Origin of the sequence: Aquibacillus koreensis, assembly GCF_025154055.1 — a bacterium.
Classification (GTDB): Bacteria; Bacillota; Bacilli; order Bacillales; family Amphibacillaceae; genus Aquibacillus_C; species Aquibacillus_C koreensis.
In genome coordinates this window covers 288,357-335,661 of the sequence record NZ_JAOALK010000056.1, presented here as the reverse complement: position 1 = coordinate 335,661, position 47,305 = coordinate 288,357, and the positions used below count along the sequence as shown (strand labels likewise).

Annotated in this window: 48 protein-coding genes, 1 other RNA gene and 2 other annotated features (1 of these 51 running past the window's edge); of the genes, 40 read left to right on the top strand and 9 right to left on the bottom strand. The window is 36.4% G+C overall.

Features of this window, described 5'->3' with window-relative positions; genetic code table 11:
- Positions 1 to 214: 214 nt before the first annotated feature.
- A complete protein-coding gene (locus NYQ66_RS18165; RefSeq protein ID WP_259871513.1) occupies positions 215 to 1,288 on the bottom strand; it encodes an N-acetylmuramoyl-L-alanine amidase in 1,074 nt (357 codons plus the stop codon).
- A gap of 119 nt (positions 1,289 to 1,407) precedes the next feature.
- Here NYQ66_RS18165 and NYQ66_RS18160 point away from each other — a divergent pair, with 119 nt between their 5' ends.
- The 4 genes from NYQ66_RS18160 to ssrS all read left to right on the top strand — a co-directional run bounded on the left by NYQ66_RS18160 (position 1,408) and on the right by ssrS (position 5,309).
- Positions 1,408 to 1,581: a hypothetical protein gene (locus NYQ66_RS18160; RefSeq protein WP_259871512.1), complete on the top strand. Its 174-nt coding sequence runs from the start codon at positions 1,408 to 1,410 to the stop codon at positions 1,579 to 1,581.
- 73 nt (positions 1,582 to 1,654) lie between these two features.
- Positions 1,655 to 1,879: a binding site (T-box leader), on the top strand.
- Positions 1,880 to 1,946: 67 nt separating this feature from the next.
- Entirely contained in the window at positions 1,947 to 3,227 is a 1,281-nt protein-coding gene (gene hisS / locus NYQ66_RS18155; protein WP_259871510.1) for a histidine--tRNA ligase, read from the top strand.
- A gap of 2 nt (positions 3,228 to 3,229) precedes the next feature.
- Complete coding sequence (aspS, locus tag NYQ66_RS18150) at positions 3,230 to 5,005, top strand: aspartate--tRNA ligase (protein WP_259871509.1); 1,776 nt, start codon at positions 3,230 to 3,232, stop codon at positions 5,003 to 5,005.
- A gap of 117 nt (positions 5,006 to 5,122) precedes the next feature.
- Positions 5,123 to 5,309: non-coding RNA, 6S RNA (gene ssrS / locus NYQ66_RS18145), on the top strand.
- 96 nt (positions 5,310 to 5,405) lie between these two features.
- On the opposite strand, the gene NYQ66_RS18140 is transcribed toward ssrS, so the two are convergent.
- Entirely contained in the window at positions 5,406 to 6,131 is a 726-nt protein-coding gene (locus tag NYQ66_RS18140; protein WP_259871508.1) for an RsfA family transcriptional regulator, read from the bottom strand.
- Between the two features lie 562 nt (positions 6,132 to 6,693).
- Positions 6,694 to 7,959 carry a replication-associated recombination protein A gene (locus NYQ66_RS18135; RefSeq protein ID WP_259871507.1) on the bottom strand — a complete coding sequence of 422 codons (1,266 nt, stop codon included), beginning with the start codon at positions 7,957 to 7,959 and terminating at the stop codon, positions 6,694 to 6,696.
- A 182-nt stretch (positions 7,960 to 8,141) separates the two neighbouring features.
- Here NYQ66_RS18135 and NYQ66_RS18130 point away from each other — a divergent pair, with 182 nt between their 5' ends.
- The 20 genes from NYQ66_RS18130 (at position 8,142) to NYQ66_RS18035 (ending at position 28,974) form a co-directional block, all read left to right on the top strand.
- Entirely contained in the window at positions 8,142 to 8,813 is a 672-nt protein-coding gene (locus tag NYQ66_RS18130) for a YitT family protein (protein WP_259871529.1), read from the top strand.
- Positions 8,767 to 9,186 carry a cysteine metabolism transcriptional regulator CymR gene (gene cymR / locus NYQ66_RS18125; protein ID WP_259871506.1) on the top strand — a complete coding sequence of 140 codons (420 nt, stop codon included), beginning with the start codon at positions 8,767 to 8,769 and terminating at the stop codon, positions 9,184 to 9,186. The genes NYQ66_RS18130 and cymR overlap by 47 nt, the downstream gene beginning before the upstream one ends.
- Before the next feature lie 18 nt (positions 9,187 to 9,204).
- Entirely contained in the window at positions 9,205 to 10,344 is a 1,140-nt protein-coding gene (locus NYQ66_RS18120; RefSeq protein WP_259871505.1) for a cysteine desulfurase family protein, read from the top strand.
- Between the two features lie 200 nt (positions 10,345 to 10,544).
- Positions 10,545 to 11,657 carry a tRNA 2-thiouridine(34) synthase MnmA gene (mnmA, locus tag NYQ66_RS18115; protein WP_259871504.1) on the top strand — a complete coding sequence of 371 codons (1,113 nt, stop codon included), beginning with the start codon at positions 10,545 to 10,547 and terminating at the stop codon, positions 11,655 to 11,657.
- 99 nt (positions 11,658 to 11,756) lie between these two features.
- A complete protein-coding gene (locus tag NYQ66_RS18110) occupies positions 11,757 to 12,419 on the top strand; it encodes a tetratricopeptide repeat protein (protein ID WP_259871503.1) in 663 nt (220 codons plus the stop codon).
- A gap of 30 nt (positions 12,420 to 12,449) precedes the next feature.
- Positions 12,450 to 14,762 (top strand): SF1B family DNA helicase RecD2, encoded by a 2,313-nt coding sequence (recD2, locus tag NYQ66_RS18105; RefSeq protein WP_259871502.1) that lies wholly within the window; start codon positions 12,450 to 12,452, stop codon positions 14,760 to 14,762.
- Between the two features lie 653 nt (positions 14,763 to 15,415).
- The gene (locus tag NYQ66_RS18100) at positions 15,416 to 15,604 is read left to right on the top strand and encodes a DUF2797 domain-containing protein (RefSeq protein WP_259871500.1); all 189 of its coding nucleotides are present in this window, start codon (positions 15,416 to 15,418) and stop codon (positions 15,602 to 15,604) included.
- Between the two features lie 162 nt (positions 15,605 to 15,766).
- Positions 15,767 to 16,831, top strand: a complete 1,065-nt coding sequence (locus NYQ66_RS18095) for an AI-2E family transporter (RefSeq protein WP_259871498.1) — start codon at positions 15,767 to 15,769, stop codon at positions 16,829 to 16,831.
- A 50-nt stretch (positions 16,832 to 16,881) separates the two neighbouring features.
- Positions 16,882 to 17,092: a binding site (T-box leader), on the top strand.
- A 76-nt stretch (positions 17,093 to 17,168) separates the two neighbouring features.
- The gene (gene alaS, locus NYQ66_RS18090; RefSeq protein WP_259871496.1) at positions 17,169 to 19,805 is read left to right on the top strand and encodes an alanine--tRNA ligase; all 2,637 of its coding nucleotides are present in this window, start codon (positions 17,169 to 17,171) and stop codon (positions 19,803 to 19,805) included.
- A gap of 96 nt (positions 19,806 to 19,901) precedes the next feature.
- Complete coding sequence (locus NYQ66_RS18085; RefSeq protein ID WP_259871495.1) at positions 19,902 to 20,168, top strand: IreB family regulatory phosphoprotein; 267 nt, start codon at positions 19,902 to 19,904, stop codon at positions 20,166 to 20,168.
- A gap of 2 nt (positions 20,169 to 20,170) precedes the next feature.
- Entirely contained in the window at positions 20,171 to 20,587 is a 417-nt protein-coding gene (gene ruvX / locus NYQ66_RS18080; protein WP_259871493.1) for a Holliday junction resolvase RuvX, read from the top strand.
- Between the two features lie 15 nt (positions 20,588 to 20,602).
- Entirely contained in the window at positions 20,603 to 20,884 is a 282-nt protein-coding gene (locus NYQ66_RS18075; protein ID WP_259871492.1) for a DUF1292 domain-containing protein, read from the top strand.
- A 743-nt stretch (positions 20,885 to 21,627) separates the two neighbouring features.
- Positions 21,628 to 22,812: an endolytic transglycosylase MltG gene (mltG, locus tag NYQ66_RS18070; protein WP_259871490.1), complete on the top strand. Its 1,185-nt coding sequence runs from the start codon at positions 21,628 to 21,630 to the stop codon at positions 22,810 to 22,812.
- A gap of 19 nt (positions 22,813 to 22,831) precedes the next feature.
- Entirely contained in the window at positions 22,832 to 23,560 is a 729-nt protein-coding gene (locus NYQ66_RS18065) for an O-methyltransferase (protein WP_311202032.1), read from the top strand.
- A 24-nt stretch (positions 23,561 to 23,584) separates the two neighbouring features.
- Positions 23,585 to 24,220 carry a uridine kinase gene (gene udk, locus NYQ66_RS18060; RefSeq protein WP_259871488.1) on the top strand — a complete coding sequence of 212 codons (636 nt, stop codon included), beginning with the start codon at positions 23,585 to 23,587 and terminating at the stop codon, positions 24,218 to 24,220.
- Between the two features lie 181 nt (positions 24,221 to 24,401).
- The gene (gene greA / locus NYQ66_RS18055) at positions 24,402 to 24,878 is read left to right on the top strand and encodes a transcription elongation factor GreA (RefSeq protein WP_259871487.1); all 477 of its coding nucleotides are present in this window, start codon (positions 24,402 to 24,404) and stop codon (positions 24,876 to 24,878) included.
- Positions 24,879 to 24,972: 94 nt separating this feature from the next.
- Positions 24,973 to 26,709, top strand: coding sequence for a peptidoglycan D,D-transpeptidase FtsI family protein (locus NYQ66_RS18050; protein ID WP_259871484.1), 1,737 nt, complete (start codon positions 24,973 to 24,975; stop codon positions 26,707 to 26,709).
- Positions 26,710 to 27,141: 432 nt separating this feature from the next.
- Positions 27,142 to 27,948: a YrrS family protein gene (locus tag NYQ66_RS18045; protein ID WP_259871482.1), complete on the top strand. Its 807-nt coding sequence runs from the start codon at positions 27,142 to 27,144 to the stop codon at positions 27,946 to 27,948.
- A gap of 11 nt (positions 27,949 to 27,959) precedes the next feature.
- Complete coding sequence (gene mtnN, locus NYQ66_RS18040) at positions 27,960 to 28,652, top strand: 5'-methylthioadenosine/S-adenosylhomocysteine nucleosidase (protein WP_259871480.1); 693 nt, start codon at positions 27,960 to 27,962, stop codon at positions 28,650 to 28,652.
- 85 nt (positions 28,653 to 28,737) lie between these two features.
- Entirely contained in the window at positions 28,738 to 28,974 is a 237-nt protein-coding gene (locus NYQ66_RS18035; RefSeq protein WP_259871478.1) for a YrhC family protein, read from the top strand.
- Positions 28,975 to 29,062: 88 nt separating this feature from the next.
- On the opposite strand, the gene NYQ66_RS18030 is transcribed toward NYQ66_RS18035, so the two are convergent.
- The 3 genes from NYQ66_RS18030 to sda form a co-directional block, all read right to left on the bottom strand.
- Positions 29,063 to 29,314 (bottom strand): hypothetical protein, encoded by a 252-nt coding sequence (locus NYQ66_RS18030; RefSeq protein ID WP_259871476.1) that lies wholly within the window; start codon positions 29,312 to 29,314, stop codon positions 29,063 to 29,065.
- A gap of 94 nt (positions 29,315 to 29,408) precedes the next feature.
- Positions 29,409 to 30,113 carry an RNA polymerase sporulation sigma factor SigK gene (gene sigK, locus NYQ66_RS18025; protein ID WP_259871474.1) on the bottom strand — a complete coding sequence of 235 codons (705 nt, stop codon included), beginning with the start codon at positions 30,111 to 30,113 and terminating at the stop codon, positions 29,409 to 29,411.
- Positions 30,114 to 30,399: 286 nt separating this feature from the next.
- On the bottom strand, positions 30,400 to 30,543 hold the full coding sequence (gene sda, locus NYQ66_RS18020) for a sporulation histidine kinase inhibitor Sda (protein ID WP_259871472.1): 144 nt from the start codon (positions 30,541 to 30,543) through the stop codon (positions 30,400 to 30,402).
- 374 nt (positions 30,544 to 30,917) lie between these two features.
- On the opposite strand from sda, the gene NYQ66_RS18015 reads away from it, so the two are divergent.
- From NYQ66_RS18015 to NYQ66_RS17980, 8 genes are read left to right on the top strand one after another with little or no spacing between them, the layout of a single operon-like run.
- The gene (locus NYQ66_RS18015) at positions 30,918 to 31,433 is read left to right on the top strand and encodes a YqeG family HAD IIIA-type phosphatase (protein WP_259871469.1); all 516 of its coding nucleotides are present in this window, start codon (positions 30,918 to 30,920) and stop codon (positions 31,431 to 31,433) included.
- A gap of 2 nt (positions 31,434 to 31,435) precedes the next feature.
- Positions 31,436 to 32,536, top strand: a complete 1,101-nt coding sequence (yqeH, locus tag NYQ66_RS18010) for a ribosome biogenesis GTPase YqeH (protein WP_259871468.1) — start codon at positions 31,436 to 31,438, stop codon at positions 32,534 to 32,536.
- Between the two features lie 31 nt (positions 32,537 to 32,567).
- The gene (gene aroE / locus NYQ66_RS18005) at positions 32,568 to 33,410 is read left to right on the top strand and encodes a shikimate dehydrogenase (RefSeq protein WP_259871467.1); all 843 of its coding nucleotides are present in this window, start codon (positions 32,568 to 32,570) and stop codon (positions 33,408 to 33,410) included.
- A 1-nt stretch (position 33,411) separates the two neighbouring features.
- On the top strand, positions 33,412 to 33,702 hold the full coding sequence (yhbY, locus tag NYQ66_RS18000) for a ribosome assembly RNA-binding protein YhbY (protein WP_259871466.1): 291 nt from the start codon (positions 33,412 to 33,414) through the stop codon (positions 33,700 to 33,702).
- 24 nt (positions 33,703 to 33,726) lie between these two features.
- Positions 33,727 to 34,296 carry a nicotinate-nucleotide adenylyltransferase gene (locus NYQ66_RS17995; protein WP_259871464.1) on the top strand — a complete coding sequence of 190 codons (570 nt, stop codon included), beginning with the start codon at positions 33,727 to 33,729 and terminating at the stop codon, positions 34,294 to 34,296.
- Complete coding sequence (yqeK, locus tag NYQ66_RS17990) at positions 34,286 to 34,876, top strand: bis(5'-nucleosyl)-tetraphosphatase (symmetrical) YqeK (RefSeq protein ID WP_259871526.1); 591 nt, start codon at positions 34,286 to 34,288, stop codon at positions 34,874 to 34,876. The genes NYQ66_RS17995 and yqeK overlap by 11 nt, the downstream gene beginning before the upstream one ends.
- A complete protein-coding gene (gene rsfS / locus NYQ66_RS17985) occupies positions 34,869 to 35,225 on the top strand; it encodes a ribosome silencing factor (protein WP_259871462.1) in 357 nt (118 codons plus the stop codon). Before yqeK ends, rsfS begins: the two co-directional genes overlap by 8 nt.
- 2 nt (positions 35,226 to 35,227) lie before the next feature.
- Positions 35,228 to 35,983 (top strand): class I SAM-dependent DNA methyltransferase, encoded by a 756-nt coding sequence (locus NYQ66_RS17980; RefSeq protein ID WP_259871461.1) that lies wholly within the window; start codon positions 35,228 to 35,230, stop codon positions 35,981 to 35,983.
- Between the two features lie 102 nt (positions 35,984 to 36,085).
- On the opposite strand, the gene comER is transcribed toward NYQ66_RS17980, so the two are convergent.
- Entirely contained in the window at positions 36,086 to 36,910 is an 825-nt protein-coding gene (comER, locus tag NYQ66_RS17975; protein WP_259871460.1) for a late competence protein ComER, read from the bottom strand.
- An 80-nt stretch (positions 36,911 to 36,990) separates the two neighbouring features.
- Here comER and NYQ66_RS17970 point away from each other — a divergent pair, with 80 nt between their 5' ends.
- The 3 genes from NYQ66_RS17970 (at position 36,991) to NYQ66_RS17960 (ending at position 40,663) form a co-directional block, all read left to right on the top strand.
- Positions 36,991 to 37,599, top strand: a complete 609-nt coding sequence (locus NYQ66_RS17970) for a helix-hairpin-helix domain-containing protein (RefSeq protein ID WP_259871459.1) — start codon at positions 36,991 to 36,993, stop codon at positions 37,597 to 37,599.
- Positions 37,600 to 37,691: 92 nt separating this feature from the next.
- A complete protein-coding gene (locus tag NYQ66_RS17965) occupies positions 37,692 to 38,099 on the top strand; it encodes a deoxycytidylate deaminase (RefSeq protein WP_259871458.1) in 408 nt (135 codons plus the stop codon).
- Positions 38,100 to 38,425: 326 nt separating this feature from the next.
- A complete protein-coding gene (locus tag NYQ66_RS17960; protein WP_259871457.1) occupies positions 38,426 to 40,663 on the top strand; it encodes a DNA internalization-related competence protein ComEC/Rec2 in 2,238 nt (745 codons plus the stop codon).
- 149 nt (positions 40,664 to 40,812) lie between these two features.
- On the opposite strand, the gene NYQ66_RS17955 is transcribed toward NYQ66_RS17960, so the two are convergent.
- On the bottom strand, positions 40,813 to 40,947 hold the full coding sequence (locus tag NYQ66_RS17955) for a YqzM family protein (protein WP_259871456.1): 135 nt from the start codon (positions 40,945 to 40,947) through the stop codon (positions 40,813 to 40,815).
- A 504-nt stretch (positions 40,948 to 41,451) separates the two neighbouring features.
- Here NYQ66_RS17955 and holA point away from each other — a divergent pair.
- Positions 41,452 to 42,492 carry a DNA polymerase III subunit delta gene (gene holA, locus NYQ66_RS17950; RefSeq protein ID WP_259871455.1) on the top strand — a complete coding sequence of 347 codons (1,041 nt, stop codon included), beginning with the start codon at positions 41,452 to 41,454 and terminating at the stop codon, positions 42,490 to 42,492.
- Positions 42,493 to 43,031: 539 nt separating this feature from the next.
- Here holA and rpsT read toward each other — a convergent pair.
- Positions 43,032 to 43,298 carry a 30S ribosomal protein S20 gene (gene rpsT / locus NYQ66_RS17945; protein WP_259871454.1) on the bottom strand — a complete coding sequence of 89 codons (267 nt, stop codon included), beginning with the start codon at positions 43,296 to 43,298 and terminating at the stop codon, positions 43,032 to 43,034.
- 166 nt (positions 43,299 to 43,464) lie between these two features.
- Here rpsT and gpr point away from each other — a divergent pair, with 166 nt between their 5' ends.
- The 4 genes from gpr to lepA form a co-directional block, all read left to right on the top strand.
- Complete coding sequence (gene gpr / locus NYQ66_RS17940; protein WP_259871453.1) at positions 43,465 to 44,562, top strand: GPR endopeptidase; 1,098 nt, start codon at positions 43,465 to 43,467, stop codon at positions 44,560 to 44,562.
- A gap of 185 nt (positions 44,563 to 44,747) precedes the next feature.
- A complete protein-coding gene (spoIIP, locus tag NYQ66_RS17935; protein WP_259871452.1) occupies positions 44,748 to 45,923 on the top strand; it encodes a stage II sporulation protein P in 1,176 nt (391 codons plus the stop codon).
- A gap of 19 nt (positions 45,924 to 45,942) precedes the next feature.
- Positions 45,943 to 46,287 carry a YqxA family protein gene (locus NYQ66_RS17930; RefSeq protein ID WP_259871451.1) on the top strand — a complete coding sequence of 115 codons (345 nt, stop codon included), beginning with the start codon at positions 45,943 to 45,945 and terminating at the stop codon, positions 46,285 to 46,287.
- Between the two features lie 162 nt (positions 46,288 to 46,449).
- Positions 46,450 to 47,305, top strand: partial view of a translation elongation factor 4 gene (lepA, locus tag NYQ66_RS17925; RefSeq protein ID WP_259871450.1) — the 5' portion only. 965 nt of this gene lie beyond the right edge of the window; 856 of the gene's 1,821 nt are visible here — the first part of the coding sequence; the start codon lies at positions 46,450 to 46,452; the stop codon falls past the right edge of the window.

The following is a 47,305-nucleotide window of genomic DNA, read 5'->3' as shown; positions in this document are numbered from 1 at the left end:
ATCCACTCAGGAGCGTACTTTGCGACTGAGTTAGCTGAGGCCGTGCCCGCGGAAAGCGACGTATTCTGACGAAGCGGAGTATTAGCACTCATCCTAAAAGGACCGTAAGGAAGTAGTGAAATTGTTTACTGCACAGTATGGATCTACTGTGCATTATAAATATAAGAAAGGAGACTAACCAGGTTTGGTTGTATCCTTTCTACTTTTTCTATTCTCATTGTGATGTAGCAAAATGTTTGTCTAAGCCTCGTATGATACCTTTGGCAATTTTTTCTTGAAATCCTTTCGCTTGGATCTTATTCTCTTCTGCTGCATTGGACAAGAATCCTAATTCTAAAAGAAGTGAAGGCCGACGATTAATTCGTAAAACTTGAAAGTCTCCAAACTCTACGCCATTGTCATCCATATTGGTAGCTTTCACCAATTCATTTTGGACCGTTTGAGCAAGTTTTATGTCTCTCTCAGAATAGTAAAATGTATTTAAACCAGTTACTTCAGGGTATTGTGGAATGCTGTTATAGTGAAGACTTAAAAAAACATCAGCTTCGACTAGATTGGATAAACTTGAGCGCCCGCCCAATGACATATACGTATCATCAGATCTTGTAAGTATTACATTGGCACCCAATATTTCTAAAAAATATTTCAATTCGTTAGCTGTCATCAACGTATAATTCTTTTCGTAACTGCCGCTTATACCAATTGCTCCGACGTCCCTACCGCCATGGCCAGGATCTATCACAATGGTTTTGTTGAACAAGTTTGAGCCCTTTTGTTTCGCTTTCTCAGGATCTTTAACAAGTGATCTAGCTATATATCCTTGGTTTCCGTTCCATGAGACTTTTAGCCATTCATCCATCTCCTCCATAACTTGGACAGTTTCCCCTTTATCAAGCGTAGCCAAAATCGCACCTTCTGTAGAAGCCTCACTCCGCATAGTTGTTTTGTCATCCCGTATTTCCATTACCGTTAACGATGGAGGAGGAGAGCTGGTCTCTTCTTCTGGAACGGTTTGCTCTTCATCTTTTTCGACAGAAATATATTCTGCTGAAACCCATCCGGTAGTGTGACCTAGATCGATTTTTACCCAATCCGCTTGTTCTTCGATGATTTCATAAGTCTCTCCTTGATCAATTTGAGCGACTTTTTCAAAATCTGTTCCAGGTCCACTTCTAACATTTAAATTATTTACATTAATGAATGCTTCATTTGCATAAACGATGGTTGTAATGGACAAAATGAATACAACTATTACACTGATCAAAGCGATATATCTATAACGTTTCAAAATAAAATTCCTCCGTACTTCCAATTAGATATGTGACGTTTTGCATGCATGTACTTCTTTCATAGTAATAAACAAATAGACATGAAGTCAAAAATAAACCAAATAAAGGGAGAATTCACATGAGATTACATCCAAAGCAAGCAGGTAACAACGCCATTGATCATCTTTATGGTGCGAATTTTCATCGATTTGTAGAAATGGAAAGTAGTGTAGATAGTATGGAAATTGCACAAGAATTAGGTCTTTCCTTGGGAGATGTAAAAAAACTAAAAGAAAAGTTAAAACGTTCTTGACAACTTACTCTCCAAAGCTTAATATTATAAGAAATTCTTAGAAAAATAGTTAATATTGACGGTTTCTATCAGATGATCACCGATGAAGGAAAGAGTAATCAGAATAACATTAGTAAAGAGAGAGAGTTCCTATGGCTGAAAGAATTCTTACTAGATGGGCTGATGAAAGACATTCCGAAGGTTTTGTATTGAATAAAGTAAATACAAACGTATGCAGGCGTTAACTGTATGAGTGGAAGTTTCTAATTTTGGAGACTTCAACTAGGGTGGTAACACGGGTTTAACTCTCGTCCCTTTTTGGGGGCGGGAGTTTATTTATTTTGGAATAATTATACATAAGGATAAGTACACAGGGGGGTTTAGCCATGAATATGAAAGCACCTAGAGGAACGCAAGACTTATTGCCGGGGGTAACAGAAAAATGGCAGTATGTTGAAGAAAAATGGAAAGATCTATGCAATAGGTACAATTATAAGGAGATTAGAACGCCGATTTTTGAACATACCGAGCTATTTCAAAGAGGTGTTGGTGATACAACAGACATTGTACAAAAGGAAATGTACACCTTTAAAGATCGCGGAGATAGAAATATTACTTTACGTCCAGAAGGTACTGCTTCGGTGGTTCGCGCATTTGTGGAAAATAAAATCTTTGGCTTACCAAATCAGCCAACTAAATTATTTTACTCTGGACCAATGTTTCGATATGAAAGACCTCAACAAGGGAGAATGCGTCAATTTGTTCAGTTTGGTGTGGAAGCATTAAGTAGTAAAGATCCGGCAATTGACGCTGAAGTTATATCTCTTGCTATGGGAATTTATCAAGAATTAGGCCTTCGTTCTCTAAAGCTTGTCATCAATAGCCTAGGTGACGGAGAAAGTCGAACGAACCACAGAAATGCATTGATTCGTCACTTCGAGCCACATAAGCAGGAATTGTGTAGTGACTGTCAAGTGAGACTGGAGAAGAACCCGCTTCGTGTCTTAGATTGTAAAAAGGATCGTGAACATCCAGCAATGGAGACAGCGCCATCTATACTTGAATACTTGAATGAGGACTCACGAGCGTATTTTGAAGAAGTAAAGCAACACTTAGATCAAATGGGTATTGCATATGTAGTGGATAAAAACCTTGTGCGAGGACTTGATTACTACAACCATACTGCGTTTGAAATTATGAGTGAGGCAGAAGGTTTTGGAGCAATAACCACTTTATCTGGTGGTGGCAGATATAATGGCTTAGTAGAAGATTTAGGGGGACCAGAAACACCTGGAATTGGATTTGCGCTAAGCGTGGAGCGTTTATTAATGGCGCTTGAGGCAGAAGGTGTCGAGTTACCTATTGAGGAACAATTAGACTGTTATTTCGTATCAATTGGAGATAAGGCGAATAAGGAAGCAGTCAGACTCACCTATGAACTAAGAAAAGCCGGTGTTCAAGTAGATAAAGACTATCAAGGTAAAAAACCAAAAGCACAGTTTAAAGCAGCTGATCGCTTACAAGCGAAATATGTTCTCGTTCTTGGGGAAGATGAGCTAGACAACAATAAAATAAACTTGAAAGATATGGAAACAGGAGAGCAAGAAGAGATTGCTATCGATCAATTAGTCGATCATTTACAACAGTTACTCAAGGGAGGAAAGTAGAGATGCATAAAGCACGTGTTTTAGCAGGAACTTTAAGGAATAGCCATGTGGGAGAAACGGTTACCTTAAAAGGATGGGTACAAAAACGCCGTGATCTTGGTGGGTTGATTTTTATAGATGTAAGAGATCGTTCTGGGATTGTACAGATCGTATTTAATCCTGAAGTATCAACTGAAGCATTGCAAATAGCTGAAAGAGTTAGAAGTGAATATGTCCTTGAGGTTACTGGAAAAGTAGTTGAACGTGACCCATCGACTGTAAATCCCAAAATGGAAACTGGTGAGATTGAAGTTGTCGTTGATGAGATTACGATTTTAAATAAGGCTAAGAACCCTCCGTTTCAGATTCAAGATGAAACGGATGTTGCAGAAGATCTGCGCTTAAAATACCGTTACTTAGACTTACGTCGCGAGCCAATGCAAAAAACGTTTAAACTCAGACATCAAACATCACAAGTAATGAGAAACTTCTTAAATGAAGAAGAATTCTTAGACATGGAAACACCAATGTTAACGAAGAGTACCCCTGAAGGAGCACGTGATTATTTAGTACCTAGTCGTGTGCATGAAGGTCATTTTTACGCATTGCCACAATCGCCACAATTATTTAAACAACTATTAATGGTGTCAGGCTTTGAAAAGTATTATCAATTTGCACGGTGCTTCCGAGACGAAGATTTGCGTGCAGACAGACAGCCAGAGTTCACTCAAATTGATATTGAGACATCATTCATGACAAGCGATGAAATTATGGCAATGACAGAACGAATGATGAAACGAGTAATGAAAGAAGTTAAAGGAATAGATATAGAGATTCCGCTTGCTCGTATGCCTTATGATGAAGCAATGGAACGATTTGGTTCGGACAAGCCAGATTCGCGTTTCGGGATGGAACTGGTCACTGTATCGGAAGCTGTAAAAGATTCTGGCTTCAAAGTGTTTAGTAGTGCGGTTGAATCTGGTGGTAAGGTTAGTGCTATTAATGTGAAAGGGAAAGCGAGCCAGTTTTCTAGAAAAGACATTGATCAACTAACAGATTTTGTGAAAATTTACGGTGCAAAAGGGTTAGCATGGTTAAAAGCGGAAGGCGATGAATTAAAAGGTCCGATTTCTAAATTTTTATCTGAAAAAGAAGTGGAAGAATTACGCAATCTATTAGATATATCAGATGGAGATTTAATACTATTAGTAGCAGACAAGACGAACGTCGTCTTTGATAGTCTCGGTGCACTACGTCTTAAGCTTGGAAAAGAACTTCAACTCATTGATGAGTCTACATTTAATTTCCTATGGGTGACTGAATGGCCTTTATTTGAATATGACGAAGAAGCTGGTCGTTATTCTGCTGCACACCATCCATTTACAATGCCTGCTTCAGAGGATATGGATAAATTAGATACAAATCCAGGAGAAGTGAAGGCACAAGCGTATGATCTTGTCTTAAATGGATATGAACTAGGCGGGGGTTCTTTACGTATTTATCAGAAGGAAATACAACATAAAATGTTTGAAGTGCTAGGCTTTTCACAAGAAGAGGCGCAAAGTCAATTCGGCTTCTTGTTAGAGGCATTAGAGTATGGTGCTCCTCCACATGGTGGGATTGCACTAGGGTTTGATCGATTAATAATGTTACTTGCTGGAAGAACGAATCTTAGAGATACAATTTTATTCCCTAAGACTGCGTCAGCAGCTTGTTTATTAACAGAAGCGCCGGGTACTGTAAGTGAAAGTCAGTTAGATGAACTTTCACTAAAACTACAAGTAAAAGAGCAAGTATAATATTGTTGTAAAGTTGTAATAATTGTTAATTAAATGTAAAAGTAGCAGACTTGAAAACGCTATCTATGTATGCTATTCTTTTCTTACAAACAAATATTACTTAGCTGATTTACCCATCGGATCCTGATGTGTTCGTCCTAATATTGACGTTTTGACCGAACATCAATATTTTCGGGAGCTTCTCGTTTCTATATGGCATGCATGCCTCGTTTAGTTGAGGACGCATAAAATATAGAACTAAGCACCCACCTGCTAAGAGCGGGATCAAAACTCATGAAAAATAGACGGCACAATTGGGATTCGATGATACATAACAAAAAAAGAACCTTTAAGCTAACATTGCTTAAGGGTTCTTTTTTATTTCAACGAAAATTCTATTTTCAGTGGTAGTTTTGTTATTCTATCTAGCTACTTGTTCTAGATTCCCATTTTTCTCCATACGAAAAGCAGGTGTTTTTGCACTATCATCTTCATCAAACACAACCATTTTTCGAGCTCTGTCCATAATTTGGATTAATACTTGATAGTCTTCTTGAACAGTCGTAAGCTGCTGTTCTAGTTGCAAGACTTTTTTCTCAAGTTTTTCATTTTCACTTATTAAGTGTTCATTCTCTTTTTTCATTTTTTCCAAACTGGTTTTAGACTTGTTAGACTCATTGTATTCTTTTTTCATTGTTTTTAAGTAATCTATAACATTATCTAAATTTAACTCACTATAGCTGCTTTGCATCGTTGTATTTGTAGATGCGATCGGTTCCAAATCTTCATAAAAGTCTTGACCATATTCAACATCATTTTCTAGTTCTTGTTCTAACATGCGCACATCTGGCATCATAGCTTTACGAGCTGGGACTGGAACGCTAGTATGAACAGTTTTCTCTTGTCTTGCTTGGGCACGTTTTTTCTCCTTGCGCTGTCTTTTCGCAATAGATACTGCTTGCTCGTAACGTTGTCTAACTTCTGCATTCCAACGAAAACCACAAGCGGCAGAAGTACGGTTAAGTTTGTCACCGACTTCCTCAAATGCATTTAGTTGTGTACTTCCTTCTCTAATATGACGCAATACAGTCTCTGCAAGTAATAAATCATCTTCATGGGACCAAGCGTCCTGTCTTACTTTAACCACAATACTCCACTCCTTTTTATTTAGGAAAATATGTTCTGAAACTTCTATGATTAGTATTCATAGAAATAGTTTGGTATTTTTGTTTGTAGTTTTACCTAAATAAAAAGGAAATATACCATATATTCATAAACTTATTAAAAAAATAGTTTTAACTTTCAAAAGCTAGTATTTAATAATTGTTATTGCACTGTATGCATAAACTGTGCAGTAACACTTTCATGTCTTAAAATAGTGAAGTGTTATAACGCCGTTCCGGCAGAATACTTCGCTTTCCGCGGGCACGGCCTCAGCCTCCTCGTGGAAGGGCACCACTGCGGGGTCTTCACCTCGCGCTGTTCCCGCAGGAGTCTTCGTATTCTGCCTCCACTGTGTATGCTTTCTGGGGCAATGTATTTATTTGCTACTTCATTTATCACTTTTTCTCACTATACAAGGAATCCGTAGCGGCGTATTACCACTCATCTAATAAAAACCGTATGGAAATAATGAAATTGTTTACTGCACAGTATCGATCTACTGTGCAGCTTTTATTAGGGATTTTTTCTGTTGAAAAATTGAAAATCTATTTATTAATTCTGTCGTACACTTGTTTTAGTGACTTTTCGAATTTTCCTGTTTCTTTTGGTTGATAGTATTTCTTATGTTTAATGGGATCGGGTAAGTATTGCTGTTCGACCCACCCATTTTCATAATTGTGTGGGTATTTGTAATCAACGCCTCTGCCTAACGTTTTTGCACCTTTATAATGTGCATCCTTTAAATGGATTGGAATATCACCTGTATTACTGGTTCGTATGTCGTGAAGTGCGGCATCTAATGCTTTATAGGCAGTATTTGATTTTGGCGATAAGCATAATTCAACAATTGCAACAGACAGAGGTATGCGTGCTTCAGGAAATCCAAGTCTTTCGGCAGCTTCTACTGCTGCCAGTGCTCTTGGTCCCGCTTGTGGGTTGGCAACTCCAATGTCTTCGTATGCAATCACGATCATCCGTCTACCAATACTATCTAAATCACCAGCCTCTATTAATCTGCCCAAGTAATGTAAAGCGGCATTTACATCACTTCCCCGAATGGATTTTTGGAAAGCAGAAAGGACATCATAGTGAGCATCCCCATTTTTATCATGTGAAAAACTCTTCTTTTGCATACATTGCTCTGCGTCTTCTAAATGGATATGAACGATTCCTTGTTCATCCTTTGGAGTAGAATAGGCTGCTAATTCTAAACCATTTAAAACGGCTCGTAAATCTCCATTAGATGACTGAGCAAAGTGATTTAATGCTTCTTCATCCATCTTTATTTCCATGTTTCCTAAGCCATTCGAGTCATCCGATAAAGCTCTATTAATCGCTTCTTTCATATGCGCTTCTTCTAGTTTGTATAGTTCAAAAAGATGACATCTACTTCGAATTGCAGGATTAATAGAATGGTATGGATTGCTAGTCGTACATCCGATTAATGTAACTAAGTTACTTTCCACATGTGGTAATAGAAAATCTTGTTTCGCTTTATCTAAACGATGAACTTCATCTAATATTAGAACAAGTTGTCCAGACATTTTTGCCTCTTCAACGGCTATTTCCATATCTTTTTTCTTATCAATTACAGCGTTCAATACTTTGAAACGAAGACCTAAGCTTTTCGCTAAGGCGGTGGCCATGGAAGTTTTTCCTGTTCCGGGAGGCCCGAACAAGATCATGGAGGCAAGTCGCTCCGCCTCTATCATTCTTCTAATCATTTTCCCTTCCCCTACAAGATGCTCCTGACCAATAATCTCGTCTACACTATTTGGACGCATTCGAAAAGCAAGTGGTTTATGGCTCATCAATATTTCTCCTTTTGTCTTCATTCGTCTCTATGTTTTGGTTATTATTTTCTTGTAATTCTATCCTTAAGCGTACTTTTAACGTTTGTAAAATGCAAGATAGATGTCATCGTGCTATAATAAGCGTGGCTATTTAATCTATTTTTTATTTAGAAAACGAGGGGAAAAGATTGAAACGTGAGATGACTAACTTGAGAGAGCACACCATAAGATGGTTCTTTTTCTTTTTCGGCTTAATTGTACTTTCATTAGGTGTAACGCTTACGATTAAAGCAAGTGATTTAGGAATCGGGCCATGGGATGTATTTCACTATGGGCTATTTTTAAAATTCGGGTTAACAATTGGGACTTGGTCTATTATTGCAGGGGTTGTAATTGTATTTTTTACAAGTTTGATTACTAGGTCTCGACCACAATTAGGAACCTATTTAAATATGGTACTTATAGGTGTTTTTATTGATATTTTTAATTGGATGTTACCAGATGTCCATACGATATGGATTGAAATACTCCTATTGACGATAGGCATTATCGTTGCAGCAATTGGAATAGGGCTTTATGTCGCACCCAAACTAGGTGCGGGTCCTCGTGATGGTTTAATGTTATACCTGAGTAGTCAATTTGGATGGAAGGTATCAAATGTTCGAAACGGCATTGAGTTGATTGTCTTTCTTCTAGGGTGGTTATTAGGTGGACCAGTTGGGATTGGAACGATTATAATTGTAATAACATTAGGAAATGTAATTGGATATACGATACCAAAAGCAGAACAAATGCTTGATTATGTGATAAAGAGAGGTGCTGTAAATGAAGATCTCAACCAAAGGCCGATATGGGCTAACCATTATGATTGAATTAGCAAAAAAAGAGGGAGATGGCCCTGTATCTTTAAAAACCATTGCCACTGAAAATGGTTTATCAGAACATTATTTAGAACAATTAGTTGCCCCATTGAGAAATGCTTCACTAGTGAAGAGTATAAGAGGGGCATATGGTGGCTATATTTTAGCTAAAGATCCAAAGGAAATTACTGCTGGGGACATTATTAGAATTCTAGAAGGACCAATCACTCCTGTTGAGGGTATTGAAGATGAAGAACCAGCGAAGCAAGAGCTTTGGAAACGAATTAGAGATGCAGTGAAAAATGTGCTCGACACAACTACGTTAGATGATTTGAAAAACCATAGAGATGATGATAGTCAAGAGCCATACATGTTTTATATTTAAGGAAGGAAAGAGGTTGTTATGAACCCAATATATTTAGATCATGCAGCGACTACCCCAATGGATCCGGAAGTAACTAAGGAAATGCTACCTATATTTGAGGTGTACGGCAACCCGTCTAGTATTCATTCTTTTGGTAGAAAAGCGAGACAACTACTTGATCAATCGCGCCGAATTGCGGCCTCAAGCATTCATGCGAATGAAAAAGATATTGTTTTTACTAGTGGTGGAACCGAAGCAGATAATATTGCAATGATCGGTACAGCACATGCTAATCAACATAAAGGTAAGCATATTATTACGACAGTTATAGAGCACCATGCTACGCTTCATACAGCGGAGTATTTGGAGAAACAAGGATTCAAGGTCACCTATCTTCCAGTAGAAGAGAACGGTCAAATAGAATTAGAAAGCTTTAAAGCAGCCTTAACAGATGAGACGATCTTAGTTTCTATTATGGCTGTGAATAATGAAACAGGTGTCATCCAACCGATTCAGGAAATAGCCGATATAGTAAAGGATCATCAAGCCTATTTCCATACGGATGCGGTTCAAGCTTATGGCTTGTTGGATTTAAATGTAAATGAAATTTCTATAGATCTATTATCAGTTTCTTCCCACAAAATTAATGGACCTAAGGGTATAGGGTTTTTATATATTCGTGAAGGTGTATTAGTTGAGGCATTGCAACATGGTGGACAACAAGAGCGAAAAAGGCGACCTGGTACTGAAAATGTAGCAGGGATCATTGGTTTTGCAAAGGCGATTCAAATTGCCCAACAAAAAAGAGAAGAGCGGATCAACACGTATCAAGCATATAAACAGTCATTTGTTGAAACGTTAGAACAAGAAGCGATCAACTTCTTTGTCAATGGAGAATGGGAAAAGACCATTCCATCCACGATCAATATTAGTTTTCCGGGCACGAATGTAGAGTCCTTGTTAACAAACTTTGATCTTGCTGGTATAGCTGCATCTAGTGGAAGTGCATGTACGGCTGGGTCAGTAGAGCCATCCCATGTATTATCTGCCATGTACGGTTCGGAAAATGAACGAACGACAAATTCAATTAGGTTTAGTTTTGGTCTTGCCAATAATCAGGATCAAATCATAGAGGCTGCAAAGCGCGTAGCATCTATTGTTAAAAGGTTAGTAAAATAAGAGCTATTGGAAGATACTAAACATAGTAGCTTTTATCCCGCTTTAACGGGCAGTAACTCTACCACCCCAAAAACTTTAGGATAGAAGGAAGTTTAGGTGAGGAATACTGCCCGTAAAAGCCCGATTCGTTCAACTAACCATCAGTGGAAAAGAAGAACTCCCACTGATGGAAGTTTCACTTTATATTTAGGGGTGACAAAATGAAAGAGAAAAAAGATACACGTGTAGTTGTTGGGATGAGTGGTGGAGTTGATTCATCTGTTACTGCACTTTTATTAAAACAACAAGGTTATGATGTTGTAGGTATATTTATGAAAAACTGGGATGATACAGATGAGAATGGTGTTTGCACGGCTACAGAAGACTTTGAGGATGTTGTACGTGTATGCAACCAATTAGATATCCCTTATTATGCAGTGAACTTTGAAAAACAATATTGGAATAAAGTATTTACTTATTTCCTTGATGAATATAAAGCTGGTCGAACTCCAAATCCAGATGTTATGTGTAATAAAGAGATTAAATTTAAAGCATTTTTAGAACATGCGTTATCACTTGGTGCAGACTATTTGGCAACTGGACACTATGCGCAAGTGAGAGAAGTGAACGGGACATACGAAATGATTCGTGGTGTCGATGATAACAAAGACCAGACATACTTCTTAAACCAATTATCCCAAGATGTATTGGCAAAAGTAATGTTTCCGTTAGGGCATTTGCCTAAGAAAGAAGTTCGGCGGATTGCAAAAGAGCATGACTTGGCTACAGCAACGAAAAAGGATAGTACAGGTATTTGTTTTATTGGAGAGCGCAATTTCAAAGAATTTTTAAGTGAGTATCTACCTGCACAACCTGGAAAGATGACAACTTTAAGTGGAGTAGTTAAAGGTAATCATGAAGGATTAATGTATTATACGATTGGACAAAGACAAGGGTTAGGTATTGGCGGTGCTGGAGATCCTTGGTTTGTAGTAGGAAAGAATCTAAAGGAAAACATTTTATATGTAGACCAAGGTTTTCATAACGAGTTACTTTATTCGGATGCGTTGGTTGCTACTGATTTAAATTGGATAAGTGGTCAACCAATAACCGAGGAGTTTTCTTGCACAGCAAAATTCCGTTATCGCCAAACAGATAGTAAAGTAACCGTAACGCCAATAGATGATAATAAAGTAAAAGTGACTTTCCATGAATCTGAACGAGCAATTACACCAGGACAATCTGTTGTCTTTTATGATGGCGAAGTTTGTTTAGGTGGCGGAACGATTGATGAAATTTTTAAAAATGAAACCTATGTCGATTACGTAGGCTAATTTTCTGATGGTTGGTGGGACAGACTTATTAGGAAATAAGTCTGTCCTTCTTTCCGTTAATATAATTTGAAATGAATTTGTTAGGTATGAGGTGGAAATATGGATAATCTAGAACAAGCTATCTCTTTAATGAAGGAAGGAAAAATGGAAGAAGCCGTTCAATTTTTCACGGCTGCAATTGAGGAAAAGCCAGACGATCCAGTAGGTTATATTAACTTTGGTAATCTATTGTTACATATGAACGATTATGATCGTGCCGAAAGATTCTATATGAAAGCAATTGAATTGGATGAGAAGGCAGCAACAGCCTTTTATGGCCTTGGAAATCTTTATTTTGAACAATCGAAATATAAAAAAGCTCAAAAAAACTACCAACAAGCAATGGAGTTAGGTTTAGAAGAAGGTGACGTATTCTTGATGTTAGGTTTAACCTTCCAACATCAGGGACACCAAAAACTTGCTCTACCATATCTACTTAGAGCAACAGAGCTTGCACCTGAGGATGAGTCTACCTTATTTCAGTACGGTCTTGCCTTAGCGCAAACAGAGCAAATTGAGGATGCACAAAACATATTTAAAAAAGTAATTTCTATTAACGAGGAACATAGTGATGCACACTATAACCTTGGAGTTACCTATTTACTACAAGATAAAGCAGATGATGCGATTCAACATTTTGATCAAGCTTTAACGATTCAACCCAATCATGAATTGGCTATGAACGGAAAAGCGGCAATCGAAGCAATATTGAATGAAGAGTAAGGTACTTCATGTAAAAGGAGAAATTCAGCAATGGAAGATCAACGTGAAATAGAAAACAATAGTTATATAAAAGGTGAATTACTCCACACTATTTTTAAAAATGAAGCGGAGCATTTTTCCATTGCTAAAATAAAAGTGCTAGAAACAAATGAAGAGTTAAGTGAAAAAGAAATGGTGATTAAGGGTTATTTTAGTAGATTGGACGACAATGAAACCTATTTGTTTTATGGGACCTTTCAAGAACACAAAAAGTTTGGCAAACAGTACCAGGTAGACCATTATGAGCGGTTTGTACCGACAACCAAAGATGGTTTGATTTCCTACTTATCCAGTGATCTATTTTACGGCATAGGAAAAAAAACTGCCGAGAAAATAGTGGAGACACTAGGCGAATCAGCGGTAGCCCAAATATTAAATGATCCTAGCGTGCTAAAGAAAGTCCCAGGGCTCGCAAAAGAAAAGAGAGATGCGCTCCATAAAGGTTTGCAGGATCATCAAGGCTTTGAGCATGTAGTCGTTCATCTGTCTAAATATGGATTTGGATTAAAAATGGCTCAAAAAATTTATCATACGTATAAGGGAGAAACGTTGCAAATTTTAGAAGAGAATCCCTATCAATTTGTTTTTGATATCGAAGGTTTTGGTTTTCTTCGTGCAGATGAAGTGGCGAGGCAAAATAATATCCCTATGAATCACGCAAGTAGAATTCAGGCAGCATGTATTTACGTTCTTCATAATAGTATGCAAAATGGGCATGTGTTTCTACCATTGCAAGACCATATGGTAGAAGTAGATCACTTAATCTCTGGACAAGCAAATGAAATTTCTTTTGATGATATTTCCCGAGAAATACTAGAATTAAACAAAGAAAAGAAAGTGATTATTAATGAAACTAAAGTGTACTTACCTTCGTTATATTATGCGGAAACTGGGTTTTGTACACAAGTTAAACGAATAATAGATAATGAGCAAGAACAAGAAGTAACAGCTGCTGAGTTAATGAAAATAGTCGGTGCAATAGAAGAGGAAGAAACGCTTAGCTATGGAAAAGAGCAGTTTCAAGCAATTCGACAAGCGCTAGAATCGAAAATTATGATTTTAACAGGCGGACCAGGCACAGGAAAAACAACTGTAATAAAAGGAATTATAAAGGCCTATAGCCAAATCCATAATTTAGCACTTGATCCAAGAGACTACGATAGAGATAAAACGTACCCATTTGTATTAACTGCTCCAACGGGTAGGGCGGCTAAAAGAATGACGGAATCAACTGGTTTACCAGCAGTAACGATTCACCGTTTACTAGGTTGGAATGGTCATGAAACGTTTGAAAAGGATGAAAATAATCCTTTAGCAGGTAAATTACTAGTGATAGATGAGTTTTCTATGGTTGATACATGGCTTGCCTATCAACTGTTCAAAGCAATTCCATCCGACATGCAAGTGTTAATTGTGGGGGATGAAGATCAGTTACCATCGGTTGGTCCAGGACAAGTACTAGCTGATTTATTAGGCAGTAATCAGTTATCTGCTGTGAAATTAGATGAAGTGTATCGCCAAAAAGAAGGATCAAAAATTATCCAACTAGCACATGATATAAAAAATAATCGTTGTGAGCCCGGCTCCTTGGAGAAGGATGCTGATTTTAACTTTTTTGCTTGTAGAGAACATCAAGTACTCGATATGATTATCCAAATTGTTCAAAAAGCAAGTGAAAAAGATATTGATCTCAAGCAATTACAAGTGCTCGCCCCAATGTATCGCTCGCAGGCTGGGATCCACCGAATAAATGAAGAGATACAAAAAATAGTAAATCCAAAAAGTAAGCAAAAACGAGAAGTGCGAACAAAGGATGTTATTTATCGTACCGGTGATAAAGTTATTCAACTTGTAAACCAACCGGAAGATGGGGTTTTTAATGGTGACATTGGTGAAATCACTGCTATTTATCAAGAAGATGAAAACGAAGATCAAGCAGAGCAAGTAGTAGTTTCATTTGACGATCGAGAAGTGACGTATGAAAGAAAAGATCTAAATAATCTAATGCACGCGTACTGTGTTTCCATTCATAAATCGCAAGGAAGTGAGTTTCCAATCGTTGTCTTACCTGTAGTTCCTGGTTATCGAAGAATGCTTCGTAAAAACTTGCTATACACAGCCATCACTCGAGCAAAAAAATCGTTGATAATATGCGGGGATAAACAGGCATTTATTTATGGTGTACGAGAAGAAGATACAAACAAGAGGAACACTTCGCTATCTAGTAACCTAATTGAGTTACTTCAAGTAGATAAAAAAATACAAGAAACAGAAGAAGAATTAAGCCCTTATGATTTCCTATAAGGGCTTTTTATATTGCTAAATTTATTGCATAGTTGATAGAAAATCCGTCGTAACTATCCCACCCGCTCCGCAAGTGCAATTGGCTCCCTTTCCACGGGCACGGCCTCAGCTAACTCAGTCGCAATGTACGCTCCTGAGTGGATCTTCGGCTCGCGCTGTTCCCGTAGGAGTGTCGCCAATTGCAATTGCTCCGCTAATAACTGCTTCAAAATAATGATACACGCATTAACTAGTAACGGTTTTTATTTAAAAATGTAATTCCTAGATGTATTATTTTTGTATCATTTTTCCAAAAGAATCAATGAGTAGAAAGCACAAAACAGTGGAGGCAGAATACGAAGACTCCTGCGGGAATAGCGCGAGGTGAAGACCCCGCAGTGGTGCCCTTTCCACGAGGAGGCTGAGGCCGTGCCCGCAAGAGGAATCTGATCTTAGAAAATGCCGGGTTTTGGGATTTTTCGTGATTCCTCCTCGGAAAGCGAAGTATTCTGCCGGAACGGCTTATAACACTTCACTATTTCTATGACATGAAATTGTTACTGCACAGTATATGCAAATTGTGTACTAAGCTATGGGAAATCTATGTATAGTGGTGTGATTTTTGGACATACTTGTACTAAATTATACGAGAAGTTCAAGGAGTTGCTAGAATCATGCATTGCCCAAATTGCAAAGGAAAAAACATAGGGAAAATAGGAAATCAACAATTCTATTGTTGGAATTGCTTTATAGAGTTATCTCTTGTAAACGAAGTATTAGATGTTCACCAAGTGGAACCAGATGGATCTTTAAGTTCCTTAAATGATTTATTTTCTGAAGATGAAAGAAGACTGCAATTATAAAATGCTAGAATGAACTACTAGTTTTCAAAAAATAAGAAACTAGATATTTATGAGCAGCTTTATACCCTTGTCAATTATGTTGGCAGGGGTTATTCCTTTCATTCATAGTTTAATGTGGTTATCCATGCAAAGTACAATAAAAAGATAGAGGAGCCAGCGGGCATGTTTAATCAGAAAAAAATGCGATTTTTGTATTGGATTCTAATTGGTATTTTATTATTTTTGTTTATCTATTTATTAACTATCTTATTTCCGTTTTACCGTTCTTTATTATCTGTTGTGTTTCGTATTTTAGCACCATTTATAATTGCTGGGTTAATCGCCTATTTGCTTCATCCATTAATAGAAAAACTTCATAAATATAATTATCCAAGATGGTTTGCAATCATCGGAATCTATCTAATATTTTTTGGTGGGTTAGGTTATGTATTATACAAAGCATATCCGCCTTTTATTAATCAATTAAAAGATTTGAATGAAAATCTGCCTCACTTTATGGATATGTATCGGCAAGCAATTTACGAAGTGTACGAAAGCACATCTTTCTTACCTGAAACAGTTCATGATAAAATGGATGAGTTTTTTCATGATTTAGAAGATATGATCGGAACGCTGCTAACCAATATTGTTATGCAAGTGACGAAGCTTATGGATGTCGTTATTGTGATTGCGGTCATTCCTGTCTTAGTGTTTTATATGTTAAAAGATTTTAAGCTAATACAGTCATCTATGTGGAAGCTCACACCAAAAAAGTATCGAGAAGATGGGAAAGAGTTATTTGATAAAATTGACAAAAGTCTTGGGGATTATATACGAGGGCAATTACTTGTTTGTTTTTTTGTTAGCTTAACAACGTATGGAATTTTGTGGTTTATTGATATGGAGTACCCGCTTATTTTGGCGATTATAATGGGAATTACAAATATCATTCCCTATTTCGGTCCTATCTTAGGAGCAGTTCCAGCAGTTATTATTGCTTTTACCATATCAGGTAAAATGGTTCTTTATGTCATCATTGCGGTGTTTATCGTGCAAATTATAGAGGGAAATCTGTTATCGCCTTTTATTGTTGGGAAAAGTATTAACATTCATCCAATTTTAATTATCTTTGCCCTCTTAGTTGGAGGCGAGGTTGGTGGTATTATTGGTATGATTGTAGCAGTCCCTATTTTATCTGTCATTAAAGTGATCGTAATGCACACGAAAGCTTTTCGTGCTGGACGTTGACAATCCTATAAAATTTTTCTATAATATGCTAGCATAGTGAGATACATATATTGAATGCATTGAAGAACAAGAGTACATGACAGACCATTTTAAGAGAGGGATTTCCTAAGGCTGGAAGAAGTCCTAAATGAAGGGTCATGGAAGCTAGTTCAGAGTGCGGGTTAAAGCTCGCCGGTTTTGCGCCGTTATTGCAATCAAGGTGATGGATTATGTCAATAATTCATAATCAGGGTGGTACCGCGAACAACTCTCGTCCCTGCTTTTATAGCAGGAATGAGAGTTTTTTTACGTTTTAAACCAAATGAAATGAACATAACTAAATTAGGAGGCTAGAATAATGAAGCAGTTAACTTCAGCACAAGTTCGGCAAATGTATTTAGATTTCTTTAAAGAAAAAGGACATAGAGTGGAGCCAAGCGCATCCTTAGTTCCTAAAGAGGATCCTACCTTACTCTGGATTAATAGTGGTGTAGCAACATTAAAAAAATATTTTGATGGACGTGTTATTCCTGATAACCCTCGTATTGTAAATGCACAAAAGTCAATTCGTACCAATGATATTGAAAACGTTGGATACACGGCAAGACACCATACATTCTTTGAGATGCTAGGCAATTTTTCTATAGGAGATTATTTTAAAGAAGAAGCTATTGAATTTGCTTGGGAGTTCTTAACAAGTGAAAAATGGATTGGGTTTGAGAAGGACCGTTTATCTGTTACTGTACACCCAGAGGACGATGAAGCATTTTATTTATGGAAAGATAAAATCGGATTACCGGAAGAACGAATTATACGTTTAGAAGAGAATTTTTGGGATATTGGTGAGGGACCGAGTGGACCAAATACGGAGATTTTCTATGATCGTGGTGAAGCATACGGAAATAACCCAGAAGATCCTGAACTTTATCCTGGTGGGGAAAATGAGCGTTACCTAGAAATATGGAACCTCGTATTTTCGCAATTTAACCATAATCCAGATGATACGTACACACCGCTTCCAAAGAAAAATATTGATACAGGTATGGGGCTTGAACGTATGGTATGTGTGATTCAGGATACCCCAACAAACTTTGAAACGGATTTGTTTTTACCATTAATTAAAAAGACAGAAGAAATAGCATCGGTCAATTATGGACAAAGTAGTGAAAGTGATGTGTCTTATAAAGTCATTGCCGACCATATTCGTACGGTTTCTTTTGCAATAAGCGATGGTGCGCTTCCTTCCAATGAAGGCCGTGGGTATGTATTAAGAAGACTATTAAGAAGAGCAGTGCGTTATGCGAAGCAAATTGGGATTGAAAAGCCATTTATGTTCCAGTTAGTCCCAACAGTTGGAGCGATAATGAAGGACTTTTATCCGGAAGTAGAGGATAAAGTAGCGTTTATTCAAAATGTCATCCAAACAGAAGAAGAGCGATTCCATGAAACATTACATGAAGGTTTATCCATCCTTTCAGAAATAATAGAATCGGAAAAACAAAAAGGAAGCAATGTATTTCCTGGAACAGAAGTCTTTAGACTATATGACACATATGGCTTTCCAAAGGAATTAACAGAGGAATATGTACAAGAAGCAGGATTCACCATTGATGAAGCAGGTTTTGAAGAGGAAATGAACAAACAACGTGATCGTGCTCGTCAAGCGCGTACAAAAGTTGATTCCATGCAAATTCAAGATGGTGTCTTAAGTGAAGTGGATGTGAAAAGTGCGTTTGTTGGCTATGATGTGTTAGAGATAGATACAGTTATTTCTGAAATTGTAGAGGACAAGTCGTTTGCAGAGAAAGCAACTGCAAACCAGGAAGTATTTATCATTCTAGAAGAAACACCTTTCTATGCAGAAAGTGGTGGTCAGATCGCAGATGCGGGTGTCCTTTACACAGAGCATGGGAAAGCTGTCGTGAAAGATGTACAAAAAGCACCAAAAGGACAAAATCTTCATCGTGTTGTCGTAACAGAGGGGACGATTACAAAAGGAGATAAAGTACGTGCAGTGGTAGAGCGTACTTCAAGAACCTCTATTGTAAAAAATCATACAGCAACACACTTATTACATCAGGCATTAAAAGATGTGTTAGGCGAACATGTAAATCAAGCTGGTTCCCTTGTTGCAACAGAACGATTACGTTTTGACTTCTCACACTTTGGATCTGTAAGTGAACAGGAATTAGAGCAAATTGAAGCTATTGTAAATGAAAAAATTTGGGCTACCCTACCAGTAGTAATAAATAATCATACGATTGATGAAGCTAAACAAATGGGTGCTATGGCGCTATTTGGCGAAAAATATGGAGATATTGTTCGTGTCGTAAAAGTAGGAGACTACAGTATTGAGCTTTGTGGTGGTTGTCACGTCTATAATACTGCGGAAATAGGATTGTTTAAGATTACTTCTGAATCGGGAATAGGCGCAGGAACACGTAGAATTGAAGCTACTACTGGAAAAGGTGCATACAATTATCTAAGCGCGAAACATCAAACATTAACAGATGCTGCAAAGTTATTAAAAGTAGCTGAAGATAAGGTGATTAGTCGTATTGATGGCTTATTCCAAGAGTTAAAAGATGTGCAGAAAGAAAATGAATCATTACATGCAAAACTATCGAACTTGGAAGCATCATCTATTTTAGACTACGTGCAAGAAGTAGATGGAGTGAAATTACTATCTCGCCAAGTAGATGTACAAGATATGAACCAGTTACGTAAAATGGTAGATGATCTTAAACAAAAGCTTGATTCAGGTATAATTTTGCTTGGCTCTGTGAACAATGGCAAAGTGCAACTATCAGCAGGTGTAACAAAAGATTTAATTGCAAAGGGCTATCATGCTGGTAACTTAATTAAAGAAACTGCACAACGTTGTGGAGGCGGCGGTGGCGGTCGTCCAGACATGGCACAAGCCGGTGGTAAAAACCCAGATCAGTTAGCAGATGCATTAAAATATGCAGAAATTTATATAAAATCTAATTCATAATTTGTCATTTGGTTTCTATAAACGATATAATGGTAAAAGATGATACAGTTATTTGTAAAAGGTGATTCGGTAATATGAAGAATGTGGGGTGTTTCCATGGAATCAATGGATAAAACAATGAAATTTAATTTTTCAGAAGAACCCTTTGATGAAAGTGTCAAAGAAGTATTGCTAACCGTACATGAAGCATTAAGAGAAAAAGGCTATAACCCAATTAATCAAATTGTAGGTTATCTGTTGTCAGGAGATCCAGCATATATTCCTAGACATAAAGATGCGAGAAACCTTATTAGACGGATTGAAAGAGACGAGTTAATCGAAGAACTTGTTAAGTTTTATCTAGATCAGAATAAAGAGGCTTAATGATGAAAAAAATGGGCTTAGATGTTGGGTCAAAAACAATTGGCGTTGCTATTAGTGATGCGCTAGGTTGGACAGCCCAGGGGTTAACAACCATTAAATGGAACGAGTCAGAAATAGACAGTGCTTACGATGAATTGGCTAAAATCATTTCAGAACATGATATTCAAGAAGCGGTAGTTGGATTACCGAAGAATATGAATGGATCAATTGGTGAACGTGGTGAAGCTTCGATGCTGTTCGCAGATTACTTAAAAGAGAAATTCAACTTGAAAATAGTGCTCTGGGATGAACGTTTAACAACAATGGCTGCGGAGCGAGTGCTGTTAGAAGCAGATGTAAGTAGAAAGAAAAGAAAAAAAGTAATCGACAAGATGGCTGCATCCATGATCTTGCAAGGTTATCTTGATTCAAATCAATAATTTGGAGGTGAAGGAATGGCTTTAGAAGAAAAAGAGCGAATTATCATTCCTGACGAAAATGGAGAAGAACACTTATTTGAGGTGTTATTCACATTTGATGTAGATCAAACTGGTCACTCTTATATTGCGGTTGTACCAGTAGAGCAAAAAGATGACGAAGAGGTCGAAGTTTTTGCTTTTCGATATGAGGACCAAACGAATGAAGATGACTTGTCTTTATTCCAAATCGAGTCTGATGAAGAGTGGGAAATGGTTGAAGAAATGCTAAACACATTAGCAGATGAAGAAGATAATTAAAAAAATGTACCTCCTCTTAATAGAGGAGGTGCATTTTTTTGTACCCTCATATATTTGTAGGAATAGACTTTATGATTTTGGCGGAATTATTTGAAAGCAGACAGTTATTTTCCTTTGAGGAAAAAATATTAAAATTAAACTAATACCTAATAAGAGAGTCATTCGAACGCGTCAGAGAGCGAACCATGAGCTAACGCGTGAGAAAGAGGCGTATTCGAACGCGTCAGAGAGCGAACCATGAGCTAACGCGTAAGAAAGAGGTGTATTCGAACGCGTCAGAGAACGCACCATGAGCTAACGCGTAAGAAAGAGGTGCATTCGAACGCGTCAGAGAACGCACCATGAGCTAACACGTAAGAAAGAGGTGTATTCGAAAGCGTCAGAGAACGCACCATGAGCTAACGCGTAAGAAAGAGGTGTATTCGAACGCGTCAGAGAGCGAACTATGAGCTAACGCGTGAGAAAGAGGTGCAATAAAACGCGTTAGCGTGAATCCATAGGCTAATGCGCCAGTAAGAAATCCTAAGAGTAGGTTAGTGTTGAACCCGACATATCTGTTTATTAATACTCGATAATTGCTCAAAGATAATTAAGTTAAGATGAACGAGAATCTCTGTCATTTAACTAAACCACTTCAACCAAAAAAATCACACATAAAATGCGTAATATGGTGGATTTCGCAATTTTATAGAAATCATGACGAAGTTTGTAGTATAATATATCGGATGAAAGGGGGATATTCGATGTCCACGTCAGATAATGAGAAGAATCAACAAAAAGAAGAGCGTCGAGTTGAAAACAAACAACAAAAAAAGAAGAGTCCAACCCTTCGTGATCGAAGAAAACAGCGCGGAGAAGATGCACGGATAGTTAGAAGGATTGTTTCGATTCTACTAGTTGTTATAACGATTGCTATTGCCGTTGGAGGGATGTCCGGTTACCGATATATAAAATCCGGCTTACAACCATTAGATCCAGAAAATGAAACTATGAAAGAAATCGTCATTCCAATGGGATCTTCATCTTCCCAAATTGCTACGATACTTGAAGATAACGGGATTATAAAAAATAGCATGATGTATCGTTTTTATATAAAGTTTAATAATGCTGCTGACTTTCAAGCCGGAGAATACACCTTGTCTCCTTCTATGACATTGAGTGAAATAACAGATTCATTACAAACAGGTCGAGTTATGAGAGAGGCAGTGTTTACAGTTACGATTCCGGAAGGTAAAACGATAGAACAAATTGCGGAAATCTATGCGGAAAAAGCAAGTATAGATAAAGATGAATTCTTAGACACCGTATCGGACCCTGAATATATTCAAGTACTTATGGATGCTTATCCGGTCTTGCTATCGGACAAGATACTTGCAGAAGGCATTCGAACACCTTTGGAAGGTTATTTATTTGCTGCAACGTATGATTTTTATGAAGAAAATCCTAGTGTAGATACAATTGTACACACGATGTTGAAAAAGACAAGGGATGTTGTTCTGCCATACATTGACCAAATAACAGCTATTGAAGGTTGGACAGTCCATGAAGCCATTACGATGGCGTCATTAGTGGAGAACGAGGCTAGAACAGAAGAGGAAAGAAAGCGAATAGCAGGTGTGTTCTTTAATCGCCTAGAAGCAGATATGATGCTACAAACAGATCCGACTGTATTATATGCATTAGGTGAACATAAAGATAGAGTTTTATATGATTACTTAGAGATAGAATCACCGTATAATACCTATCAAATTGTAGGTTTACCAATAGGACCTATTTCTAACTTTGGTGAAAACTCTTTAACTTCTGTACTTGAACCGGAAGAAACAAATTATATGTATTTTCTTGCTGCAAATGGGCAAATCTATTATGCAGAAACGCACGATGAACATGTAAGGTTAAAAAACCAATATTTAAATAGAGAAGAATAAAAAGTAGTAGGGAGTAGAGATTTCTATTCCCTGCTTTTCTGCTTACTATAATCGTAAGTTCGATAACTCTACAAATACGATTTTAAAAAGTCATGCAAGGAGGCGTGCGTTAGTGGATCACGAGTTAGAAAGATATTTAACGGACCACCTAGATCCAAACGATGAAAAAGTTCAACAATTGGAAAACTATGCAAAAGAAAATCGAGTACCTATTATGGAGCCACTAGGTATAGATTTTCTTATGCAGATGGTGCGTTTAAAGCAACCAAATAATATTTTAGAAATTGGTACAGCAATTGGTTATTCTGCTTTACGAATGCTAGAGGCAAACCCATCGGCTCGTATTGTAACAATAGAAAGAGATGAGATTCGATATAATGAAGCTGTTAGAAATGTACAAGCATGGGGAAAGCAGCAACAGATGGACTTATTGTTTGGTGATGCATTAGAAATGGAGAATGAGGCAAAACTAAAAGGTCCATATGATTTATTATTTATTGATGCTGCAAAGGGACAATATAAGCGTTTCTTTGAAATATATAGTCAATATTTAACGGATGATGCTCTCATCATTTCAGATAATGTATTATTTAAAGGCATGGTTGTAAGCCAAACGAACGAAAAAAATCGTTTGAATAACGTTGCAAAAAAATTAAGATCTTTTAATGATTGGTTAATGGAATTGCCGGAATACAAGACAACCATTGTTCCTATTGGGGATGGAATTGCTATAACTGTTAAAAGATGAATTGAACAAAGGAGATAGGGAAATATGTCACAAAATAAACCAGTAGTCATAGGAGTTGCCGGAGGGTCTGGATCAGGGAAAACATCCGTAACACGATCTATTTGTCAACGCTTTGCTGATAAAACAATTCTTGTTATTGAACAGGATTATTATTATAAAGATCAATCCGATTTACCTTTTGAGGAGCGTTTACATACTAATTATGATCATCCACTTGCTTTTGATAATGATTTGTTAGTACAACACGTAAAAGAATTGTTAGAGCAGAAACCAATTAAAAAGCCCGTTTATGACTATAAGCTACATACACGCTCTGAACAGGCAATTGATGTAGAACCGAAAGAAGTAATCATTTTAGAGGGTATTTTAATCTTAGAAGACCAGCGATTATTAGATTTAATGGATATAAAAGTATATGTGGATACAGATGCTGACGTTAGAATTATCAGAAGAATGTTAAGAGACATTAAGGAAAGAGGCCGTACGATTGATTCTGTAATTGATCAATATATAAATGTTGTACGACCTATGCATTTACAATTTGTAGAGCCTACGAAGCGTTATGCGGATATCATCATTCCAGAGGGTGGAGAAAACCTTGTAGCAATAGATTTAATGGCTACAAAGATACAAACAATTCTAAGTAAGAAAACGTTTTAATTCAATTAAATAGAAAAGTATTGAAAATTCATGTAAAATCTGCCATAGTATTTGTTATAGTTTTCATTAACTTCGTTGCCATTATAAATAACCATACAACGAATGATTACTTACATAATGGTTAATACGGACTTATTATTCAGAGCTAGAATATTTGTTGGGATTAAAAGGAGTGTTTGGAATGGCTGTTGAAAAAAGCTACTACATGACTCAAGAGGGAAAAGAAAAGCTTGAGAATGAGTTAGAGTACTTGAAAACCGAAAGACGACAAGAGGTTGTTGAACGAATAAAGATTGCTCGAGGTTTTGGTGATTTATCTGAGAACTCCGAGTACGATGCAGCAAAAGACGAGCAAGCGTTTGTAGAGTCAAGAATTGTTCAAGTAGAGAATATGATTCGTAATGCAGTTATTATAGAGAACGATAATCAAAATCCAAATGTTGTTGCTTTAGGTAAATCCGTTACTTTTCAAGAGTTACCTGATGGTGATGAAGAAACATACACTATTGTTGGTAGCGCGGAGGCTGACCCTTTCGAAGGGAAGATATCCAACGATTCGCCAATTGCTAAAGCACTGATTGGACATGAGATTGGAGAAGAAATAACTGTTCCTACTCCAGGTGGAGATATGGATGTTAAAATTGTAAAAGTTGAATAGAAAAAAGTTTCATGCACATCACGTGTATGAAACTTTTTTTATTTGGTTTAATTTTATTTAGAACTGTAGATACTTGGAACTGGAGGGGAGTTTTATGAAACGTAACCGAGTTCGTGTATTTGCAGTTATCATTCTTTTATATTTTAGTTTTGGTATGTATAAACTCATGGATATTCAATTGATATCTCCAGAAACCTATGGTCCTGAAAAGGTTAATCTACTTGAAGAAAGCGTCAAACAACGCTCAAGTCAGATCACATTATCTAATGGTAGAGGATATTTTTTAGACCGAAATAATCAAGCTTTAAATCGAAGCAAGACAAAAGACGTAGTTATTTTTCCATTTGTTGCATCGATGAAGTTATCACCTTCCATGGAGCAAATGCTTGAAACAACATCCGTTAATTGGAAGGATAAGCTTGTTCAATCGAAAAAGCCGCTATACCTTTCAGAATTAGGAGATATACAGATAACAAATGATATGTATGACAATGTACAAAATGAATCAATTCCAGGCATAGTAGCGGTTGAAAGAACAGTGGAAAATGACGAACTTTTAGCTTCTCATGTCGTAGGTATTGTAAGAGCAAATAGTGATGAATTTAAGTCTAGATATGAGGAATCATTAGAATATAATGAACAACCTGTTGGTATATCAGGATTGGAAAAAGCCTTTGACCCTTTTTTGCTCTCAAAAGATGAACAAAAATTGATGTACCATGTTGACGCGAAAGGAGACCCTTTGTTAGGGCTTGACTTTCGATATCAAGGTGAAAGTGATCCGTTTTATCCAGTTAAAGTCCAGACAACACTTGATCTCGATAAGCAAACAATGTTGGAAGGCATAATAGATAAACAGGGGATTACGAAAGGTGGAGCCGTGTTATTAGATGTAGAAACTAGAGAGGTGCTCGCAATGGTATCACGCCCCTCTTTTGATCCAAAGGAGCCTTATAAAGATAACCACCTATCTAATCAAATGCTTATATCACATTTTCCAGGGTCTATTTTTAAGACAGTCATTGCTGCTGCAGCAATTGAGCAATCGGAGGATTCGCTTCATAAGCAATATGATTGTGATAAGAATCTATATGGCGATTCCCCATCAGATCGAACATTAGGTATGCTTAACTTTGAAGAGAGTTTTGCCCAAAGTTGTAACTTTACATTCGGAAGTATCGCGATAGATATGATGAAAGAAGATCAAGCAATTATAGAAAAATACGCAGAAAAATTGGGATTAGTTCATCCAGTAGGATGGAAAGGCGATATATTTCATTATAATAACTTTAAGCAATTACCTGAGGAAGAATCTGGTAATATATGGGGAGACGATCAAGATCGTTATGTTGATCGAGCAATTGCGCAAACAGCAATCGGACAAAAAGAGGTGAAAGTAACGCCACTTGCAATTGCTAATATGATGGTAACAATTGCTAATAATGGCGTAAAGGGAGAAGTTAAGATTGTAGATAAACTTTTATATAATAACGGAACAACCATGCAGGAATTCAAACCACACGGACAGGTGAAGGACAGTATCAAAGCAAGCACGGCTAAAGAATTACAAAATCTTTTAAAAGGTGTGGTGGACAATGGCACAGGTGCAAGCTTAAATGCCTTTCCTGTTTCGGGAAAATCTGGCACAGCAGAAACTGGCCGAGAAAATCAATATCATCATTGGTTTGCAGGTTACTTTCCTACAGATAAACCAAAATATGCTTTAGTTGTAGTTGACTTAGACCAGTCATCGGGACAAGCTAAAACATACCCTGTTTATTATGATAGTGTTGAAAGCCTATTGAATCATGATTCTTTCGCACAAAATTAGTGTTTATGAGAGCTTAGACGTACGCTCATTAAACTGGATATAAGGGTAATTAGGTAATAAAGTTTGTTCTAAAAAGCAATCTTTATCCGTTGAAAGTATAAGTTCAAAAACAACCTGTTCACTTATGTCTGAAAACTCAATACGACTATGGTTATAAAAATAAATGATAAGTATGTTATTAGTCTTATCGTAGCTTATTTTATTAAAAGTTGGTAGATTCCATATTGATTGATTAAATGTTGTAGTTTTCAAACGTTAACACACTCCTTAAATCGCTTGTTAGTAATGTATTAGATGTTTATGCTTCATTTCCTTCACTTATGTCAAAACTAGAAGAAGTTCGACAAAAAATGAAATAATTGACAAGCTATCATTGGTAAGCATTATGATACATAGTATAATAAAAAGACAGAATGTAAGGAGGAAATGAAAATGTCTGAAGATTATAATCCATTTAATAGGGTTGATCGATTTAAGAAGAGAAGAAATAACACAAAGGCTATTACTATTTTCGGGATAGTAGGGTTGGTATTTGTTGTCATTCTTATTGGTGTTTTTGTTTTAGGTGGTGAGGACGATGACAATCTAGCGCAAAGTGCACATGAAGACGAGAATCAAGAGCGGACAGATGATACGAATGAACCAGATAGCGAGGAAGTAACAGATGAAGAACCGTCTGTAGAAGTAACGACACCCGAGAGTACGACAGATGATGAACCCTCCGATGATGAGCCAACAACGAATTCGGATGAACAATCTGAAATAGTTAAAGAAACAGTTTCCTCGGATGATGAAAACGTGATAGAGGCATATACTGCTAACTGGAAACCAATTGGTACCTCGCAAGTTGGTGAGCATGAAATAAATTGGAGCGAACTTCAGGATTCACAGGATTGGCCAGAAATATTAAGTGCATCTAGTTTAGCAACGAGTGTTTATGTGGATGACATGATTGCTTGGTGGGTAGAAGGTGACGGAGAAGAAAAAATCATTGCTACTATTTCAGATAAAGCCCAAACAGATACGTATCGTGTATATCTTTCATGGGTTGATCAAGAGGGTTGGATGCCAACAAAAGTTGAATTATTAAAAGAAAACGACAAAAAACCTTTATTTGAAGATGATGCAAACGATAATCAATCAGAAGAAACAGAGGGTACGGAAACCTCGAACGTTGAGGAACAAACTGCAGACCAACAAACGAGCAACACAACGGAGTTAGAAGTGGTAAACGAATAAGGAGGACAAATATGCCTATCGGAATTATTGGAGCAATGGATGAAGAAATTAAATTATTACAAAATAAAATGGTAAATAAAAACCAAGAAGATATAGCAGGCTGCCAATTTACAACAGGGACGTTACATGGTAAAGAAGTTGTATTATTAAAATCCGGTATAGGAAAAGTAAATGCAGCCATTGCTACAACGATCTTACATGAGAAATACAACCCTAATCTTGTTATCAATACAGGATCAGCGGGAGGCTTTGCTGAAGACTTACAAATTGGTGATCTAGTTATTTCTACAGAAGTTACACATCATGATGTGGATGTTACAGCGTTCGATTATGAATATGGACAAGTTCCTGGGTTGCCTCCGACTTATAAAGCTGATGAAAAACTAATAAACCTTACCATGCGTGCAATTGATCAGTTGAATAATGTAAAAGGATTAAAAGGCCTAATTGCTACAGGGGACTCTTTTATGCAGGATGAAGAACGCGTTCGTTTTGTAAGAGGAAAGTTTCCTAGTATGATTGCTGCAGAAATGGAAGCTGCTGCAATTGCTCAAACATGTTATCAATATAAAACACCATTTGTCGTGATTCGAGCACTTTCTGATATAGCTGGAAAAGAATCTTCTATTTCTTTTGATGCCTTCTTAGAAACTGCTGCAACAAATGCTGCGAATCTAATTATCGAATTAGTGGATAATATATAGTTATAGGAAATCTCTTTCCATGATTTACATCCTCTTCATCTCCAGGAAATGTGTTAAGATGCTAATGGAGAGGGGGAATAGATACATGGATGGACAAACACGTATGAAACAAAAAATTGAGGATTTCAGTAGATTCTTAATTACGCTACTAGTTCTAAGTATCTATTTTTACTTAGGGTTAGTCATCTTTACCTTTATAGAACCTTCAGATAAAAGTAATATATTATTAATATTGTTAATCACAAGTGTTTCTTTAGCTGGATGGTTTGCTTTTTTATTATCCAAATGGAGAAAACAGTTACATGAATCTTTAGAACAATAGAAAACCTCTGATTCGTTTTTAATCAGAGGTTTTCTATTTATTTAGATTATAAGCACTCTATGATACTTACGACGAACATATCATTGGTTTAAAGATAGTTATAATAGTAATATGCTCCGCCTAAGATTAAGAGCAATACGACGCCTACAACTAATAATGCAAAGCCGATGCCACTTCCTGAGCTGTATCCATAGTTATAAGGTGTGTTGTATCCGTAACCATATCCGTAATAACCATCATAATCATATCCATATCCGAAATCGTCGTACCCGTACCATCCATCATAAGCTCCGTATCCCTGATATGGGTTCGTGTACGGATCGTAACCCCAATATGGCATTATTACTCACCGCCTTATAGGTTTATATACTTTATCATATGATAAAGAACCCTAAATGGAATGGGTGAGTATCACAGTAATGGATAACGATGCATTAATTTCCTTTTTCTTTTTTATAATATTCATGAAAAACTTTCATTAATGCGCGTTTTTCGATTCTTGATACATAACTTCGAGAAATCTTTAACTTTTTAGCTATTTCCCTCTGTGTTAAGTCATCTTCATTTCCTAAACCATAACGACATATAATTACTTCTTTTTCACGATCATCCAGAATACCTAAATATTCCTTTATTTTCGCTACTTCCATGTTCAATTGGATATATTCGATGACGTCTTCATTTTCCGCTTGCAAAATATCGATAAGACTAATTTCGTTTCCTTCTTTATCTTGGCCAATTGGATCTTGTAAGGAAACATCCTTTTTTGTCTTCTTTAATGCACGTAGATGCATAAGTATTTCATTTTCAATACAACGTGCTGCATATGTTGCTAATTTGGTGCCTTTTCCACTAGAAAAACTTTCTATCCCTTTGATTAACCCTATCGTACCAATTGAAATAAGATCTTCCGTATCTTCACCAGTATTTTCAAATTTCTTGACGATATGAGCAACGAGTCTTAAGTTGTGCTCAATTAGCATATCTCTTGCATGATCATCACCTTCTTGCATCTTTTGAATATATTTAGCCTCTTCGTCTGATGATAACGGTTGAGGAAAGGCATGATTTTTTACATAGGATACAAAGAATAGCGCCTCTTTAAATAATAAAGCCAATGCGCTTAGAATGGTAGACAAACACATGCACCTCCTGCTAATTTTAGGCTAAAGCCTATATAACACTTTATGAAGGTATGTGACTAAAAGTGTCTGTCCCATTTTAATTTGTTTCATGTTTTTGTATCGAAGCGCTTGAGAGGAGTGATAAGGATAACGGTATGCAGGGGGATGTGTGACTCTAGAAAAGGATAAAACTTGATTACACTTAAGGAAAAGTACAAAATAAAAACCCTTGAAGTAAGCAAAATACGACAAGAGTTCGACAATTCGATTTATTTCTATTTTTTCTAAGTGTTTGCGACAATTAATTGGCGAGGTAAATTAATTCATGGGCTAACGATCTTCTTTGGATTTCTCTCTCGATTAACCGAATAAATTCTGGACTGAGTTTTAATTCGTTCGCTTTATAATACGATTCTAGTAATAAATCATCTGATAAATGTTCCATCATTGCCCTCCTATTACTGGGAGTCCCCTTCTAGTATTTAGAAAAGTAGGATATGTCTTAAGAAGTTAATAATACTTTATCATGAATAGAGAAGTCGAACAAGCTCGAAGTTATCTACAGGAGGGTGTATATAACTTGTTAGTAAACCGGATTTTTACTATAAAATAGTTGATTTATCAAGTGTGATTTTGTGCATAAAGTTATCCACAGTTAAGGTGCGTGTAGAAATTTGTCGAAATATTTTTTGGATTTTTTCGCTTTTCATACATATATATGGTAAGTTTTCATATTTTTTTTAATTAAATTTTGAAAGAGGAAGCGAAATTGTTTATTATGGGTAAGGAAGTATAAAAGATCGGTTGAGGTGAACTTCATTGTTAAAACTATTCTTACCAAACGAACATGTGAAAAACGTATTCGAGATAAAACCAGAAGCGTTAAAGGCGAAAGGTGTAAAAGGTATTATTACTGATTTAGATAATACGTTGGTTGCTTGGAATGTAAAAGATGCAACTCCAGAGATCATCCAATGGTTTAAGTCTATGGAAAAAAACGATATAAAAGTTACGATAATCTCTAATAATAATGAGGAAAGAGTAAAATTGTTCTCAGAACCTTTAGAAACACCGTTTGTATTCGCTGCAAGAAAACCGCTAGGAAGAGCATTTAGAAAAGCTGTTAAGCAAATGAAATTAAAAAAAGAAGAAGTTGTTGTAATTGGTGATCAATTATTAACGGACGTATTAGGTGGGAATCGATCGGGTTTACACACCATTCTTGTTGTACCCATTGTACAGACCGATGGGAAAATAACACGTATTAACAGACAAATCGAAAGAAGAATTTTAAATTGGATGCGCAAGAAAGGTATGATTAGTTGGGAGGAATAGATATGGAAGAGATCGTATGCCAGGGTTGTGGTGTTTCGATTCAATCAGAACGTCCAAACGAAGCTGGTTTTGCGCCTGCTTCTGCTTTAGAAAAAGAGACAATTATTTGTAAGAGGTGTTTTCGTTTAAAACACTATAATGAGGTACAAGATGTATCGTACACAGATGACGACTTTTTGACCATGATTAGTCAAATAAGAAATACAAAAGGATTAATTGTAAAAATTGTAGATATATTTGATTTTAACGGAAGCTTCATTTCAAGTTTGCAACGTTTAACTGGAAATAACCCTGTTCTACTTGTTGGTAATAAAGTGGACTTGTTGCCAAAATCAACGAACAAAAGTAAACTGATCCAATGGATGAAAAAGTCCGCCAGTGATCTTGGGGTAAAGGTGCAGGATGTATATTTAATCTCAGCAGCTAAAGGGATTGGAATGGATCAGTTAGAGGCTGCTATTGCAGACTATCGTGCAGGAAGAGATGTCTATGTAGTTGGTAGCACAAATGTAGGTAAATCAACGTTTATTAATCGGTTAATCGATAGGTCTACTGGTGTTAATGATGCAATAACAACGTCTTATTTTCCTGGAACCACTTTAGGATTTATTGATATTCCGCTTGATGAGCAGAGTTCATTGTATGATACTCCTGGTGTAATCAATCGAGGTCAGATGGCACACTACTTATCAGATCAAGACTTAAAGGTAATCACACCTAACAAAGAGATTAAGCCTAGAGTATATCAACTCAATGAAAAACAGACACTATATATTGGCGGCTTAGCTCGTTTTGACTTTGAAAAAGGGGACAAACAATCATTCGTTTGCTATTTTGCAAATCAATTATCGATACACCGTACGAAATTAGAAAATGCGGAGCAACTCTATGAGAAGCATGTAGGGGAAATGTTATCTCCTCCAAATGAAGAAACATTAAAGTCCTTACCAGCATTAAATGGAAAATCAATGCGAATAGAAGATAGTAAGGTTGATATTGTATTTCCTGGCCTTGGATGGATCACTATTCCAAATGGTGGCGTAACGATTACAGCATTTAGTCCAAAAGGGGTTCCTGTTTCGATACGTACATCCTTAATTTAAATGAGTTGAATAAGCTGATAGGGGGAGGAAAATGGCTTTACAATTGGGGTTAGTAGGATATCCGATTCAGCATTCTTTATCTCCATGGATCCATCATCAATTTATGAAACAGGAAGGAATTGATGGCACATATCATCTGTTTGAAACAACGGAAGATCAATTGGAAAATACATTTGAACAGATAAGAGATAGAGGGGTTGATGGTTTTAACATCACAGTTCCTTATAAACAGAAGATCATGAAATTTCTCGATGAATTAGATGAAGATGCCCAAAGGATTGGTGCGGTTAATACTGTAGTTCACCAAAATGGGAAATGGAAAGGATATAATACAGATGGACAAGGTTATGTGCATTCTGTCAAAAGGTCTTACCCGAACCTGTTTAAAGAAGAGACGAAAGTATTAGTATTAGGTGCTGGAGGCGCAGCACGTGGTATATACCGTGCGCTTGTTCAGGAATCTTTTGAAAAAGTTGATGTAGCGAATCGAACTACTGAAAAGGCAAAAGAACTGTTAGACGTAAAGAAAGATCATATTCAAACGGACATTCTAACTTATCAAGCGGCTGAACAACAATTGAACGCCTATGATTTTATCGTTCAAACTACTTCTGTTGGAATGAAGCCAAATACAAATGACCAAGTAATTTCTTTGGACCATGTAAAACCAGGGGCAGTAGTTAGTGATATTGTGTATCAACCTTTGATGACAGAGCTGCTACTCGAGGCTAAAGCTAGGGGAGCAAATATTCATCAAGGTCATGCGATGCTATTATACCAAGCACAACTGGCTTTTAAGATATGGACAGGAAAAGATGTTGATGCCGAAAAAATACTTGAGCAACTAGAGATGAAATTGCGAAGGAGTGAATAACATGTTAACAGGAAAACAAAAAAGACATTTACGTGCACAAGCACACCATTTGAGTCCAATATTTCAAGTTGGAAAAACTGGTGTTAATGATAATATGATCACGCAAATAGCAGAAGCGCTTGAAAAAAGAGAGCTAATCAAAGTATCAATTCTTCAAAATTGTATGGAAGATAAGGATGAAGTAGCAGAACAACTTGTAAATGGTGTAAATGGAGAATTAGTACAGGTGATTGGAAATATAATAGTGTTATATAAGGAATCAAAAGAAAATAAACAGATTCAACTACCGTAGTTTGTATGCAAAAAGGAGCCTTTTATGAAAAAGATCGGATTAGTAGGTGGGACATTTGATCCTCCGCATTACGGTCATTTATTAATTGCTGAGGAAGTATATGATGGTTTATCACTTGATGAAATTTGGTTTATTCCATCAAATGAACCTCCACATAAAGCTAAATCAAATACAGATGCTACTTATAGAGTAGCGATGTTGGAAGCTGCTACAAGTGACAATCCACATTTTAAAGTCAATACGATTGAAATGGAACGTCAAGGAAAATCATATACCATTGATACAATTAAATTGTTAAATGAGCGGTATCCAGACACAACTTTTTACTTTATCATCGGTGCAGATATGGTGGAGTACTTGCCAAAGTGGTATCAAATAGAAGAACTAGTGAAGTTAATTCAATTTGTTGGTGTAAAACGTAACGACTATGAATTAATTACGGAGTATCCTATTATGGAAGTGAATATACCATCGGTGGAAATTTCTTCAACTATGATCAGGCAACGTATAAAAAATCATCAATCCATAAGGTATTTAGTTCCTCCTAAAGTGTTAGATGTAATAAAGGAGTATCGGTTATATGATGAATCGTGAAGAGGCACTTAATTTAGTTGAGCCTCATTTAAAAAAGACACGCTTTGAGCATACGAAAAGAGTAACGGATACAGCAGTAGACCTCGCTAAACTTTATAACGAGGATGTTGGTAAAGTTGAACTAGCAGCTGTATTTCATGATTATGCAAAGTATCGAGATCTGGAGGAAATGAGACGTTGGATCATTAGTGAATCGTTACCGAAAGATTTGTTAACTTTCCATCATGAACTCTGGCATGGTCCTGTAGGTGCAATCCTTGTTAAGAAAGAAATTGGTATTAATGATCAGATGATATTAAATGCTATTAAATATCATACAACGGGTAAAAAAGATATGACAAAGTTAGAGAAAATCGTTTATTTAGCTGATTATATTGAACCAGGTAGGGATTTTCCGGGAGTGGACAAAGTAAGGGAACAGGCAGAGGTAGATTTGGACATGGGTTGTTTCATGGCAACAAAAAATACAATTCAGTTTTTGTTAAGCAAGAATCAACCGATCTACCCCGATACATTTCATGCATATAATGATTTATTAATGACGATAAAAAACAAGTGGAGGGAAGAAATGAATGGATAGTAAACAACTAGCGAATATAGCAGCAAAGGCTTGTGATGACAAACGTGGAGAAGATATCGTAATTTTAGATATGCAAGATGTTTCATTAATTGCTGACTATTTCTTAATCTGTCAAGGGTCAAGTGAACGTCAGGTTCAAGCAATTGCACGTGAAATTAAGGAACAGGCGGAAGAAAATGAAATAACAATTAAACGTTTGGAAGGTTTTGAACAAGCAAGATGGATACTAGTTGACCTAGGAGATGTCGTCTGTCATGTCTTCCATAAAGATGAACGTCATTATTATAACTTAGAACGCTTGTGGGGCGATGCGCCACAAGTAGAATTCAGTTTTGAACAAGAGGGATAAAAATGTCTTATGCAAAAATGGCTCTTGTTTATGATGCGTTAATGAGTGATGCTCCATATGATGATTGGCAAGCATTTGCGGATTTCATATTTAAAAAGTATAGTACCGATATAAGCACTGTTGCAGACTTAGGGTGTGGAACTGGACAGATTACTCGGCGGCTAAAAAAGCAAGGGTACCAGGTGTTTGGTGTGGACTATTCGGAAGATATGCTTGCCTATGCACAACAGGCCGCGACAGAAGAAAAGTTATCCATAGAGTGGTTTAAACAAGACCTAAGGGAATTAAATGGATTTAGTAATGTGGACGCTGCTGTTAGCTTTTGTGATGTAATTAACTATATAACTGACTTTGACGAACTTCGAATTGTTTTTAAAAATGTTCATCAGATCCTTAAGGATAAAGGTCTATTCTTATTTGATGTACATGCACTTGAACATGTCGAACAGAATCTACAAGATCAGACATTTGCTGAAGTGTACGATGATCTTTCCTACGTTTGGTTTTGTAAATCTGGCGAAAATCAAGGTGAGGTATATCATGATTTAACTTTTTTTGAATTAGATAATGAAATGTATGAACGCTTTGATGAGACACATCATCAACGTACTTATTCTATTCCGACTTATAAGCGTATGTTAGAAGAGACTGGATTCGTCGTAAAGGGTATATTCGCAGATTTCTCTACGCAAACGATGCGGGAAGATGAATCTGGAGAACGAATTTTTTATGTGTGCGAAAAAAATCGAGGTGATTAACCTCGATTTTTTTAATACACGGAACCTTTTAATTGGAGTCTTTTCCTAAGTTGTAAAAAAAAACAGCATTGAAAAGGATTTTTAAAAAGAATGTCGAATAAATTACTTATCTAAAAGTTGATGACTGATCTTCTCAACATCCTCTTTAAATTTATCATGCGTAGCTTCAATTAGAGAATGAAATAATTCTCCGAGGTTTGCGTCTATTGCTCTTATCCCTTCGCCGGTAACTCCTCCTTTGACACAAACCTTATCAATTAACTCGGGCAACGAATAATGGCCATCTTCAAGAAGTTTTCCAAATCCTATAAACATTTTTTCGGTTAAATCAGAAGCCAATTCTTTACTAACGTTTGTTTCCTCAGTTGCGGCAAGAATATATTGTTCTGCTAAATAACCAAAGAATGCAGGGCCACAAGATACAATGTCGGAGGCTATCCTAGTTATATTATCCTCAATTAATTGTGGTGTAGAGTAAAGGTTAGCACTTTGTAATAAGTATCCTTCCATTTCTTTGGTAATCCTACTTCCAAATGTTGCGAGTGTAACTCCTGATTTTGCTCGATTAGTTATGCTTGGGATCATTCTTGCAACTTGGCAAGGTACTAATGATTCCAATCTTTCAACAGAAAATGGACTAGTGATAGAAACAATACATTGATCTTCAGACAGGTATGGATACAGATCGGTTAGTAAAGAGTGAATTTCAAGTGGTTTTACACAGATGTATAGAATATCAGCTTCTTTAACCACCTTTTCAGCTGTTTCACAAACATGAACGTTTGGATATCTATCCTGAATGGCATAGGCTTTATTAATTGTTCGGTTTGTAATGTGTAAATCCTCTTGTTTTACGACATGTGAAGTCATCCATGAGTCAATTAATATTTCACCCATATTTCCGGTTCCAATTACTCCCCATTTCATGGTGCTCCCCCCTAAATATGCTTTTACAATCCATTCTATGTGAACCATTAGCGATATATGAGAAAGGAAGTGACTTATTTATGAATTGGATAAAAAATAACTGGATTATTATTTTAATTATAGGGATTATGCTAGTGTATGTGTTTATCGATCAAATAAAATCACCAAAAGCAGAGGAAGTGTATGTTGATAATGGATACGAGCTAGCTGCAACAATCCAAGACGATAATGTACCTGAAGAAATAGCAAACCAATCATCAGCAAAACAAGAAGTGAAATATGTAGATGTAAAAGGAGAAGTCAATAATCCAGGAGTTTTTCGGATAGAAGACGGAGACCGAGTCGTAGATATCATAGAAAGGGCAGGAGGATTTACAAAGGATGCTAATCAAGAAACGGTAAACTTAGCGCAAAAGGTGATTGATGAGATGGTTATTCATGTAAGTGCAATAGGCGAGGAAAATGCTCCAATTGCCGTTGTGAATGAGGGGAATAACAAAATAAGAATTAACATCGCATCGAAAGAAGATCTCCTCTCACTAACGGGTATTGGAGAGGTAAAGGCCAATGCAATTATCGAATATCGAGAGTCTAATGGTCCTTTTAAAACAATTGAGGATTTAAAAAATGTAAATGGTATTGGAGCTAAAACGATTGAACAAATTGTTGAACAAATTGTTATACCTTAACAGATTGACTAGGAATAGGACGAGGAGTAAACTAGATAAAACACACCAATAAAGTTGCAAAGGTATAAGTAAAAAGAGAGAGGGAGAGACAAATGAGAAAGAGCTGGGATCGTTATTTTCTAGACATTGCAGAAGTGGTTTCTTCAAGATCAACATGTCCAAGACTGAGAGTTGGGGCAGTTATTGTGAAAAATAAACATATTATTGCCACAGGTTATAATGGCTCGATCCATGGTCATGATCATTGTGAAGATATCGGATGTTTGCTTGATCAAAATGGGCGTTGTATCCGAACCTTACATGCGGAAGAAAATGCTGTGCTGCATGCGGACAGAGAAAGCATAAAAGGGTCAGTTGCCTACGTAACACATGAGCCTTGTGAAAAGTGCGCGAAAACACTAGCGCAATCAGGTGTAAAAAGAATCGTTTATCTCAAAAGCTATCCAAACAATTGGAACGAAAACTTCTTGAAAAATATAGAAGTTGTCCATCATGTTTAGAAAATAAAAGTGGGATTTGAACAAAAGTGTTTGAACTAATTGAAAAACCGAACGAAAGGGGATAGTGTATAGCCACCGCTCCTCAAATATGCTTCGCTAAAGTATTACTTTGGTTGGACTTTTAATCAGACACTTTTAGTTATATCCCTGCCTCAACAAACACCACCGTACACTTGCACAAGTGTAAAAACTTCACTTTTTAACTGAAAAAGTTAACCCTCTACTTCATTCATTACCTTCCTTACTGTTCTCAATATTTGAAAACACATATATCATTTAAATAGGGAAAGAAGGGAATTCTACTGAAAGGATATTACCACTTTTTCGTGTTTGCAATTCTTACTTCATACTATACAGTTACAACAAATCAATATTATTTGTTGCTTTTACTTTTAATCTGGCTAATCATTTTGTTCAAAAGCAAAAGGATTAACATAATCAAGTTACTTTCCATTATTGCATGTTTCTCATTTTCTTGTTTCTATTTTTCACATCATATAATAGTTGATGAAACAACTGAATCAGATTCAACGTACACCAAAGGGGTGATAACGTCTGAAATAACAGATAACGATAGCCATACAACATTTACGCTAACAGAAGACAAAAGTAATCGGAATATGTTAATAACACATTTCAAGCGTGCATCTGATCCCAATTCACCTATTGATTTACATACTGGAGCTGTTTGCACTGTCATTGGTGCAAGAGTAAAACCAGAAAGTGCTAGCAATCCAGGACAATTTGATTATCAATCCTACTTAGCTGATAAAGAAATATTTGAGCAAATCACAGTAGAGGATCGTTCGGCTATTTCTTGTACAGGGAGCTCAATTGTTGACTCCTTATTTCAACTAAGGAAAAACATGTTAGATAAGATAGAGAATGAAATTAGTTCTTATACAAATCCTTGGATACGTGCATTGATCTTAGGTGATGAGCAATTAGATGAGGACATAATAGCGTTGTTCCAACGGTGGAATTTATCTCATATATTGGCGATATCTGGTTTGCATGTAGGTTTAATCATTGGAATATTTTATTTTATTTTAGTTAAAACACAAGTATTAACAAGAGAAAGGGCTCGTAATATAATGATTTTGTTAATCCCTTTATATCCACTTTTAAGTGGAGGAGCACCGTCCGTTTGGCGTGCGTCGATGATGTCTTGTATTGTGATTTTTCTAATGAGAAAGGGTATTAAATTACCTGCAACGGATATTATTAGCATGGTTTTTATTGCGTTTATTTTTATTAACCCTACTAGTATAAACCAACTAGGTTTTCAGTTTTCCTTTATTGTCACGACTGCAATAATTCTATCAAAGAAAGCACTATCTCTACATTTTCGTACATTGTCAATACTAAGAATTAGCTTTATTAGTCTAATGTCAGTGTTACCAATTCAACTTTTTCACTTCTATTTTTTTAATCCGCTATCCATTTTTATAAACCTCATCTTCGTTCCTTACTTTAGTTTCTTTGTGATTCCAATGATGCTTCTAATGCTTTTTATGACTTTGATTCAATCACCCTTTGTTCCATACATGGATTTACTTTTTACGCATGTCCACCAAATTGCAATAGATGGACTAACTAAAATGGATGAAAGTCTCTTTTTTCCGTGGGTTATAGGGGAGTTTCCCATCTCCATGTTGATTCCATATTACATTATCTTCTTTTTACTTATGAAAAATTTAAGTAATAATCAGCTTGTTCGAGCGTTTTGTTATGGACTGTTACTCGTAATTGTACTCGTTTCTATTTCTTTAAAGCCATACTTAAATCCGGAAGGGACCATAACGATGCTTGATGTCGGTCAGGGAGACAGTCTGGTTATTGAATTGCCTTATAGAAAAGCGGTTATCATGATTGATGCAGCAGGTAGTATGACATACGATTTTGAACCATCTGATAAAATTTTTAAGCAAGTGATCAAGCCATTTCTTTATTCCAAGGGTATAACTACACTAGATGCGTTAGTTTTGTCACATGAAGATCATGATCATGACGGTAGTGCTCCTTTTATTCTAGAAGAATTTAAAGTCAAACAACTTGTCACTAGTCCATACTACACAGGTTCTGTTCCAAAGGTTGCTGAAGAAAATAGCGTGAACGTACAGAAAGTAAAAGCGGGGAATGTGTTTAAAGTAGCTAATCATCCTTTTTATGTTGTTAGCCCAGAAAAGAATTATGCAACTACAAACGAGAACTCCTTAGTAGTTTTATCTGAATTTGGTGGATTTGATTGGATGTTTACTGGTGATATTAATCATGAAGTTGAAGAAGATATCGTGCAGTCTTACCCGGAACTTACGGTAGAGATATTAAAGGTTGCACATCATGGGAGTAAGACATCAAGTTCCGAGGCTTTTTTAACAGAAATAAATCCAATGGTTGTACTAATTTCTGTAGGAGAAAATAACCGGTTTGGTCATCCACATAAAGAGGTATTAGAAAGAATGAACAAGAATGGCGTTTATATGCATAGAACGGATGAGAAGGGAGCGATTGAATTTAAGTTCTCTAAGAATAGAGGAACATTTATGCCTACTTCTCCATAGAATGATTATGTGAGTAACATCTGGTATAGAAAAAGACGTCGCCCGCCTTCTTTACTTAATTATATATCGTGCATGAGATCGATGATTGAATGTAACTAAAAATAAAAAAGAGACTGCATAAATACAGTCTCTTTCATACGTCATTATACTTACGATCCTATAACGTCTACAATAACTCCAATGAAGAAAATAATCATAAAGAATAAAAAGGAGAATATAAAACCTTTTCCAGAATCAAATATGTCGTGACTTTTGGACTGAACATCCTTTTCAAATTCATTCATTATGTACCCCTCCTAATTCAATAATAGTATAAGTTAAAATAGGTAAAAAATCCACTTTATAGAAGAACAAATAAAACTTTTTTATTCTTTTGGTATAAAATCCTTAAAAAGTACTTTCTAAACCATTTAATCCAATGATTGGGAAAAAGTAGTAGCAATTAATTGGGCTTATGATGTGAAACGAAGGCATAGAAGCACTATACAGTATTTTTTAAAATAATGACCTGATGTTCTTACCTGTGTTAGCAAGAGTTTACACCCATAGAAATAAGCTTTTTTGGTCAATCTATAATTGAAAGAGAAAATATCGCTTAGAAACCAGTAACCCGGGGCTGTTCTCTAAGCGTTGATATAGATTGCTGGGGGGAGTAGTGATTGCTACTTCCCTCTTCTGTGTTTATATACATACAATAAAGTATTGAGCTTAGAATTTCAACTTGTTCTTGCTTCCTGCTTAAATAGCAATTACGATTAAAAAAGGTTAAAGTAAAGTGGGGGTAACAAATGAACTATTTTGAAACGATTAAGGCATTAAAAAAGAAACAATTTTCTTCTTTATATTTATTACAAGGAACCGAATCTTATTTAATTCAAGATGTTAAGCAACATCTACTTACATATGCTTTAGCAGAAGAAGATAAGGATACAAACATTTCTATTTATGACCTTGAGGAAACTAGTATCCAAGAAGTCATTGCTGATGCAGAAACATATCCTTTTTTTGGTGAAAGAAAGTTAATCTTTGCGCAAAATCCCGTATTTTTAAAAGCGAAACCTGATAAGGTTGCGGTAGAACATGACATAGATGCACTGCAATCCTATCTTCTTCAACCGGTTGATTACTCAATTGTTATTTTTATTGCGCCGTATGAAAAATTGGATGAACGTAAAAAAGTTACAAAAGTAATGAAAAAACAATGTGAAAACGTTTCGTGTGAGCCAATTAAAGAATGGGATTTGTCAAAATGGATTGATAATATAATAAAACAATTTCATGTCTCGATTGAAAAGCCAGTCTATGATTTGATTGCGCAAGAAACCGGTGCAAACTTGTTGATGCTCCGAAATGAATTGGAGAAGTTAGCGACATATGTGGGAGAAGGAGGAACGATTACGTATGAGATCGCAACCAACCTACTTTCCCATAATACAAATACAACCGGTTTGAAATTGGTTGATGCAGTTATTGGAAAAGATTTGAATAAAGCAATTATGATCTATAAAGATTTAGAGAAATTAAATGAAGATCCAATTGCTTTATTAGCATTACTTGCATCTCAATTCAGGACAATATTCCATGTTAAGCTTTTGAAGCAAAAAGGATATAGTCAGCAACAGATGGCCCAGCAATTAAAAGTTCACCCTTATGTTGTGAAAATGTCGATCACGAGGGTAGAAAAATTTTCGTTTGATGAGTTGAAAGAGATTATCTCGATTTTTACCGAAACAGATGCCAACGTAAAACAAGGGAAAATGGAAAAATCCTTAGCCTTCGAGCTTCTTCTCTATCAATTAGTGAATCGAAATGCATTAGTCAAAAGATAAAATTTCCATGCCTTTATGCGTAGTATCTATATACTGCAGTAAGTCTCCGACCCGCTCCACAAGTGAAATTGGCTCCCTTTCCGCAGGCACGGCTTCAGCTAACTCAGAAGCAAAGAGCGCTTCTGAGTGGATCTTCAGCCCGTGCTGTTCCTGCAGGAGTGTCGCCAATTTCACTTGCTCCGCTAGTAACTGCATCCCGTATAGGTATTAACTAGTGATTTAAGTAAAGTAATTAAAAACCGCTAATAAATACCGACAGGATGAACTTATATTTAAATTGTATTTATAATATAAGCTAGTGGAGGAAATACGCGGAGACTCCTGTGGGATCTGCGAGACAGGCGAGACCCTGCAGGAGCGAAGCGACGAAGCGGCTCGGCGCTCGCCCCACGGAAAGCGGAGTGTATTTCTGGAACGGTAGAGCAGTATTAGCATCTTTAGTTACTGAACAGTATGGATCAACTGTGAAATGTTAAAGTGTTTAAAACAAATAAAAAACGATCCGTAATGGATCGTTTTTTTGTTGGTCATAAAATTAATTAGGCACTAAGTTCGTTAACTTTTTTAGTTAAGCGAGCTTTTTGGCGGTTACCCTTGTTTTTATGGATAAGACCTTTTTGTACAGCTTTATCGATTTTAGTTACTGCACTAACAAGCGCTGCTTTTGCATTTTCAACATCTTTACCTTCGACTAAGTTTTCTACTTTTTTAATTGTAGAACGCATGTCTGTTTTGATTGAGATATTATGTGCACGAGATTCGTTATTAAGACGAACTCGTTTGATTGCTGATTTAATATTAGCCACTCTATTCACCTCCATAGTAAACGATCCAAAAACTAGTTCTGAACAAAAGACATTGTACCAAAGCATAGAGAAGTTTTCAATAGCAATCTGCTTGAGAGCTCCATCTTTTGTATGAATTTATACAAAGAAGGTAATCCTATGTAATAAAAAAGGGAGGATACTTATTATGGATCAGGACAAACAATTATTCCAAGTACGTACGGATTTAGCCGTTGAAGCAAAGGATATGTACGTCGAAAACCAACAGGCAGAAGAATCAAACATAAAAGGTGTTAAGGTAACTGAAAAAAAAGATGGCGATATTGAAGTAACATATGTTCAGATAGATGAAAATGGAGCAAACGCGATAAATAAAAAACCAGGAAATTATATTACGATCCATTCAGATGGAGTTAAGAAAGTAGATACGAAGTTACAAGAGCAAACAGCAAAGGTGCTTGCTAAAGAATTAGTAGCACTATTAAAACAAAGTAACTTACCAGAGAACGCTACTTGTTTAGTGGTAGGTTTAGGTAACTCTAATGTAACACCAGATGCATTGGGACCGTTGACGGCTGAGAAAGTTTTAGTAACAAGTCACCTGTTCAAATTACAACCTGAGTATGTAGCAGAAGGATATCGTTCCGTTTCTGCAATGACACCGGGTGTGATGGGAGTTACTGGTATTGAGACAAGTGACATTATTTTTGGAGTTATTGAAAAAACAAAACCAGATTTTGTTATAGCGATCGATGCACTTGCTTCTCGCTCGGTTGAAAGAGTTAATGCAACGATTCAATTATCTGATTCAGGAATTCATCCAGGCTCAGGTGTTGGAAATAAAAGAAAAGAGATAAGTCAAGATACTCTTGGAATTCCAGTAATTGCACTTGGTGTACCTACGGTTGTAGATGCGGTAACCATTACAAGTGACACGATTGATTTTCTTTTAAAGCATTTTGGTAGAGAGTGGAATGAAAAAGATAAACCTTCAAAAGCATTAACACCGTCTGGAATGAGCTTTGGCAAGAGAAAACTAACGGATGAAGATCTTCCTCATCCAGAGAAAAGAAAAGCTGTGCTTGGTATGATAGGTGAACTTTCAGAAGATGAAAAGAGGTCACTTATCAAAGAAGTGTTAACACCTTTAGGTCATAATTTGATGGTTACACCAAAAGAAGTAGATGGATTTATGAAGGATATGTCGCATGTTATTGCTGAGGGATTAAATGCAGCTTTACATGAAAAAGTGAATATTGAAAACTTTGGATCCTATACTAGATAAGTGCTTATCTATCTATTAATCCTAAATAATAAATAGAGCATCCTCATATATATTAGTAACTGTTGAACTTATACAGTTAAGCGAATGAAACAATTGTAAATAAAACAAAAAAGATCGTTCTACTTTCTGAGCCACTATCATAGAGTCTAGTAAAGATGATAGAAAGGTTCAGAAAGGATGGAACGATGAAACAATTATGGACAACGATAACTCAATTAATGAATAAATCAAAGCCTTGGTCGAAGAGTGTAACGGTTATAATTGCAAGTGTTTTAGCATTATTTATGTTTATTGGTATATTAACAACGATCCAACCTGCTTCACGATTATATTCAGCTACAATTAACCAATGGACAAGTCAAATCAAAGGAGAGTCATTTTTATATCTACTTCAAATGGAAAATAAGATGTTTAGTCATGCATTTCCTGATGATGTAGAATCCATTGATTTATCCGAATTAGTATTTGAAATGGCTACTAGTGTAAAACCTAACGATCCCAGAAGTTTACTAGGTAGGGAACTTCCTGGATTTGATGCGTATGATAGTACCATTATAGTCGCAGGGGAAGGCACCAATTATACAACTTTGCCTATTGAATCGTCTGCACCCCTTGCAGTTGTATTAGAAGATAGAGAAGCAACAGTGAACGAAGAGCCAGATACAGATTTGCCAGCGCAAGAGCCCAACGATGAACAACCATCTACTGGTAACAGAGATATTGCGTTTATTTACAATTCTCATAATAGAGAATCATTTTTACCTTATCTTCCAGAAGGGACAATTCCAGATCATGCTCACCACTCAGAAGTAAATATTACAAAGGTAAGTGATCGCTTAGCCAAAAGCTTAGAAGCTAATGGAATTGGTGCGCAAGTGGATGATACAGACATTATGAATGTACTTAATGACAAAGGATGGGAGTATTGGCAATCTTATACGGCGTCAAAGCCTGTTGTAGAGGAAGCGTTAGCTAGTAATAAAGATATTCAATTTGTATTTGATCTACATCGGGATTCCTTAAGAAGAGATAAGACAACAAAAACAATAGACGGACAATCTTATGCCAAGCTTATGTTTGTCGTTGGTGAAGATTACGCCAATGATGAAAATAAAGCTCTAGCAACCGAATTGCACAACTTGATAGATAAGAAATATCCTGGTTTAAGTAGAGGGGTAGTTTTACAAGGTGGATCAGGAAACAATGGAGTTTATAATCAAGATTTATCTGATAACGCTATGTTAGTCGAGTTTGGTGGGGTAGATAATACTTTAGAAGAATTATATCGAACGGCAGATGTCTTAGCAGAAATATTTAGTGACTACTATTGGGATGCAGAAAAAGTTCAAGGGAATCCTTAAGATCGGGGTGGAAAAATTGATGAGAGTATTTGTAACGATGTTATTGATGATGGTGCTATTTTTAGGTGGGGTATTGCTAGGGATAGATAAAGCAAACGAAGGAGTTTCAAATACAAGAGGATATTCAACAGGAAGTTTTGAGGAAGCTATTCAGGCAGAACAAACAGAGGATGGAGCCTATGAAATAGAAGTGATGGGAGAAGATTTTAAGCAAGTGAGTGTGGAAGAAAAAAAAGTGGAATATGAAGAAGTACAGTCCACTCATTTTACTCAGAAGCTAGCAGGGGGATTAGAATCCAGTGTGAAATGGTTTTATAATCAAATCGTGCAATCAGCTTATCAATTAGCCCAGGCATTTTCCTAAACCGAAGGCATATGCCCTATCAGGAATAAGATAGGGTTGCTTCTATTTTTAAGGTAACTTCATCATCTTTACCATGTTTCAATTTTGTTTTTATTGAATATCAATCCCTCGACTGCTATAATCAATCCTAGTATTGTTGCTCGAAAATAGGAGTGATCATCATTGAAAAAAGGTAGAAATCAGAGTAGAGTACGGAACTTTTCCATTATTGCGCATATTGACCACGGTAAGTCTACGTTGGCAGACCGGATATTAGAAAAGACAAAAGCACTAACATCTAGGGAAATGAAGGCACAATTCCTTGATGCAATGGATTTAGAACGTGAACGAGGCATTACCATTAAGTTGAATGCTGTACAATTAAAGTACGAGCAGGAAAACGGTGAAGACTATTTATTTCACCTCATTGATACTCCAGGACACGTCGATTTTACATACGAAGTATCAAGGAGCCTTGCTGCTTGTGAAGGCGCTATATTAGTTGTGGATGCAGCACAAGGAATAGAAGCGCAAACACTTGCTAACGTGTATCTCGCACTAGATAACGATTTAGAAATTATTCCAGTTATCAACAAAATTGATTTGCCAAGTGCAGATCCTGAGCGCGTGAAACAAGAAATTACAGATGTAATTGGGATTGATGGGGACGAAGCGATCCTAGCAAGTGCCAAAGCTGGAATCGGAATTGATGAAATTTTGGAGCGGATTGTAGAAAAAATCCCAGCACCTGCAGGAGATCCTGATGAGCCATTAAAAGCTTTGATTTTTGATTCTTTATATGATTCATACCGAGGTGTAATAGCTTATGTGTGTATTAAAGAAGGATCTGTGAAAGTCGGCGACAAGATAAAAATGATGGCAACAGGCAAAGAATTTGAAGTGAATGAAGTAGGTGTCTTTAACCCGAAGCCAATCCCATTAGACGAACTATCAGTTGGTGACGTAGGATATTTAACAGCTTCCATTAAAAATGTAGGAGATACACGAGTGGGTGACACGATTACACTTGCGAAAAATC

Coding starts and splice junctions, on each gene's coding strand:
- NYQ66_RS18160 (WP_259871512.1), top strand. CDS start 1,408: ATGAGATTACATCCAAAGCAAGCAGGTAACAACGCCATTGATCATCTT.
- hisS (WP_259871510.1), top strand. CDS start 1,947: ATGAATATGAAAGCACCTAGAGGAACGCAAGACTTATTGCCGGGGGTA.
- aspS (WP_259871509.1), top strand. CDS start 3,230: ATGCATAAAGCACGTGTTTTAGCAGGAACTTTAAGGAATAGCCATGTG.
- NYQ66_RS18135 (WP_259871507.1), bottom strand. CDS start 7,959: ATGAGCCATAAACCACTTGCTTTTCGAATGCGTCCAAATAGTGTAGAC.
- NYQ66_RS18130 (WP_259871529.1), top strand. CDS start 8,142: ATGACTAACTTGAGAGAGCACACCATAAGATGGTTCTTTTTCTTTTTC.
- cymR (WP_259871506.1), top strand. CDS start 8,767: ATGAAGATCTCAACCAAAGGCCGATATGGGCTAACCATTATGATTGAA.
- NYQ66_RS18120 (WP_259871505.1), top strand. CDS start 9,205: ATGAACCCAATATATTTAGATCATGCAGCGACTACCCCAATGGATCCG.
- mnmA (WP_259871504.1), top strand. CDS start 10,545: ATGAAAGAGAAAAAAGATACACGTGTAGTTGTTGGGATGAGTGGTGGA.
- NYQ66_RS18110 (WP_259871503.1), top strand. CDS start 11,757: ATGGATAATCTAGAACAAGCTATCTCTTTAATGAAGGAAGGAAAAATG.
- recD2 (WP_259871502.1), top strand. CDS start 12,450: ATGGAAGATCAACGTGAAATAGAAAACAATAGTTATATAAAAGGTGAA.
- NYQ66_RS18100 (WP_259871500.1), top strand. CDS start 15,416: ATGCATTGCCCAAATTGCAAAGGAAAAAACATAGGGAAAATAGGAAAT.
- NYQ66_RS18095 (WP_259871498.1), top strand. CDS start 15,767: ATGTTTAATCAGAAAAAAATGCGATTTTTGTATTGGATTCTAATTGGT.
- alaS (WP_259871496.1), top strand. CDS start 17,169: ATGAAGCAGTTAACTTCAGCACAAGTTCGGCAAATGTATTTAGATTTC.
- NYQ66_RS18085 (WP_259871495.1), top strand. CDS start 19,902: ATGGAATCAATGGATAAAACAATGAAATTTAATTTTTCAGAAGAACCC.
- ruvX (WP_259871493.1), top strand. CDS start 20,171: ATGAAAAAAATGGGCTTAGATGTTGGGTCAAAAACAATTGGCGTTGCT.
- NYQ66_RS18075 (WP_259871492.1), top strand. CDS start 20,603: ATGGCTTTAGAAGAAAAAGAGCGAATTATCATTCCTGACGAAAATGGA.
- mltG (WP_259871490.1), top strand. CDS start 21,628: ATGTCCACGTCAGATAATGAGAAGAATCAACAAAAAGAAGAGCGTCGA.
- udk (WP_259871488.1), top strand. CDS start 23,585: ATGTCACAAAATAAACCAGTAGTCATAGGAGTTGCCGGAGGGTCTGGA.
- greA (WP_259871487.1), top strand. CDS start 24,402: ATGGCTGTTGAAAAAAGCTACTACATGACTCAAGAGGGAAAAGAAAAG.
- NYQ66_RS18050 (WP_259871484.1), top strand. CDS start 24,973: ATGAAACGTAACCGAGTTCGTGTATTTGCAGTTATCATTCTTTTATAT.
- NYQ66_RS18045 (WP_259871482.1), top strand. CDS start 27,142: ATGTCTGAAGATTATAATCCATTTAATAGGGTTGATCGATTTAAGAAG.
- mtnN (WP_259871480.1), top strand. CDS start 27,960: ATGCCTATCGGAATTATTGGAGCAATGGATGAAGAAATTAAATTATTA.
- NYQ66_RS18035 (WP_259871478.1), top strand. CDS start 28,738: ATGGATGGACAAACACGTATGAAACAAAAAATTGAGGATTTCAGTAGA.
- NYQ66_RS18030 (WP_259871476.1), bottom strand. CDS start 29,314: ATGCCATATTGGGGTTACGATCCGTACACGAACCCATATCAGGGATAC.
- sda (WP_259871472.1), bottom strand. CDS start 30,543: ATGGAACATTTATCAGATGATTTATTACTAGAATCGTATTATAAAGCG.
- yqeH (WP_259871468.1), top strand. CDS start 31,436: ATGGAAGAGATCGTATGCCAGGGTTGTGGTGTTTCGATTCAATCAGAA.
- aroE (WP_259871467.1), top strand. CDS start 32,568: ATGGCTTTACAATTGGGGTTAGTAGGATATCCGATTCAGCATTCTTTA.
- yhbY (WP_259871466.1), top strand. CDS start 33,412: ATGTTAACAGGAAAACAAAAAAGACATTTACGTGCACAAGCACACCAT.
- NYQ66_RS17995 (WP_259871464.1), top strand. CDS start 33,727: ATGAAAAAGATCGGATTAGTAGGTGGGACATTTGATCCTCCGCATTAC.
- yqeK (WP_259871526.1), top strand. CDS start 34,286: ATGAATCGTGAAGAGGCACTTAATTTAGTTGAGCCTCATTTAAAAAAG.
- rsfS (WP_259871462.1), top strand. CDS start 34,869: ATGGATAGTAAACAACTAGCGAATATAGCAGCAAAGGCTTGTGATGAC.
- NYQ66_RS17980 (WP_259871461.1), top strand. CDS start 35,228: ATGTCTTATGCAAAAATGGCTCTTGTTTATGATGCGTTAATGAGTGAT.
- comER (WP_259871460.1), bottom strand. CDS start 36,910: ATGAAATGGGGAGTAATTGGAACCGGAAATATGGGTGAAATATTAATT.
- NYQ66_RS17970 (WP_259871459.1), top strand. CDS start 36,991: ATGAATTGGATAAAAAATAACTGGATTATTATTTTAATTATAGGGATT.
- NYQ66_RS17965 (WP_259871458.1), top strand. CDS start 37,692: ATGAGAAAGAGCTGGGATCGTTATTTTCTAGACATTGCAGAAGTGGTT.
- NYQ66_RS17955 (WP_259871456.1), bottom strand. CDS start 40,947: ATGAATGAATTTGAAAAGGATGTTCAGTCCAAAAGTCACGACATATTT.
- holA (WP_259871455.1), top strand. CDS start 41,452: ATGAACTATTTTGAAACGATTAAGGCATTAAAAAAGAAACAATTTTCT.
- gpr (WP_259871453.1), top strand. CDS start 43,465: ATGGATCAGGACAAACAATTATTCCAAGTACGTACGGATTTAGCCGTT.
- spoIIP (WP_259871452.1), top strand. CDS start 44,748: ATGAAACAATTATGGACAACGATAACTCAATTAATGAATAAATCAAAG.
- NYQ66_RS17930 (WP_259871451.1), top strand. CDS start 45,943: ATGAGAGTATTTGTAACGATGTTATTGATGATGGTGCTATTTTTAGGT.